This is a genomic window from Dankookia sp. P2 (assembly GCF_050632255.1).
GTDB lineage: Bacteria > Pseudomonadota > Alphaproteobacteria > Acetobacterales > Acetobacteraceae > Paracraurococcus.
This window is the reverse complement of the sequence record NZ_CP192581.1, coordinates 1,247,736-1,302,364: the sequence shown is the minus strand read 5'-3', so window position 1 is coordinate 1,302,364 and position 54,629 is coordinate 1,247,736. Positions and strand designations below refer to the sequence as shown.

The 54,629-nt window shown below is 72.1% G+C and carries 49 protein-coding genes, 2 tRNA genes and 12 pseudogenes (1 of these 63 only partly in view); 29 read left to right on the top strand and 34 right to left on the bottom strand.

The window, feature by feature from the left end; genetic code table 11:
• The 3 genes in view from ACQ86J_RS07810 to bfr are tightly spaced (at most 14 nt apart) and all read left to right on the top strand, a layout consistent with a single transcriptional unit that may run on beyond the window.
• Nucleotides 1–294, top strand: partial view of an extracellular solute-binding protein gene (locus ACQ86J_RS07810; RefSeq protein WP_431270682.1) — the 3' portion only. It extends 747 nt beyond the left edge of the window; the window shows 294 of its 1,041 coding nt (coding positions 748–1,041); its start codon lies off the left edge, out of view; its stop codon occupies nt 292–294.
• A gap of 14 nt (nt 295–308) precedes the next feature.
• Nucleotides 309–626, top strand: a complete 318-nt coding sequence (locus tag ACQ86J_RS07805; RefSeq protein ID WP_431270681.1) for a (2Fe-2S)-binding protein — start codon at nt 309–311, stop codon at nt 624–626.
• On the top strand, nt 574–1,074 hold the full coding sequence (gene bfr, locus ACQ86J_RS07800) for a bacterioferritin (protein ID WP_431270680.1): 501 nt from the start codon (nt 574–576) through the stop codon (nt 1,072–1,074). The genes ACQ86J_RS07805 and bfr overlap by 53 nt, the downstream gene beginning before the upstream one ends.
• Here bfr and ACQ86J_RS07795 read toward each other — a convergent pair.
• The 7 genes and pseudogenes from ACQ86J_RS07795 to ACQ86J_RS07765 all read right to left on the bottom strand — a co-directional run bounded on the left by ACQ86J_RS07795 (nt 1,071) and on the right by ACQ86J_RS07765 (nt 9,550).
• On the bottom strand, nt 1,071–2,564 hold the full coding sequence (locus ACQ86J_RS07795) for a GH3 family domain-containing protein (RefSeq protein ID WP_431270679.1): 1,494 nt from the start codon (nt 2,562–2,564) through the stop codon (nt 1,071–1,073). The genes bfr and ACQ86J_RS07795 overlap by 4 nt on opposite strands.
• Before the next feature lie 83 nt (nt 2,565–2,647).
• A pseudogene (locus ACQ86J_RS07790) lies at nt 2,648–4,836 on the bottom strand (penicillin acylase family protein).
• A gap of 145 nt (nt 4,837–4,981) precedes the next feature.
• The gene (locus ACQ86J_RS07785) at nt 4,982–5,185 is read right to left on the bottom strand and encodes a hypothetical protein (RefSeq protein ID WP_431270678.1); all 204 of its coding nucleotides are present in this window, start codon (nt 5,183–5,185) and stop codon (nt 4,982–4,984) included.
• A 181-nt stretch (nt 5,186–5,366) separates the two neighbouring features.
• Nucleotides 5,367–5,741, bottom strand: coding sequence for an ATP-binding protein (locus tag ACQ86J_RS07780; protein WP_431272327.1), 375 nt, complete (start codon nt 5,739–5,741; stop codon nt 5,367–5,369).
• 238 nt (nt 5,742–5,979) lie between these two features.
• Nucleotides 5,980–6,972 (bottom strand): annotated as a pseudogene (locus ACQ86J_RS07775) (PAS domain-containing protein); the annotation flags it as partial.
• Between the two features lie 273 nt (nt 6,973–7,245).
• Nucleotides 7,246–8,838: an ABC transporter permease gene (locus ACQ86J_RS07770; protein ID WP_431270677.1), complete on the bottom strand. Its 1,593-nt coding sequence runs from the start codon at nt 8,836–8,838 to the stop codon at nt 7,246–7,248.
• A gap of 70 nt (nt 8,839–8,908) precedes the next feature.
• Nucleotides 8,909–9,550, bottom strand: coding sequence for a flavin reductase family protein (locus ACQ86J_RS07765; RefSeq protein ID WP_431270676.1), 642 nt, complete (start codon nt 9,548–9,550; stop codon nt 8,909–8,911).
• 897 nt (nt 9,551–10,447) lie between these two features.
• Between ACQ86J_RS07765 and ACQ86J_RS07760 the strand changes: the two are divergent.
• The 4 genes and pseudogenes from ACQ86J_RS07760 to ACQ86J_RS07745 form a co-directional block, all read left to right on the top strand.
• A pseudogene (locus ACQ86J_RS07760) lies at nt 10,448–10,741 on the top strand (methyl-accepting chemotaxis protein); the annotation flags it as partial.
• Between the two features lie 124 nt (nt 10,742–10,865).
• Nucleotides 10,866–11,987, top strand: a complete 1,122-nt coding sequence (locus ACQ86J_RS07755; RefSeq protein ID WP_431270675.1) for a methyl-accepting chemotaxis protein — start codon at nt 10,866–10,868, stop codon at nt 11,985–11,987.
• Between the two features lie 57 nt (nt 11,988–12,044).
• Nucleotides 12,045–12,920, top strand: coding sequence for an MBL fold metallo-hydrolase (locus tag ACQ86J_RS07750; protein WP_431270674.1), 876 nt, complete (start codon nt 12,045–12,047; stop codon nt 12,918–12,920).
• A 73-nt stretch (nt 12,921–12,993) separates the two neighbouring features.
• Nucleotides 12,994–13,410: a Zn-ribbon domain-containing OB-fold protein gene (locus tag ACQ86J_RS07745; protein WP_431270673.1), complete on the top strand. Its 417-nt coding sequence runs from the start codon at nt 12,994–12,996 to the stop codon at nt 13,408–13,410.
• A 246-nt stretch (nt 13,411–13,656) separates the two neighbouring features.
• Here ACQ86J_RS07745 and ACQ86J_RS07740 read toward each other — a convergent pair whose 3' ends face one another.
• Nucleotides 13,657–14,163 (bottom strand): hypothetical protein, encoded by a 507-nt coding sequence (locus ACQ86J_RS07740; RefSeq protein ID WP_431270672.1) that lies wholly within the window; start codon nt 14,161–14,163, stop codon nt 13,657–13,659.
• Here ACQ86J_RS07740 and ACQ86J_RS07735 point away from each other — a divergent pair.
• Nucleotides 14,138–14,560 (top strand): thiolase C-terminal domain-containing protein, encoded by a 423-nt coding sequence (locus tag ACQ86J_RS07735; RefSeq protein WP_431270671.1) that lies wholly within the window; start codon nt 14,138–14,140, stop codon nt 14,558–14,560. The two genes, ACQ86J_RS07740 and ACQ86J_RS07735, sit on opposite strands and share 26 nt — an antisense overlap.
• A gap of 47 nt (nt 14,561–14,607) precedes the next feature.
• Here ACQ86J_RS07735 and ACQ86J_RS07730 read toward each other — a convergent pair.
• Nucleotides 14,608–14,681: transfer RNA gene (locus ACQ86J_RS07730), tRNA-Gln, on the bottom strand.
• 104 nt (nt 14,682–14,785) lie between these two features.
• A tRNA-Val gene (locus tag ACQ86J_RS07725) sits at nt 14,786–14,860 on the bottom strand.
• A gap of 86 nt (nt 14,861–14,946) precedes the next feature.
• On the opposite strand from ACQ86J_RS07725, the pseudogene ACQ86J_RS07720 reads away from it, so the two are divergent.
• The 4 genes and pseudogenes from ACQ86J_RS07720 to ACQ86J_RS07705 all read left to right on the top strand — a co-directional run.
• A pseudogene (locus ACQ86J_RS07720) lies at nt 14,947–15,438 on the top strand (N-formylglutamate amidohydrolase); the annotation flags it as partial.
• Nucleotides 15,439–15,532: 94 nt separating this feature from the next.
• Complete coding sequence (locus tag ACQ86J_RS07715; RefSeq protein ID WP_431270670.1) at nt 15,533–15,871, top strand: N-formylglutamate amidohydrolase; 339 nt, start codon at nt 15,533–15,535, stop codon at nt 15,869–15,871.
• Nucleotides 15,872–16,382: 511 nt separating this feature from the next.
• Complete coding sequence (locus ACQ86J_RS07710; RefSeq protein WP_431270669.1) at nt 16,383–16,811, top strand: hypothetical protein; 429 nt, start codon at nt 16,383–16,385, stop codon at nt 16,809–16,811.
• Entirely contained in the window at nt 16,751–17,062 is a 312-nt protein-coding gene (locus ACQ86J_RS07705) for a hypothetical protein (RefSeq protein ID WP_431270668.1), read from the top strand. Before ACQ86J_RS07710 ends, ACQ86J_RS07705 begins: the two co-directional genes overlap by 61 nt.
• A gap of 57 nt (nt 17,063–17,119) precedes the next feature.
• Here the strand turns inward: ACQ86J_RS07705 and ACQ86J_RS07700 are convergent, their stop codons facing one another.
• Together ACQ86J_RS07700 and ACQ86J_RS07695 are read right to left on the bottom strand one after the other, a co-directional pair.
• Complete coding sequence (locus tag ACQ86J_RS07700) at nt 17,120–18,247, bottom strand: CaiB/BaiF CoA transferase family protein (RefSeq protein ID WP_431270667.1); 1,128 nt, start codon at nt 18,245–18,247, stop codon at nt 17,120–17,122.
• A complete protein-coding gene (locus ACQ86J_RS07695; protein ID WP_431270666.1) occupies nt 18,229–19,422 on the bottom strand; it encodes an acyl-CoA dehydrogenase family protein in 1,194 nt (397 codons plus the stop codon). Before ACQ86J_RS07695 ends, ACQ86J_RS07700 begins: the two co-directional genes overlap by 19 nt.
• Nucleotides 19,423–19,534: 112 nt before the next feature.
• Here ACQ86J_RS07695 and ACQ86J_RS07690 point away from each other — a divergent pair, with 112 nt between their 5' ends.
• The 3 genes from ACQ86J_RS07690 (at nt 19,535) to ACQ86J_RS07680 (ending at nt 25,460) form a co-directional block, all read left to right on the top strand.
• A complete protein-coding gene (locus ACQ86J_RS07690) occupies nt 19,535–20,386 on the top strand; it encodes a carbonic anhydrase (protein WP_431270665.1) in 852 nt (283 codons plus the stop codon).
• Between the two features lie 106 nt (nt 20,387–20,492).
• Nucleotides 20,493–21,635, top strand: coding sequence for an efflux RND transporter periplasmic adaptor subunit (locus ACQ86J_RS07685; protein WP_431270664.1), 1,143 nt, complete (start codon nt 20,493–20,495; stop codon nt 21,633–21,635).
• 6 nt (nt 21,636–21,641) lie between these two features.
• The gene (locus tag ACQ86J_RS07680; protein ID WP_431270663.1) at nt 21,642–25,460 is read left to right on the top strand and encodes an efflux RND transporter permease subunit; all 3,819 of its coding nucleotides are present in this window, start codon (nt 21,642–21,644) and stop codon (nt 25,458–25,460) included.
• 69 nt (nt 25,461–25,529) lie between these two features.
• Here ACQ86J_RS07680 and ACQ86J_RS07675 read toward each other — a convergent pair.
• The 14 genes and pseudogenes from ACQ86J_RS07675 to ACQ86J_RS07610 all read right to left on the bottom strand — a co-directional run.
• Nucleotides 25,530–25,934: pseudogene (locus tag ACQ86J_RS07675) on the bottom strand (thiamine pyrophosphate-dependent enzyme); the annotation flags it as partial.
• Nucleotides 25,935–26,041: 107 nt separating this feature from the next.
• Entirely contained in the window at nt 26,042–26,704 is a 663-nt protein-coding gene (locus tag ACQ86J_RS07670) for a hypothetical protein (protein ID WP_431272326.1), read from the bottom strand.
• A 145-nt stretch (nt 26,705–26,849) separates the two neighbouring features.
• A pseudogene (locus ACQ86J_RS07665) lies at nt 26,850–27,146 on the bottom strand (thiamine pyrophosphate-binding protein); the annotation flags it as partial.
• Nucleotides 27,147–27,274: 128 nt separating this feature from the next.
• Nucleotides 27,275–27,634, bottom strand: coding sequence for a hypothetical protein (locus ACQ86J_RS07660; protein WP_431270662.1), 360 nt, complete (start codon nt 27,632–27,634; stop codon nt 27,275–27,277).
• A gap of 7 nt (nt 27,635–27,641) precedes the next feature.
• Nucleotides 27,642–29,099 carry an N-acyl-D-amino-acid deacylase family protein gene (locus ACQ86J_RS07655; protein WP_431270661.1) on the bottom strand — a complete coding sequence of 486 codons (1,458 nt, stop codon included), beginning with the start codon at nt 29,097–29,099 and terminating at the stop codon, nt 27,642–27,644.
• 75 nt (nt 29,100–29,174) lie between these two features.
• Nucleotides 29,175–29,393, bottom strand: a complete 219-nt coding sequence (locus tag ACQ86J_RS07650; protein ID WP_431270660.1) for a hypothetical protein — start codon at nt 29,391–29,393, stop codon at nt 29,175–29,177.
• A 52-nt stretch (nt 29,394–29,445) separates the two neighbouring features.
• Nucleotides 29,446–31,029 (bottom strand): annotated as a pseudogene (locus ACQ86J_RS07645) (hydantoinase B/oxoprolinase family protein).
• An 86-nt stretch (nt 31,030–31,115) separates the two neighbouring features.
• Nucleotides 31,116–31,775, bottom strand: coding sequence for a hypothetical protein (locus ACQ86J_RS07640; RefSeq protein ID WP_431270659.1), 660 nt, complete (start codon nt 31,773–31,775; stop codon nt 31,116–31,118).
• A pseudogene (locus ACQ86J_RS07635) lies at nt 31,772–32,477 on the bottom strand (hydantoinase/oxoprolinase family protein). The gene ACQ86J_RS07640 and the pseudogene ACQ86J_RS07635 overlap by 4 nt, the downstream one beginning before the upstream one ends.
• Before the next feature lie 235 nt (nt 32,478–32,712).
• A pseudogene (locus tag ACQ86J_RS07630) lies at nt 32,713–32,943 on the bottom strand (hydantoinase/oxoprolinase N-terminal domain-containing protein); the annotation flags it as partial.
• Nucleotides 32,944–33,028: 85 nt separating this feature from the next.
• Nucleotides 33,029–33,190 (bottom strand): annotated as a pseudogene (locus ACQ86J_RS07625) (hydantoinase/oxoprolinase N-terminal domain-containing protein); the annotation flags it as partial.
• Nucleotides 33,187–34,002 carry a M20/M25/M40 family metallo-hydrolase gene (locus ACQ86J_RS07620; RefSeq protein WP_431270658.1) on the bottom strand — a complete coding sequence of 272 codons (816 nt, stop codon included), beginning with the start codon at nt 34,000–34,002 and terminating at the stop codon, nt 33,187–33,189. The pseudogene ACQ86J_RS07625 and the gene ACQ86J_RS07620, both read right to left, overlap by 4 nt.
• Before the next feature lie 130 nt (nt 34,003–34,132).
• Nucleotides 34,133–34,276, bottom strand: a pseudogene (locus tag ACQ86J_RS07615) (Zn-dependent hydrolase); the annotation flags it as partial.
• A gap of 389 nt (nt 34,277–34,665) precedes the next feature.
• The gene (locus tag ACQ86J_RS07610) at nt 34,666–35,457 is read right to left on the bottom strand and encodes an SDR family oxidoreductase (protein WP_431270657.1); all 792 of its coding nucleotides are present in this window, start codon (nt 35,455–35,457) and stop codon (nt 34,666–34,668) included.
• A 150-nt stretch (nt 35,458–35,607) separates the two neighbouring features.
• On the opposite strand from ACQ86J_RS07610, the gene ACQ86J_RS07605 reads away from it, so the two are divergent.
• Together ACQ86J_RS07605 and ACQ86J_RS07600 are read left to right on the top strand one after the other, a co-directional pair.
• Complete coding sequence (locus ACQ86J_RS07605) at nt 35,608–36,585, top strand: 2-hydroxyacid dehydrogenase (protein ID WP_431270656.1); 978 nt, start codon at nt 35,608–35,610, stop codon at nt 36,583–36,585.
• Nucleotides 36,586–36,733: 148 nt separating this feature from the next.
• Nucleotides 36,734–37,600 (top strand): MBL fold metallo-hydrolase, encoded by an 867-nt coding sequence (locus tag ACQ86J_RS07600; protein ID WP_431270655.1) that lies wholly within the window; start codon nt 36,734–36,736, stop codon nt 37,598–37,600.
• A gap of 1,061 nt (nt 37,601–38,661) precedes the next feature.
• Here the strand turns inward: ACQ86J_RS07600 and ACQ86J_RS07595 are convergent.
• From ACQ86J_RS07595 to ACQ86J_RS07585, 3 genes are all read right to left on the bottom strand, one after another.
• A complete protein-coding gene (locus ACQ86J_RS07595) occupies nt 38,662–39,660 on the bottom strand; it encodes an EAL domain-containing protein (RefSeq protein WP_431270654.1) in 999 nt (332 codons plus the stop codon).
• Between the two features lie 625 nt (nt 39,661–40,285).
• Nucleotides 40,286–40,816: a carboxymuconolactone decarboxylase family protein gene (locus ACQ86J_RS07590; protein ID WP_431270653.1), complete on the bottom strand. Its 531-nt coding sequence runs from the start codon at nt 40,814–40,816 to the stop codon at nt 40,286–40,288.
• A 179-nt stretch (nt 40,817–40,995) separates the two neighbouring features.
• Complete coding sequence (locus ACQ86J_RS07585) at nt 40,996–41,571, bottom strand: peroxiredoxin (RefSeq protein ID WP_431270652.1); 576 nt, start codon at nt 41,569–41,571, stop codon at nt 40,996–40,998.
• Nucleotides 41,572–41,753: 182 nt separating this feature from the next.
• On the opposite strand from ACQ86J_RS07585, the gene ACQ86J_RS07580 reads away from it, so the two are divergent.
• From ACQ86J_RS07580 to ykgO, 3 genes are all read left to right on the top strand, one after another.
• Nucleotides 41,754–42,683, top strand: a complete 930-nt coding sequence (locus tag ACQ86J_RS07580; RefSeq protein WP_431272325.1) for a LysR substrate-binding domain-containing protein — start codon at nt 41,754–41,756, stop codon at nt 42,681–42,683.
• 30 nt (nt 42,684–42,713) lie between these two features.
• Complete coding sequence (gene acdA, locus ACQ86J_RS07575; protein ID WP_431270651.1) at nt 42,714–43,940, top strand: 3-sulfinopropanoyl-CoA desulfinase; 1,227 nt, start codon at nt 42,714–42,716, stop codon at nt 43,938–43,940.
• A gap of 95 nt (nt 43,941–44,035) precedes the next feature.
• Nucleotides 44,036–44,161: a type B 50S ribosomal protein L36 gene (gene ykgO, locus ACQ86J_RS07570; RefSeq protein ID WP_133287551.1), complete on the top strand. Its 126-nt coding sequence runs from the start codon at nt 44,036–44,038 to the stop codon at nt 44,159–44,161.
• A gap of 385 nt (nt 44,162–44,546) precedes the next feature.
• Here ykgO and ACQ86J_RS07565 read toward each other — a convergent pair whose 3' ends face one another.
• Entirely contained in the window at nt 44,547–44,912 is a 366-nt protein-coding gene (locus ACQ86J_RS07565) for a hypothetical protein (protein WP_431270650.1), read from the bottom strand.
• A 128-nt stretch (nt 44,913–45,040) separates the two neighbouring features.
• Here ACQ86J_RS07565 and ACQ86J_RS07560 point away from each other — a divergent pair, with 128 nt between their 5' ends.
• The 4 genes and pseudogenes from ACQ86J_RS07560 (at nt 45,041) to ACQ86J_RS07545 (ending at nt 47,708) form a co-directional block, all read left to right on the top strand.
• On the top strand, nt 45,041–45,178 hold the full coding sequence (locus ACQ86J_RS07560) for a hypothetical protein (protein ID WP_431270649.1): 138 nt from the start codon (nt 45,041–45,043) through the stop codon (nt 45,176–45,178).
• A gap of 43 nt (nt 45,179–45,221) precedes the next feature.
• Nucleotides 45,222–46,514, top strand: a complete 1,293-nt coding sequence (locus ACQ86J_RS07555; RefSeq protein ID WP_431270648.1) for an FAD-linked oxidase C-terminal domain-containing protein — start codon at nt 45,222–45,224, stop codon at nt 46,512–46,514.
• A pseudogene (locus tag ACQ86J_RS07550) lies at nt 46,511–46,840 on the top strand (FAD-binding protein); the annotation flags it as partial. The gene ACQ86J_RS07555 and the pseudogene ACQ86J_RS07550, both read left to right, overlap by 4 nt.
• 40 nt (nt 46,841–46,880) lie before the next feature.
• Nucleotides 46,881–47,708 (top strand): FAD-linked oxidase C-terminal domain-containing protein, encoded by an 828-nt coding sequence (locus ACQ86J_RS07545; protein WP_431272808.1) that lies wholly within the window; start codon nt 46,881–46,883, stop codon nt 47,706–47,708.
• Between the two features lie 23 nt (nt 47,709–47,731).
• Here the strand turns inward: ACQ86J_RS07545 and ACQ86J_RS07540 are convergent, their stop codons facing one another.
• Both ACQ86J_RS07540 and ACQ86J_RS07535 read right to left on the bottom strand, forming a co-directional pair.
• The gene (locus ACQ86J_RS07540) at nt 47,732–48,034 is read right to left on the bottom strand and encodes a hypothetical protein (RefSeq protein ID WP_431270647.1); all 303 of its coding nucleotides are present in this window, start codon (nt 48,032–48,034) and stop codon (nt 47,732–47,734) included.
• A complete protein-coding gene (locus ACQ86J_RS07535) occupies nt 48,010–48,951 on the bottom strand; it encodes a hypothetical protein (RefSeq protein ID WP_431270646.1) in 942 nt (313 codons plus the stop codon). Before ACQ86J_RS07535 ends, ACQ86J_RS07540 begins: the two co-directional genes overlap by 25 nt.
• 382 nt (nt 48,952–49,333) lie before the next feature.
• On the opposite strand from ACQ86J_RS07535, the gene ACQ86J_RS07530 reads away from it, so the two are divergent.
• Nucleotides 49,334–50,149 carry a hypothetical protein gene (locus ACQ86J_RS07530; protein WP_431270645.1) on the top strand — a complete coding sequence of 272 codons (816 nt, stop codon included), beginning with the start codon at nt 49,334–49,336 and terminating at the stop codon, nt 50,147–50,149.
• A gap of 170 nt (nt 50,150–50,319) precedes the next feature.
• On the opposite strand, the gene ACQ86J_RS07525 is transcribed toward ACQ86J_RS07530, so the two are convergent.
• Entirely contained in the window at nt 50,320–50,478 is a 159-nt protein-coding gene (locus ACQ86J_RS07525; RefSeq protein WP_431270644.1) for a hypothetical protein, read from the bottom strand.
• On the bottom strand, nt 50,478–51,050 hold the full coding sequence (locus ACQ86J_RS07520) for an SGNH/GDSL hydrolase family protein (protein ID WP_431270643.1): 573 nt from the start codon (nt 51,048–51,050) through the stop codon (nt 50,478–50,480). Before ACQ86J_RS07520 ends, ACQ86J_RS07525 begins: the two co-directional genes overlap by 1 nt.
• Before the next feature lie 131 nt (nt 51,051–51,181).
• Between ACQ86J_RS07520 and ACQ86J_RS07515 the strand changes: the two genes are divergently transcribed.
• From ACQ86J_RS07515 to ACQ86J_RS07500, 4 genes are all read left to right on the top strand, one after another.
• The gene (locus tag ACQ86J_RS07515) at nt 51,182–52,396 is read left to right on the top strand and encodes an OpgC family protein (RefSeq protein ID WP_431270642.1); all 1,215 of its coding nucleotides are present in this window, start codon (nt 51,182–51,184) and stop codon (nt 52,394–52,396) included.
• Complete coding sequence (locus ACQ86J_RS07510; RefSeq protein ID WP_431270641.1) at nt 52,396–53,151, top strand: SGNH/GDSL hydrolase family protein; 756 nt, start codon at nt 52,396–52,398, stop codon at nt 53,149–53,151. The genes ACQ86J_RS07515 and ACQ86J_RS07510 overlap by 1 nt, the downstream gene beginning before the upstream one ends.
• A 123-nt stretch (nt 53,152–53,274) precedes the next feature.
• On the top strand, nt 53,275–53,616 hold the full coding sequence (locus tag ACQ86J_RS07505; protein WP_431270640.1) for a hypothetical protein: 342 nt from the start codon (nt 53,275–53,277) through the stop codon (nt 53,614–53,616).
• Nucleotides 53,574–54,578, top strand: a complete 1,005-nt coding sequence (locus ACQ86J_RS07500) for a hypothetical protein (protein ID WP_431270639.1) — start codon at nt 53,574–53,576, stop codon at nt 54,576–54,578. The genes ACQ86J_RS07505 and ACQ86J_RS07500 overlap by 43 nt, the downstream gene beginning before the upstream one ends.
• Nucleotides 54,579–54,629: the final 51 nt, after the last annotated feature.

The window sequence follows — 54,629 nt, the reverse complement described above, 5'->3', positions numbered from 1 at the left end:
CCGAACCAGGGGGAGGGCGACCGCGGCACCCATGTGAACATCTCCGGCGCCGGCCTGGTGAAGACCGCGCCGAACAAGGCGCAGGCCGCGCGTTTCCTCGACTTCCTCACCGGCGACCATGCCCAGGCGATGCTGGCGCTGGGCAACATGGAATACCCGGCGGTGCCGGACGCGCCGCTGCACCCGGCGCTGGAGGCGATGGGCCGCTTCCGCGCAGAGCCGGTGGATGCCGACAAGACCAATGCCAATGCCGCCCCGGCGCTGCAGCTGCTGCAACGCGCCGGCTGGCGCTGAAGGGAAGCGGGACCGTGATCGTCTGCCTCTGCAACGCGCTGACCGACACGAAGCTGAACGAGGCGGTGGCGCAAGGCGCCCGCCGCCCGCGCGACGTCTATGCCGCCTGCGACTGCAAGGCGCAGTGCGGCACCTGCACCCGCATGATCCTCAGCATGATCCGGGACGCGCAGGACGCGCCGGCGGCCAATCCGGCCGGCCTCCCTGATCGTGAGGTGCCGGGCAGGCTAAAGCCCGGCAGTGGAGGCGCCGGCTGCCTGCCGCGCCGGGAGACAAGCGATGAAGTCCGACCCCAAGGTCGTCGAGTTCCTGAACACACAGCTCACCAATGAGCTGACCGCCATCAACCAGTATTTCCTGCATGCCCGCATCCTGCGGCACTGGGGCGTCACCAAGCTCGGCAAGCACGAATACGACGAGTCGATCGAGGAGATGCACCACGCCGACTGGCTGATCGAGCGCATCCTCTTCCTCGGCGGGCTGCCCAACCTGCAGCGGCTGGACCAGGTGCTGGTCGGCCAGACGGTGGAGGAGATCCTCCAGTGCGACCTGCGCCTCGAGGAGAAAGCCATGTCGGATTTGCGGGAGGGCATCGCCTACATGGAAGGCGTGCGCGACTACGTCTCGCGTGACCTGTTCCGCCGCATCCTCGACAACGAGGAGGAACACGTCGACTTCCTCGAGCGGCAGTTCGACCTGATCAAGCTGATCGGCATCCAGAACTACATCCAGCTCAACAGCGCCTCGGCGCCGGAGCAGGCCGAGGGCGGCAAGGACTAACCGGCAAGGCCCCTCTCCGCCGCGGCGAAGCGCGCCGGGTCGGCCAGCACCCGCGGCACCTTGTGCTGGCCGCCCAGCTTGCCCTGTGCCCGCATCCATCCCGCGAAGGCGCGGGGCGGCAGCAGCAGCACCTCCGGCGGGTCCAGCTGCCCGCCGCGGCGGTGCACGGCATAGTCGTCGTTGGCCAGGGTCAGCGCCGCGTCCAGCGCGCGCGCCAATCGCGGGCCGAGGTCGGGATCAGCCGCCGCGGCCGGCTCGACCAACCAGCGGTGGTGGCCGCGGATCGCGCCGAAGACCGGCCCGACCGTGTATTCCGCCACTGCCAGCCCGAGCCCCTGCGTCGCCGCCAGCAGCGCCCGCTCGATCTCCTCGCCCGTCAGGTGCTCGCCGAAGGCCGAGAGGCTATAGGAGGTCCGTCCCGTCACCAGCAGCCGCGGCGGCGCACGGTCCACGAAGCGGACGGTGTCGCCCAGGACGTAGCTCCAGAGCCCGGCGCAGCTGGTGACGATCACCGCGTACTCGATCCCGGTCTCGATCGTCGCCGCCCAGTGCCGCACCGAGTTCGCCGATTCCAGCTCACCCACCGGCACGAACTCCCAGAACACGCCGCGATCGAGCAGCAGCCGCAACCCTTCGCCCTCGCCGCGATCGGCGATGGCGCAGAACCCCTCGCTGGCCGGATAGACCTCCCGCGTCGCGCAGCCCGGCGGCAGGAAGGGCGCGAGCCGGTCGCGATAGGGCGCCCAGGTGACGCCGCCATGCACCAGCAGCTCCAGCCCCGGCAGCGGCGGCATCCCGCGCCGCGCCGCCAAGCGTTCCAGCAGCAGCAGCAGCCAGGAGGGCGTGCCCGACAGCATCCGCACAGCCGCCGCCGGCACCCGTTCGGCCAGCACCGCCAGCTTGCGATCCCAGTCGGCGATCAGCGCCAGGTCGCGCGGCGGGAAGCCCCAGGGGCCAAGCAGGCGCGGCACCTCGGCCGCGGCGATGCCGGACAGGTCGCCCTGCCGCACGCCGGGCGCGACCCGCTCCAGCGCGGTCGAGCCGCCGAGCATGAAGGACAGCCCGCCGAAGACCCGGCTGCGCGGATGGTGGCGGAGGTGCCAAGCCAGCACATCGAGCGCCGCGCCGCGATTGGCCCGCACCATCGGCCGGGTGACCGGGATGTATTTCGTGGTGCCGGAGGTCGTGCCGGAGGAGAGCGCGAGATACGGCACCCGCCCCGGCCAGGTCACGTTGTCCAGCCGCGGGAAGCCGGGCTGCCACCAGTCGCGCCAGAAATCCTCATAGCGGCGCAGCGGCACCCGGGCCTGGTAGTCCGCGACGTCGCGGATCGAGCCGAAGCCGTGCGCCACGCCGAAGCGGGTGCCTGAGGCGCGGCGCAGCAGGCGTCGCAGCAGCGCGGCCTGCGTCGCCGCCGGATCCAGGCGATCGACACGCCGGAGCCGAAGGGCTGCCGCGGCCCGGAGCAACGGCGTCGCGTCGAAGGGCACGGCGCCGGCCGGGGCGCTGCCCCGGGCCCCGCGAAGGGGCGAGGCCCCCTTCGAAACTCTCCTTGGTCATGGCTGCAGGACTGTCACTCGGGGAATTCCGCCGCGACGGTCGCCGGGCGAAGGGGCATGCGGATGGCGCGGCGCTCCCGCCAGAGCGGCACCTGGTCGGCGAAGGCGGCGCTGCCGAGCCAGCCATCCTGCCCGCCGAACAGGACGAACCAATTGGCATCCGGGTCAGCCATGTCCGAGACCTGCCGCGCCATCGAGCCGAAGCCGACCTCATGCGGGCCGGTGACCAGCCCATGGCCGGACTTCATCGGCGTCTCGCGCGAGCCGCCGACGGCGAAGCTCTCCAGCACGAAGGCGCGGCCGAGTACCGGCAGGTTCACCAGCCAATGCGCGGCGCGCAGCCGGTGGACCTCGCCCCAGTTGCGGTGGCGGGCAGCACGCGGCGCGGCAGCCGCCACGGCGTCGCGCAGCACCGCCTCGCGCCGCGCCGGCGGCAGGGCGTCGAGGTCGCGGATCAGGAAGGTGGTGAGGAAGTTCCAGCTTGTCTCCGGCCCGCGCCCGCCGCCCTCCGGCTGCAGGGCCGGCACCAGCGGGGCCAGCAGCAGCTCGAATACCAGCGCGGCGCGGCTGTCGGCGGCATAGTCGCCGTCCCAGCCGCGCAGCGGTGCCAGCAGGGCGGGCTCGGGTGCGCCGCCGGGCAACGCGTCCAGCCGCGCCAGCAGCCCCGCCGCCAGCACCGCCGCCTTGGGCGCCACGGTATCCGCCTGCATCGCCGCGAGGTCGCCGGAGGTCAGCTTCGGCTTCGCCAGCGCCATGGCCCGCAGCCGCGCCACCCGGTCACCATCCGAGAAGAAGAAGCCCATCGGCGGCGGGTTCAGGGCCCAAAGCGCCGGGTTCTCATTGGCCGAAGCCAGCACGCCATCCACCGGGTCTTCCAGCCTCGGCAGGTCGCGCGCATCCCACAGCCTCCGCCAGGGCGCCGTTGCCTCGGGGGCGCCGGCATCCAGCACCGGATCCGCGGCGGGAAGTCCGGCCCGCGACGGCAGCACCGCCGCCGTCACCCGCCCGATCGAGCCGTCCCGCCCGGCATAGAGCATGTTCTGCGGCGAGACGGCGAAGCCCGCGAAGCTGTCGCGGAAGGCGGCGCCGCTTCCGGCCCGGGCGGCGCGCAGCAGGGCGGTGATCTCGTCGCTCGCCTCATGCCCTGCCCAGCGCAGCGCGATCGGCTCGCCCGGCTTGCCCGGCACCAGCGCGGCATCCGTCACCACCGGCCCCTGCGGCGTGACCCGGACGCGCCGCTTCGCGCTGAACCACAGCCGCTGCCGGATCGTGACCTCCGACTCCGAAAACGCTTTGGGCGGCAGGCGCGACACGTCGATCAGGTCCGAGGAGGCGGCCCGCAGGTTGGTGCCGCCCCAGGCAACCTCCGGGTTGCGCCCGAGCCCGATGATCGGCAGGCCGGGCACCATCAGCCCGACCAGGTGGAAGGACGGGGACTTCATCCCGACCAGCATCCAGAGATTGGGCAGGGACAGGCCGAGATGCGGGTCGGAGGCCAGCATCGCCGCCCCCGAGGCGCTGCGCGAGGGCGCGACCGCCACCGCGTTGCTGCCGGACCGCGAGAGACCGGCGAGGATCGCGCCGAGCGCCGCCTGCCCGGCATTGGCCGGACCGGCGGTGCCGGCGCCTGCTTCCAGCGTCCGCTGCCAGCGTTGGGCGAAGCCGGGCGTGCCGCGCTCCGCCAGCAGGGAGAAGTAGGAGAGCCAGTTGACGTCGGCCCCGGCCAGCCGGCCGATCGCCAGGATGTCGCCAGCGGTGAAGGGTTGCGGCCGGAGCCCGAGCAGGCCGAATCGCGCGGCTGCGGCCCGGTCATGACGGCATGGTTCAGCCCGGCGACGAAGCGGCCGACGAAGTCCCGCGTCTCCGCCGGCCAGGCCGCCTCGATCGCCGGCGCGACGCGGCCGAAGTCGAGGATGCGCAGCGCATGGTCGATATCGGCCGCCAGCGGCCCGGCGATCTCGGCCAGCCTGCCGCGGCTGACAATCCGCAGCAGCGCGACCTGCGCCCCACGCAGATGGCCGTGCACCAGGCCGAGCGCATAGGCAAGGTCGGCATCGCTGCCGGCCTCGATCCAGGGCACCAGGTGATCGTTCCAGCGGATGGTGACCGGGGCCTGCAGCGCCAGCCCCCGCCGCGGCAGCGCCGCCAGCCGCTGCTCGATGCCGACCGGCCGCGGCAGCAGGGCGGCGCAGCCGGGCAGCATGGCGAGCGCCGCCAGCAGCACCGCTGCCCGCTTTCCCCAGGAAGTCCGTCCGGCCACGCCCGTCCTCGCCTTGCCTGCCGCGCCATAACGGCATGGCGGCGCCGGGCGTTCATGCCCTGCGGCCCAGGCGCGGGGCGTCGCCGCGTCAGTTGAGCCCGGCGACGGCCCGCAACTCGGCGACCAGCCGGGCGATCTCGATCGGCTTGGTCAGCAGCCGCAGCGGCGCCTTGCCGCCATGCAGCGCGCCCGCCCCGTCCGGCGGCGGGAAGCCGGTCATCACCACCACCGGCAGGTCGGGCCGCTCGGCGCGCAGCCGGGCGATCAGCTTCCGCCCATCCATCCGCGGCATCCGCAGGTCGGTCAGCAGCAGGTCGAAGGGGCGCCTCCGGCGGCCATCTCCAGCGCCGCCAGCCCGTCGGGTGCGGTGAGCACGGTGAAGCCTGCCTCCGCCAGCCCCTCGGCCAGCACCTCGGCGGCCAGCCACTCATCCTCGGCCATCAGCACGCAGAGGCCCGGCCCCGTGCCCATGCTCATGCCGGGGCACCCGCCGGTGCCGGATCGGCGTCCGCTGGTGCCGGATCGGTGGCCGCCAGGGGCAGGATAAGCCGGAACACCGCGCCCGCCTCCGGCCGGTCCTCGGCGGCATTGGCCCAGGCCAGCCGGCCGCCCATGCCACGGGCGATGCCCACCGCCAGCGGCAGGCCGAGCCCGGTGCCCTGGCCGGGATCCTTGGAGGTGACGAAGGGCTCCAGGATCCGCCCGGCGATGGTCGCCGGCACGCCGCCACCCGTGTCGCGCACCGCGACGGTCACGCTGCCCGGGGGCGCCGCCGACGATCGACACGGTGATGCGGGCCGGCGCCGCCGCGTCCTGCTGCCGGCGCTGCAGCACCGCGTCGCGGGCATTCTCCAGCAGGTGCAGCACCGCCTGTTCCAGCTGGGCCGGGCGGCCGCGCACCGGGGCCTCGGCATGCGGCTCCAGCACCACCTCGACCCGGTCCAGCGCCCAGGCGCGGCGGGCGACCTCGACCGCGGCCGCGACCGCGACGGCGGCATCGAAGGGCTCGTCGCCCGGAGTTGGGTCGCGCGCCAGGTCGCGCATGCGCTCCAGCAGGGCGCCGAGCCGGCGGGTCTGGTCCAGGACCACCTCCATCGCCCGGCGCGGCCGGACCAGGCTGGCATCCAGCGTGCTGCGGGCGCGCTCGGCCCAGAGGCCGATGATGTTGACCGGCTGGCTCATCTCATGCGCCACGCCGGCACACATGGCGCCAATGGTGGCGCGCCGTGCGGTCTCCACCAGGTCGAGCTGCAGCCGTCGCAGTTCGGTCACGTCGCGCAGGCTGCCGAGCAGCCGCACCACGCCATCCGCATCGGCCGGCAGCGGCACCAGCACGGTGTGCCAGTGGTGCACGCCCTCGGGTCCGGTGGTGGTGCTCTCCCAGCTGCGTGGCTGGCCGGTGCGGAGGCATTCGGCGAATTCGCGGTCGAGCTGGGCGGCGCCTTCCGCGGCCAGCAGCCGGTCCGGCCCGGCGCCCTCGATCCGCTCCCGTTCGACCGCGAACATGCGGCAGAAGGCCGGGTTCACCGTCTCGAAGGCGAAATCGCCTACAGCCGTCTTCAGCCCGGTCCGGACGACGAAGAGCGCATCCGCCTGGTGCTCGAAGAAGCCGGCCAACCGGGCCTCGCTGCCGCGGGCGCGCTGCTCGGCCTCGCGCCGCTCGGCGACCTCGCGGGTCAGCCGGGCATTGGCATCGGCAAGGGTGGCGGCGGAGGGCAGCGCGAGCAGCCGCGGCAGCAAGGGCCAGAGCGCGATCGCGGTGACCAGGGACACGGCGGCGGTGATCGCCTTCACCGCTCCCTGCAGCCCGTAATCCGGGTTCCAGAGCGTCCAGATCGATAGGAAATGGGCGGCGCCGCAGGCCAGGATGAAGACCGCGAAGAGCTCCAGCGCCCAAGGGTAGACCAGGTCCCGCCGGCGGATGGCGATGATGGTCAGCACCGCCGGGATGGACCAGTAGGCCAGCCCGGTCACCGCATCCGAGACGACATGCAGCCAGAGCAGCTTCGGTCGCCAGAGCAGGCAGACGCCATGCGGCGCCAGGGCCTCCGTGTCGAAGAGCGCGGCGAAGCTTGGCATCGGGGACGGCCATTCGAGCAAAGGGGAACGAGAGCGGGCCTGGTCCGCATCGGGCGGCGGCCGCCTGGGGCGAGTCTGGAACATGTCTAATGCCGTATGGGCCTGGGTGTTGCGAGGCGGCACGCCATCGGCCCACAGGAGTGTGATCTGCGTTACATATTCCTCGTGAAGTAAATTAAGGGTGCGATCAGCTTCTCCGCATGGCCCTGGTGAGCGCAAGCACAGGCAGCAGGCCGGTCACGACGATCAGCAGGGCGGCGGTGCTCGCCTCCGCTAGTCTTCATCCGCGGCCAGGCCATGGACCCTGACCGCCAGGGTATCGAAGTCGAAGGGCCGGACGATCAGGGTCGCCGGCAATCCCTTCATCGTGTCGACGAAGACCAGCAGGAAGGCGGTGAAGAGGCTGCCGCGCGCCAGCGGCAACTCCACCCGCCAGACCGAGCCGGTCGGGGAGGCGCCGAGCACCCGCGCCGCATGGCGCAGCGAGGGCTTCACCCGGCCCAGCCCAGCTTCGACCGCCGAGAGCGCCACCGCCAGGAAGCGGACCAGATAGGCGAAGACCAGCGCCGCCACCCCGCCCGACAGCAGCAGCCCGGTCGAGACCCCGAACCGCGCCCGCATCCAGCCATCCAGCGCATTGTCGAAGAGGCCGAGCGGCACCAGCGTACCGACCGCGATGACCGAGCCGGGGATGGCATAGCCCAACCCCGCCACCCGCACCGCCAGCCGCTGGGCGGGGCGCGGATGCAGCCGGGCCGCCCAGGCGAAGAAGCCGGCGAGGATGACCGCGGCGGTCGCGGCGAGGCCGGCCAGCACCATGCTGTTGCGGGCGAAGGGCAGGAAGCGGGCGGGCTCCAGCGGATCGCCGACCTGCAGCATCAGCGCCAGCAGGGTGCCGGCCGGCAGCAGGAAGCCGAGCCCGACCGGCAGGGCACACAGGATGAAGGCCGCCGCGGCCTTCCAGCCGCGCAGCGGCACCGGGCGCAGGACGGGATGCCGGTTGGTGGTCGGGTGGAAGCGCCGCCCCCCGCGGCTGACCTGTTCCAGCGCCAGCAGCACTGCCACCAGCCCCATCAGGCAGGCGGCCAGCTGGCTGGCGGCGCCGCGGTCGCCGAGGCCGAACCAGGCCTCGTAGATGCCGGTGGTGAAGGTGCGGACGGCGAAATGCTGCACCGTGCCGAAATCCGCCAGCGTCTCCATCAGCGCTAGCGCCACCCCGCCAACGATCGCCGGCCGCGCCATCGGCAAGGCGAGGCGGAGGAAGCAGGATCCCAGCGAATGGCCGAGGGTGCGGGAGGCCTCCAGCAGGCAGACGCTCTGCTGCTGGAAGGCGTTGCGGCAGAGCAGGTAGACATAGGGGTAGAGCACCATCGCCAGCATCAGCGCGGCGCCTGGCAGGCTGCGGATCTCGGGGAACCAGTACTGGCCCCAGCGCAGGCCGGTCAGGCTGCGGATCCCGGTTTGCACCGGGCCGGCGACGTCGAGCAGCCAAGTATAGGCATAGCCGCAGACATAGGCCGGCATCGCCATGGGCAGCAGCAGCGCCACTTCCAGCACGCCGCGGCCGGGGAATCTGCAGGCGGTGACCAGCCAGGCCGAGAGCGCGCCGGCGCTGGCGGTCATCAGCCCGACCAGCAGGAACAGCAGCGCCGAATTCGCCAGCATCTCCGGCAGGGTCGTGCTGGCGATATGGTGCCAGACCGCGCCGGCCGGCACCGCGGCCGAGACCAGCACCGCCACCAGCGGCGCCGCGACCAGCCCGGCCAGCGGCAGGGCCAGCCGGCTCCAGCCGGCGCGGGGCGGCCGGGCCCGTGGCGAGGCCGCGGCGGCAGGCAGGGCGGCGGTGGCGGATGGGGCAGGGGTCATTTGCGAGTGGTTCTCAAATGACCCCTAGCATGGAGGCTCCGCGCCCGGAAGCGGCCCGGCGCGCCGGGACCTATTCGGCTGCCTTCTTCCGGGCCTCCCACTCCGCGACCGTCAGCCGCGGCACTTCGATCCGGTCCTCGGTGCGGGTGTACCAGCCGCGGCCGTGCATGCGGCCGACCAGCCCGAGCTTCGGCGTGTCGACATAGACTTTCGCCGCGTCCAGCATGCAATCGTCGGCGATGTGCATGGCGACGACCCGGCCGAGCACGATGGTGTGGTGTCCCGCGGGGATCAGCTGGAAGGTGACGCATTCCAGCGCGACCGGGCTTTCGGCGATGCGCGGTGGCTTGACCTTGCTGGAGGCGAGCTTGCTCAGCCCGGCCTCGGCCAGCTCGTCCACCCCCGGCGGAAAGTCGATGGCGGTGGCATTCATGCCGTGGATGGCGCTCTCGGGCACCAGGTTCACCACGAATTCGCCGGTCTTGCGGATGTTGTCCGCGGTGTCCTTCAGCGAACCGGCGGGCCGCGGGCCTGCGCCGAAGCCGATCACGACCGGGTCGTCGGAGAAGGCGTTGAAGAAGGAATAGGGTGCGGCATTGACCGTCCCGGCCGCGTCCTGCGTCACCACCCAGGCGATCGGCCGCGGCACGACGGAGGACACCACCAGCTTGTAGCGATCCTGCGCGGAGATCGTCTCGAAGTCGAACAGCATCGTCCCGGTTTCCCAACCTGTCTGGGGCCGGACGGTGGCGCGGTGGCCGGGGCCTGTCGAGTGGCGTTTGCACCGGCTTAACTCCGACGCGCGCAGCCTCGGCCGAGGAGGACCTGCCCATGCGCCTGTTCCGCAACCTTTCGGTCGGCCGCAAGCTCGCGGCCAGCGCCATCCTGGCGATCCTGCTGCTGGGCGGGCTGGTCCTGCTGGTGCAGGCGCAGCTGGCCGCCGCCGGGGCGCAGCTGGAGGCCGAGCGCCAGGCGGTGCAGGCCCGCGCCGCGGCACGGCAGGGTGCGCTGCACGTCGCCCGCGCCGCCATGACGCTGCGCGACGTGCAGCTGTCCCAGACCACCGATGCGGTGGACCAGCTGGCCGCCTTGATGCAGCAGGAAGTCGGCCTGGCGGGAGAGCGGCTTCAGCAGGCGGCCGAAGGCGCCGCCGACCCTGGGGTGACCGCGGCGCTGCACCGTGCGCGGGCGGAGCTCGCCGACTACGCGGTCTCGATCGGCGAGCAGGCGCGCTTCCGGCGGGAGCTGGTCGTCCAGCGCGACACCGGCTTCTTTCCCCGCGTCGGCGAATACGACCAGGCCTTCGAAGCGGTCGCCAGCATGGTCGAGATCGACGTGCTCGAGGCGCAGCGGGAGGAAGCGCGCCAGCGGCTGATGACCTTCCACCAGGCGATGGGCGATGTCCGGCTCGGCAGCCAGCGCTACCTGGCGACCGGCGACGAGGCCCAGGCGCGACGGGTCCGCCGGGCCTCGGCGCAGCTGCGCGTGCATGCCCGCGCTCTGGCCGGGGTGGCGGCCAGCGGCCCTGGCGCGGCCGACCTGAAGCGCATCACCGGCATCGCCGAGGCGCGCGGCTGCGGCGCTGGAACTGGTGCGGCTGGCCGAGGCGATGCAGAAGGCGCGGGCCGAGCACAGCACGCCGGCGCGCGAGCGGCTGGAAGCGGCGCTGGGCGAGGCGAACGAGCGGCTTGGCACCCTGGCGGCGGCGCGCGTCGCGGCGAGCGCCGCGGCGGCCGAGCGGGTCGAGGCGGCGGTGCTTTGGATCGGCCTGGCGGTGGCGCTGATCCTGGTCGCTTCCGGTTGGCTCACGGCGCGGGCGGTGGGCACGCCGCTGCGGCGCCTGGCAGGAACGATCCGCACCATCGCCGCCGGCGATGCCGCGACCGCGGTGCCCGACCGCGACCGGCGGGACGAGATCGGCGCCATCGCGGGAGCGCTGGAGGCGCTGCGCGGCACCGTGCAGCAGGCCTTCGCGCAGCAGCAGATGCTGGGGCAGATGTCGAACGGCATCATGACCGCCGACCCGCATGACGAGTTCCGCATCACCTATTGCAACCCCTTCGCGACGGAGCTCGATGCGGCGGGTCGAGCACCTGCTGCCGGTGCAGGCGGAGGCTCTGGTCGGCCAGAGCATGGACGTGCTGCACAGCCGGCCGGAGCACCAGCGCGCCTTGCTGGCCGATCCGTCGCGGCTGCCGTACCGCAGCCGGATCCGGATGGGGGAGGAGGTCTTCGACCTCAATGCCTGCGCCATCCGCGATGCGCAGGGGCGCTATGTCTCGGCCATGCTGACCTGGTCGCTGGCGACCGCCCAGGCGCGGCTGGCCGACAGCTTCGAGGCGGAGATCGGCGGGGTGGTGGAGGCGGTGGCGGCCGCCGCCGCGCAGGTGCATGGCGCGGCCCAGGCGCTGTCCGGCACCGCCGTCAGCAGCGGGCGGGAGGCCGGGGCGGTGGCCGAGGCGAGCGGCCGGGCCGGCGCCGACGTGCAGGCGGTGGCGGCGAGCGCCGAGGAACTGGCCGCCAGCGTCGCCGAGATCACCCGCCAGGTGGCGGACGGCGCCGCGGTGGCGCGCGAGGCGGCCGAGGCGGCGCGGACCACCGACGGCACGGTGCAGGGACTGGCCCAGGCGGCACGGCGGATCGGCGACGTGGTGCGGCTGATCGGCGACATCGCCGGGCAAACCAACCTGCTGGCGCTGAACGCGACGATCGAGGCGGCGCGCGCCGGGGAGGCCGGCAAGGGCTTCGCGGTGGTGGCCTCCGAGGTGAAGACCCTGGCCAGCCAGACGGCGAGGGCGACCGAGGAGATCGGCGCCCAGATCACCGCCATCCAGGCGGCGACCGGGGAGGCGGTGGCGGCGCTTCGTGCCATCGGCGGGACGATTGAGCGGATGAACGAGGTGACCGGCGCGATCGCCGCCGCGGTGGAGCAGCAGGGCAGCGCGACCCGCGAGATCGCCCGCAGCGCCGCCCAGGTGGCCGAGGGCACCGCCGCGGTGAACCACCGGATCGGCGACGTGCAGCGCGCGGCGCAGGAGACCGGGGAGGCCTCGGGCGCCCTGCTGCATGCGGCGAATGACCTCACCGGCCATGCGGCGACGCTGCGCGGCCGGGCCGGGGAGTTCCTGGCGCAGGTCCGGCGGGGGTAGGCGGTACGGGCCGGGCTGGCCCAGGGCTCCTTCGCTCGAGGCAAGGGGGAAACGGCCATGGCGATTCCGGACAGGCAGGTGCCGGCGGTGCACCACCGGCGGATCGGCGACATCACGGTCTGCACGGTCAGCGACGGCTATCTCGACGGCTCCATGGCCGTCATCCAGAACATCCCGGAGGCCGAGGCGGCGCAGCTGCTGCGCGACAACTTCCGCCCGGTGCCGCGGCGGACCGCGGTGAACACCTTCGTCGTCCGCAGCGGCGGCCGCACCGCGCTGATCGACACCGGATGCGGCACCGCGATGGCGGCCACCGGCGGCAAGCTGTTCGAGAACCTGGCGGCGATCGGCGTGGCGCCGGAGGAGGTCGACACGGTGCTGCTGACGCATATGCACCCCGACCATTCGAATGGCCTCGCCGATGCCGCGGGCAAACCACTGTTTCCGAATGCCGAGCTGGTGATGCACGAGGCCGAGCTGGCCTTCTGGCATGACGACGCGGCGATGGCGAAGGCGGACGAGACGAGCCGGGCGCGCAACTTCATGGCCGGGCGGACCCAGGTCGCACCTTACAAGGCGCGCACCCGCACGCATACCGGCGGCGAGGTTTTCCCGGGCGTCACCGCCATGCCCTTCCCGGGCCACACGCCGGGGCACAGCGGCTACATGGTGAACTCGGGCAAGGACAGCCTGCTGATCTGGGGCGACATCATCCACATCCCGGAGATTCAGATCCCCCGCCCGGAGGTCACCATGGCCTTCGACATCGACCCCGTGCAGGCCGCGGCGACGCGCCGCCGGGTCTTCGACATGGTGGCGACGGACGGCCAGGCGGTGGCGGGCATGCACATGCACTTCCCCGGCTTCCTGCACCTGGTCCGCCGCGGCGACGGCTACGCCATGATCAACGACGGCTGGTACCCGGCGATGTAGCGCCCGCCCTCTCGCCCTGCCGGGCAGGGCATGGCAGGCTGCGGGCAAGTCCCAACCAAAGGAGGAGATGGGCATGCTCGCACCCGGCAGGGCGAAGCCGAAGCCGACGCCAGAAACCAAGCATTTCTGGGACGGCACCAAGGACGGGAAGCTGCTGCTGCAGCGCTGCGGCGATACCGGGAAGGCCTATTTCCCGCCGCGCCCCTTCAGCCCCTATACCGGCACGCGCAACGTCACGGTCTTCGAGGCCTCGGGCCGCGCCACGCTGCACAGCTACGTCATCCACCACCGCCCCGTCCCAGGCTTCACGCCGCCCTACGCGATCGCGGTCGTCGAGCTCGAGGAAGGCCCGCGCATGATGACCAACATCGTGGACTGCGAGCAGACGCCGGAAGCCCTCCAGCTCGACATGAAGCTCGAGGTCGCCTTCACCCCGATGGACGAGGAGATCACGCTTCCCCTGTTCCGTCCCGCCCAGGGAGGCAAGTGATGCTCGGACGCGGTGAGATCGCCATCGTCGGTGCGGCGGAAACCACGCAGCTCGGCGCCATCCCGGGCATGTCCCAGATCATGCTGCATGCGGATGCGGCGCTGAACGCCATGGCGGAGACCGGGCTCAAACCCTCCGACATCGACGGCGTCGCCTGCGTCGGCCCGATGATGCCGCAGCAGATCGCCCACTATCTCGGCATCACCCCGAAATGGGTGGACGGCACCGGCGTCGGCGGCTGTTCCTTCATGCTGCATGTCCGCCACGGCGGCGGCAGCCATCCATGCCGGCTATGCCAACACCATCCTCATCACCCATGGCGAGAGCGGCAAGTCGCGCATCAACGCGACGCCCCGCCCGGCCGAGCCCGAGGGGCTGAACGGGCAGTTCGAGATGCCCTACGGCCCCTTCGGCCCGCCGACGCTCTTCCCCATCCCCGTGCTGCGCTACATGAAGAAGTACGGCGTGACGCACGAGGACCTGGCGACGGTCGCGGTGGTGCAGCGCGAATGGGCGGGGAAGAACCCGCGCGCCATGTTCCGCGACCCGATCACGGTCGACGACGTGCTGAACAGCCGGATGATCGCCTATCCCTTCCGCATCCTGCAGTGCTGCCTGGTGACGGATGGCGGCGGCGCGCTGATCCTGACGAAGGCCGACCGCGCCAAGGATTTCCCGATCAAGCCGGTCTACATCCTCGGCACCGGCGAGATCGGTCGAGAGCAACATGGTCTCGCAGATGGAGGACTTCACCTCCTCCCGCGCGTTCCGGGTTGCGGGGCCGACGGCGATCGAGGCGGCGGGAATCGACCGCAAGGACGTGGATCACATGATGATCTACGACGCCTTCGCCCACCTGCCGCTCTACGGGCTGGAAGACCTCGGCTTCTGCAAGCCGGGCGAGGCGGCGGGCTTCATCCGCGAGGGCAACACCCGGCCGGGCGGCAAGCTGCCGCTGAACACCACCGGCGGCGGCCTGTCCTACACCCATACGGGCATGTACGGCATGTTCGCCCTGCAGGAGAGCGTGCGGCAGATGCGCGGCACCGCGCCGGCGCAGGTGCCGGGGGCGAAGGTCTCGGTCTGCCATGGCGTCGGCGGCATGTTCTCCGCCAGCGGGACGATCGTCTTCTCGAACGAGCGGCCCTGATCGCGGCGTGGCGCGGGGGGCAACCTCCGCGCCATGGTTGCGCGTCCTGGTTGCCCCGGCAGGGTTCGAACCTGCATTGACCGCTTCAAAGGCGGTTGTCCTACCATTAGACGACAGGGCAGGGATGACGCATGGCATCCAGGACTCCGCTACGGAGTCGGAACAGGCTGCCGACTTCCAGGCCGGAAATCAACGCGACATCATGAGGTAGGAGCCCGGGAGCGATGGTGGGCGCAACAGGGATTGAACCTGTGACCCCTACCGTGTCAAGGTAGTGCTCTACCGCTGAGCTATGCGCCCATCGCCCGGGGCCGCGTATCTAACCCAGCGGTGCGGGGTCGGCAAGCCTCCAACAACCGCCTAATTGATGTGAATGATGCGGCTTGATGACACGGGCCGCTGCCTGTGGCTTGATCCTGCCTGCCGATGGACCTTCCCCTGGAAATCTCCCCGTCCCGCCGCCTGTCGCGGAGCCGCCGCCTTACTCGCTGACGCGGCCGGCGCGGCGGACCGCGCCGCTGGTCTTCGCCTCGCCCCATTCGGGCCGGGCCTATCCGCCGGACTTCGTCGCCGCGGCACGGCTGGATCCGCTCGCCCTGCGGCGGTCGGAGGACGGCTTCGTCGACGAACTCTTCGCCGCCGCGCCCGAACTCGGCGCGCCGCTGCTGGCGGCGACCTTCCCGCGGGTCTTCTGCGACGTGAACCGCGAGCCCTGGGAACTCGACCCCGGGATGTTCGAGGGGCCGCTGCCGGCCTGGGTGAACACCGCCAGCCCGCGGGTCGGCGCCGGGCTTGGCACCATCGCCAGGGTGGTCGCCACGGGGGAGACGGTCTATCGCCACAAGCTCCGGTTCGAGGAAGCCGAGGACCGGATCCGCCGCTACTGGCAACCTTACCACGCCGCCCTCGCGGCGCTGATTGCCGAGACGCGCGACAGAATTCGGCTATTGCCTGCTGATCGACTGCCATTCCATGCCGACCCATCCGGCGCATTCGGGCAACCCGCCGGATTTCGTCCTGGGCGACGCGCATGGCACCTCATGCGCCCCGCGGGCCACCCGGCTGGCCGAGGAGCTGCTGTCCGGCCTCGGCTACCGGGTGCGGCGCAACGACCCCTATGCCGGCGGCTATGTCACCCGGCATTACGGCCGGCCGCGGGAAGGGGTGCATGCGCTGCAGGTCGAGATCGCCCGGACGCTCTACATGGACGAGGCGCGGATCGAGCGGCTGCCACGGATGCCGGCGTTGCAGGCCGACCTGACGCGGATGATCGCAGGGCTGACCCTGGCGGACTGGTCCGGGCTGGGATAGGGCCGGCCGGAACCGTTAAGGGTACGACGGCGACGTGAACCGCCTCACCGGCCGGTGACCCCACGACACGCCAAAGCGTGCAAGAAGCAAAAAGGCGGTGCCAGAGGCACCGCCGAGTTTAGGAGGAAACGTCCAAGAAAGCAGACAACCCGGCAACGCCGTGTTGCTGCGATGCACAAGATAGGTGTCCGCTCGGCCGCTGACAAGCATTATTTTGCGGTGCACCATGAATCCGTCGCGGCTCCGCCCAGGGTGATGCCCGTCGGCGAAAACCCTTTGATAGATGAAGTGATTAGCTGCCGCGGTTGCCGCCGCGCCTGAGGAGACCACCGCATGCTTCGTGCCGCCGTCCTCGTGCCTGCCCTGGCCTGCCTGGCCCTGGCGACCGCCGCCCCAGCGGCAAGGGCAGAGCGACCGGGCGCGACGCCTGCCCCTGCCGATCCGGGACTGCTCTGCCGGCAGGCGATCCAGGCCGCCGAGCGCGAGCACAAGGTCCCGGCCGGCCTGCTGCATGCCATCGGCAAGGTCGAGATCCGGCCGGCCCGACCCTGCCGGCCGCGGGGTCACCGCCTGGCCATGGACGATCAATGCGGAAGGCCAGGGCCGCTACTTCGACAGCAAGGAGGCGGCGATCGCGGCGGTCGAGGCGCTGCGCGCCCGCGGCGTGACCGTGATCGATGTCGGCTGCCTGCAGGTCAACCTGAAGCACCACCCGGACGCCTTCCCCGACCTGGCGACCGCCTTCGACCCGGTGGCGAATGCCCGGTATGCCGGGCTTTTCCTGAAGCGGCTGCAGGCCCAGACCGGCAGCGGGAACAGGCCGCGGCCAACTACCATTCCTCGACGCCCGAGCGGGGCGAGCCCTATCGCCAGCAGGTCATGGCCGCCTGGCCGGCGATGGCGGTGCGGCTGGCCGAGGAGCAGCGGCGCGAGGCGCTGATCGCCGCCTGGGCCGATGGCAAGGTGGTGTCGAGCCGCCCGATCGGCACGAACGGCTTCCAGATCGTCGCGGTCGCCTCCCAGGCCGCGGGTCGGCGCGGGCCGGGCCAGCCGATGCTGATGATGGGCACCCCGATGCTCCGCCCTGGCCTCGCCACGCCCGGCATCGTCACGGCACGGCCCGGCGCGGTGCGGCAGCGCGGCCTGCTCGAGGTGGCGGAAGCGCCGCTGCCGCTGCCGACGCGGCGCTGACCCCCGCAGCTGGAGCGGATCGCCGGAGAGCGTGAACGCCCGGGCGCGCGATCCGGTCTAGCCGCCGAACTCCGCCCGTATCGCCGCCGAGTGCTGGCCGATCGTCGGCACCGGCCCCAGGACGCGCGGCCCGTCGGACAGCACTGCCGGCGGGGCGCCGATCGCCACCGGCCCGTTCGGCGTCTCCACCATCACCCGACGCAGCGCCGGATGGGTGCGCAACCCTTCGCAGTCGTTGACGAAGCCATAGGCGGTATTCGCCCGGCGCAACTTCGCCGCGCATTCCGCCCGGGTCAGCCCGGCGAAGACCGTGGCGATATGCGCATCCACCATCGGCCGGTTGGCCACCCGCTCGTTGTTGCTGCGGAAGCCGTCGCGCTGCGGCAGGTCGGGCTCCTCCATGAAATGCTCGGAGAAGCTGGCCCATTCGCGCTCGTTCTGGATGGCGATGAGGACGGACTGGCCGTCTCGGGTGTCGAAGGCGCCGTAGGGACAGATGGAGGGATGCGCCAAGCCGATGCGCGGCGGGTTCTTGCCCGTGCCTTCGTATTGCAGCAGCGGCACCGACATCCAGTCCGCCATGCCGTCGAACAGGCTGACCGCGATGCCCTTGCCGCGGCCGGTGATGCCGCGCTCGATCAGTGCCTCCAGCACCGCGGCGTAGCTGTGCATGCCGCAGGCGATGTCGCAGGCCGAGACGCCGACGCGGCCCGGGCCTTCGGCGCGGCCGGTGACGTGCGCGAGGCCGGTCTCCGCCTGCACCAGCAGGTCATAGGCCTTCATCGCGGCGTATTCCCCATCCTCGCCATAGCCCGAGATGTCGACGGTGATCAGGCGCGGATGCTTCTCCCGCAGCTTCGCCGAGCCGAAGCCGGCTCGCGCCATGGCGCCGGGGGCGAGATTCTGGATGAAGACGTCCGCCCTCTCCAGCAGGCGTTCGAGCAGCGCCTTGTCCTCGGGCGCCTTGATGTCGAGGCAGAGGCTTTCCTTGCCCCGGTTCAGCCAGACGAAGTAGCTGGACTGGCCCTTCGCCACCGCGTCATAGGCGCGGGCGAAGTCGCCCTCGGCGCGTTCGATCTTGATCACCCGCGCACCGGCATCGGCAAGGCGCGAGGCGCAATAGGGCGCGGCGACGGCCTGTTCCATGGAAACGACGAGCAGGCCCTTCAGCGGTTGCGACGCCATGCTAGTAGCTCCGCGGCATGCCGAGCACGTGCTCGCCGATATAGGACAGGATCAGGTTGGTGCTGATCGGCGCCACCTGATAAAGCCGCGCCTCGCGGTACTTGCGTTCGATGTCGTATTCCTCGGCGAAGCCGAAACCACCATGGGTCTGGATGCAGGCCTCGCCGGCGGCCCAGGCGGCGTCGGCCGCGAGCATCTTGCCCATGTTGGCTTCCTCGCCGCAGGGCAGCCTCGGCCTCGAACTTCGCCAGCCCCTGCTTCACCACCGCTTCCGCCGCGCGCATCTGGGCATAGGCCTTGGCGATCGGGAACTGGACGCCCTGGTTCTGGCCGATCGGCCGGCCGAACAGCACGCGTTCCTTGCTGTAGTCCACCGCCTTCCGGATGAACCACTTGGCGTCGCCGATGGATTCCGAGGAAATCAGCAGCCGTTCGGCATTCATGCCGTCCAGGATGTAGCGGAAGCCCTTGCCCTCGACGCCGACCAGGTTCTCCGCCGGCACCACCATGTTGTCGAAGAAGACCTCGGTGGTGTTGTGGTTCATCATGGTGCGGATCGGGCGGATGGTCAGGCCGTTGCCGAGCGCCGCCTTCATGTCGACGATGAAGGTCGAGAGGCCGTCGGTCTTCTTGGCGACCTCGCCGCGCGGCGTGGTGCGCGCCAGCAGCAGCATGAGATCCGAATGCTCGGCGCGCGAGGTCCAGATCTTCTGGCCGTTGACGATGTAGCGGTCCCCGTCGCGCTTCGCCACGGTGCGCAGCGCCGTGGTGTCGGTGCCGCTGGTCGGCTCGGTCACGCCGAAGGCCTGCAGCCGCAGCGCGCCGGAGGCGATGCCGGGCAGGTAGCGCTTCTTCTGGTCCGGGCTGCCATGCTTCAGGATGGTGCCCATGATGTACATCTGGGCATGGCAAGCGCCGGCATTGCCGCCGGAGCGATGAATCTCCTCGAGGATCGCCGCCGCGGCGCTCAGCGGCAGCCCGGCCCCGCCGAACTCCTCCGGGATCAGCGCGCCGAGCCAGCCGCCCTCGGTCAGCGCCTGGACGAACTCGGTCGGGTAGGCGCGGTCGCGGTCGACCCGGCGCCAGTATTCGCCGGGAAAGCGCGCGCAGAGCTTGCCCACCTCCTCCCGGATCTCGGCATGCGGATCGGTGACGAGCGGCTGCTGCTGGTCCATGGAAATATCCTCCGTCCTGCCGGATTAGGGCGCGCATGCCGGGGTGGCAAGGCGGGCGCTGGCCCGCGCGGCGCCGCTGCCGCAGGATGTCGCGACAGCCGGGAGCAGGGCCATGGCCAGCGTCGAGATTGCCTATCGCTATTCGGCGGAAGCTGGGGCTGGCCGTCCCCTGCCGGCGGACGGCGCTGCCGCCCAGCGCCGGTTGGAGCGCGGCAACCAGGGCTTCGCCAGCCTGCTCTCCGCGCTGGAGGCGGCGGGCGGCGATCGCCGGCTGGAAATCCCGCTGGATGCCCGTGATGTCGGCCTGCTGGGCGACGGCGCCGCCCCGGCCCAGCGGCCCTATGCCGCGCTGCTCGGCTGCGCCGATGCGAGGGTGCCGGCCGAGCTGATCTTCGGCGAGGGGCCGAACGACCTCTTCGTGGTGCGGGTCGCCGGCAACGTGCTGGGGCAGGAGGTCCTGGGCAGCCTGCGCTATGCCGCCGACCACCTGCCGCTGCGGGCCGCGGTGGTGCTCGGCCATAGCGGCTGCGGCGCGGTCGCTGCGGCGGTGGACCTGTTCCAGCGCCCGGCGGGGCTGCTCGCCCTGGCGACCGACCATGCCCTCCGCGGCCTGCTCGACCGCCTGGCGCTGGTGGTTCAGGCGGCGGCGCGGCTGCTGGTGACCGCGCATGGCGAGGCGGCACCGCAGCATCCCGGCTGGCGCGCCGCGCTGGTCGAGGTGGCGGTCGCGCTCAATGCCGCCTCCGGCGCCTATATGCTGCAGAAGGACCTGGCCCAGGGCGGCGGCCGGGTGATCACCGCGCTGCACGGGGTCTATGTGGTGGGCAGCCGGCTGGTGCAGGCGGCCGACCCGGCCGAGGGCGAGCGGCCCGGCCTGGCCCCGGCCCCAGCGGACGAGGCCGGCTTTGTCGCCGCCTTCGGTGCCTTCGCCCGCAGCCGGCGGATCGGCGCGCTGCTGGCCTGAGCACGCCCGATGGGCGTCGGACCTGTGGCAACCGGGTGGCTCTCGCGCTGGTGTGACGGGATCCCTTCTCACTGTGCCGGCCAGATGGTCCGGGCCGGAGCCGTCCATGTCGATCCCCCGTCCTGTCCTGGCGAGTCTGCTCCTCCTGGGGATCACCGGCTGCGACGAGAAGACGCCCGCGCCTGCCGCCGGCGCCGCCGTCCCGCCGGCCGTGATGGTGGTCACCGCGGCCGAGCAGCCGGTCACCCAAGGGCAGGAATTCGTCGGCCGCGTGGAGGCGCTGGAGCGGGTCGACATCCGTGCCCGGGTCACCGGCTTCCTGCGCGAGCGCACCTTCGTCGAGGGCCAGGCGGTCCAGGCCGACGACATGGTCTTCCAGATCGAGCCCGAGCCCTTCGAGGCCGAGGTCGCGCTGAAGCAGGCGGCGATCGACAAGGCGCGCGCCGAGCTGCACAACGCCGAGCTGCAGGTGGCCCGTGGGCGGGAGCTGATCCGCACCAACGCCATCCCGCAATCGACCCTCGACCAGCGGATCGTCGAGCAGCAGAGCGCCGCCGCGGCGCTGTCCGGTGCCCAGGCGGAGCTGCAGCGGGCGAAGATCCAGCTCGGCTACACCCAGATCGTCTCGCCCATCGCCGGCCGCATCGGCCGCGCCGCGCTGACCCCGGGCAACGTGGTCGGCCCCGATAGTGGCGTGCTGACCTCGGTGGTGCGGCAGGACCAGATGCGGGTGACCTTCCCGGTCACCCAGCGGCAGATCCTGGAATTCCGCCGGAAGGCCGCGGCCAGCGCGGTCGACCAGGTGCAGGTCCGGTTGAAGCTGTCGGACGGCACGGTCTACGACCAGGTCGGGAAGGTGAACTTCCTCGACGTGCAGACCGACAAGGCGACCGACAGCGTGCTGGTCCAGGCGCTGTTCGCCAACCCGCAGGCCCTGCTGTCGGACGGCCAGTTCGTCGGTGTAACGGTGGAGGCCGAGGCGCCGAAGCAGGCGATCCTGGTCCCGCAATCCGCGGTGCAGGTGGACCAGGCCGGCGCCTTCCTGCTGGTGGTCGGCGAGGGCAACAAGGTCGAGCAGAAGCGGGTGAAGCTCGGCCGCGGCCCGGCCGGCCAGCAGGTGGTGGAGGAAGGCCTGGCCGTCGGCGCCCAGGTCATCACCGAGGGCGCGCAGCGCGCCCGGCCCGGTGCGGTGGTGGCGCCAAGGCCGGCGCCGCCGATGCTCGGCCAGCAAGCGGCGAAGGCGGGCTGAGCCGCCATGTCGAAGCTCTTCGTCGACCGGCCGCGGCTGGCGCTGGTCATCGCCATCGTCACCGTCATCGCCGGGCTCGTCTCCCTGCTGCAGATCCCGGTGGCGCAGTTCCCCGACATCGTACCGCCGCAGGTCCAGGTGACCGCGCGCTTTCCCGGCGCCTCGGCCGAGATCGTCGAGGCGACGGTCGCCCAGCCGATCGAGAGCCAGGTCAACGGCGTCGACAAGATGCTCTACATGAAGAGCACCAGCGGCAACGACGGCAGCTACACGCTGCTGGTCTCCTTCGCGGTCGGCACCGACCCGGACCAGAACACCACCAACGTCAACAACCGGGTGCAGCTGGCGCTGGCCCTGCTGCCGGACGAGGTGCAGCGGCAGGGGCTTTCGGTCCGCAAGAAGTCCTCCGCCCTGCTGCAGGTGATCGCGGTGCAGTCGAAGGGCGGCCAGCAGGACCCGCTCTTCATCTCGAACTACGTCACCATCAACATCCTGGACGCGCTGCGCCGGGTGCCCGGCGTCGGCGACGCCACGATGTTCGGCCCGCTCGACTACGCCATGCGGATCTCCTTCCAGACCGACCGCATGACCGGGCTCGGCCTGACGCCCGCCGACGTCATCGCCGCCATCCAGGCGCAGAACAAGGTGGCGCCGATCGGCCGGATCGGCGCCCAGCCGATCAGCGACGACACCTCCTACCAGCTCAACATCCGCACCACCGGAAGGCTGGTCGAAGCCGAGGAGTTCGGCCGCATCCTGATCCGCGCCAACCCCGATGGCAGCGTGCTGCGGGTACGCGACGTCGCCAGGATCGAGCTCGGCGCCTACAACCAGGATGTGCAGACCCGGCAGGACGGCTCGGACGCCGTGCTGGTGCCGGTCTACCTGGCACCCGGGGCCAATGCGGTCGGCGTCGCCGATGCGGTGGACAAGACCATGAAGGGCCTGGCCGCGCGCTTCCCGGCCGGGCTGAGCTACCAAGTGACCTACGATACCACCGAATTCGTCAAGCTGACGATCGAGGAGGTGATCCACACCCTGGTCGAGGCCTTCATCCTGGTGGTGCTGGTCGTGTTCCTCTTCCTCGGCAACCTGCGCGCCACGCTGATCCCGCTGGTCGCGGTGCCGGTCAGCCTGATCGGCACCTTCATCGTGCTGCTGGCCATGGGCTATTCGGCCAATACCATCTCGCTGCTGGCGATGGTCCTGGCGATCGGCATCGTGGTCGACGACGCCATCGTCGTGGTCGAGAATGTCGAGGCGGTGATGGAGGCGCATCCGGAGCTCTCGGTGCCGGACGCCACCAAGAAGGCGATGGAGACGATCACCGCGCCGATCATCGCCATCACCCTGGTGCTGCTCTCGGTCTTCGTGCCGCTCGCCTTCATCCCCGGCATCTCGGGCGAGCTGTTCCGGCAGTTCGCAGTGACCGTCAGCGTCTCGATGCTGTTCTCGGCGATCAACGCGCTGACCCTGTCGCCGGCGCTCTGTGCCATCCTGCTGCAGGGGCACCACGGGCCGAAGCGCGGGATCATGGGCAAGATCTCCGCCGGGATCGATTGGGTGCGGGATGGCTACGGCGCCATCGTCGCCCGGCTGGTCCGGGTCTCGGCGCTCAGCCTGGTGCTGCTCGGCGCCTTCGTCGCCGGCATCGTCTGGACCGGTGGCCGGACGCCGGGCGGCTTCCTGCCGCAGGAGGACCAGGGTGCCTTCTTCGTCGAGGCGAAGCTGCCGGAGGGGGCCTCGCTCAACCGCACGCGGGAGGTGGCGCGGGAGGTCGAGGCGGCGATCGAGGGCCTGCCCGGCGTCGCGCATGTCTCGACCGTGGCCGGCTACTCGATGCTGTCGGGCCTGGCGCAGTCGAACAACGCCTTCTTCATCGTCACGCTGAAGCCGTTCGAGGCGCGGACGGCGCCGGAGGCCAAGGTCGGCGGGCTGCTGGCCGGGGTGATCCGGGCGACCGCCTCCGTCCCGGCCCAGGTCATCCCCTTCGCGCCGCCGCCGATCATGGGCCTCGGCACCGGGGGCGGCTTCGAGTTCCAGCTGCAGAACCTGGAAGGCCGGACTCCGGCCGAGATGGCGGCCGTCATGCGGGCGCTGGTGCTGGCGGCCAACCAGGACCCGGCGCTGGCGCGGGTCTTCTCGACCTTCGCGGCCAACACGCCCTCGGTCTTCCTCGAGGTGGATCGCGACAAGGCGCAGGTGCTGGGCGTCTCGATCGGCGACCTGTTCGGCGCGCTGCAGGCGACGCTCGGCGGCGCCTATGTCAACGACTTCAACCTGTTCGGCCGCAGCTGGAAGGTGAACGTCATGGCCGAGCAGCGGGACCGCGCCGGGATCCCCGACATCTACCGCGTCCACCTGCGGACCAAGGACGGCTCGATGGTGCCGGTGCGGGCGGTGGCGGAGGCGCGGATCGAATACGGGCCGCAGAGCATCGTCCGCTACAACAACGTCCGCAGCCTGACGATCAACGGCGAGCCGGCCGAGGGCCGCTCGAGCGGCGAGGCGCTGGCGGCGATGGAGCGGGTCGCCCGTGACACCCTGCCGCAGGGCTATGGTTTCGAATGGACCGGCACCGCCTTCCAGGAGAAGGCCGCCGCGGGCCAGACCGGCATCATCCTGGCGCTGGCCGTGCTGTTCGCCTTCCTGTTCCTGGTCGGGCTCTATGAAAGCTGGACCATCCCGGTGCCGGTGCTGCTCTCCGTCGCGGTCGGCGTGCTGGGGGCCATGGCCTCGATCGGCGCCTCGGGCCTGGCGCTCGACCTCTATGCCCAGGTCGGCATCGTGGTGCTGATCGCGTTGGCGGCGAAGAACGGCATCCTGATCATCGAGATTCGCCAAGGAGCAGCGGGAGCACGGCAAGTCGGTGCAGGAGGCGGCGATCCTCGGCGCCCGGCTGCGCTTCCGCGCCGTGATGATGACCAGCTTCGCCTTCATCCTCGGTCTTTACCCGCTTGTGGCGGCGCATGGCGCGTCCGAGATCAGCCGGCGCGCGGTTGGCACGCCGGTCTTCTGGGGCATGCTGGCGGCCTCCACCATCGGCATCTTCATGATCCCGATGCTCTATGTCGTGTTCCAGACGGCGCGGGAGAGGGCGAAGGCGGCGCTGGGGATGGGCCGGCCGAAGCTGCACGCCGCCGTCCCTCACTGACCATGCGGCGCCTGCCGCGCGGCGAGCATGCGCTGCACCCGCTGCTGCTCGCGCTGCTGGTGCTGGTGCTGGCGGCGAAGCCGATGGTGGATCTCGGCCTGCTGCCGCGCGGCGCCATGGCGGTGGCTATGCTGCTGACCATCTTGGCCGGGCTGCTGGGCCTGGCGCCGCGGGAACGGCGCTTCCGCGCGCTGCTGGTGGCGACCGGCCTGGCGGCGATGGGCCTGCAGGGCCTGGCGCTGGGCGTGGCGGGGGCGGAGACGGATCTCGGGGCGACCGCGGGGGCGATGCTGAATTTCGCGCTGCTGGCCTTCGCCGTCTTGCGGCAGGCGCTGGCGCCTGGCCGGGTGACCCTGCGGCGGATCGAGGGCGCGATCGCCGCCTACCTGCTGATCGGTCTGATCTTCGCCGGGGCCTATGACCTGGCGGCGGCGCTGGCCCCGGGCGCCTTCCTGCAGCACGGCCAGCCGATGGCGGCGCAGGCGCTGGCCGGCGACTTCACCTTCTTCAGCTTCGTCACGCTGACCAGCACCGGCTATGGCGACCTGGTGCCGGCGCACCCCGTGGCGCGGTCCTTGTCGATCCTGGAAGCCATCACCGGCCAGCTCTATCTGGCGGTCGTCCTCGCGCGCCTGGTGTCCCTGGAGATCGCGGATCGCCGCGCCGGCTGACTCCAGGTCGGTCCAGGCCAGACCCTGGCCTGGCGGATGGGGCTTGGGGAAGGCTGAGCCTTCCCCAGTTTACCGGTTCGGCAACACGGCCTGCAGCGAGGTCCGCACCACGATCGCCGCCGCCCCTGGTGCGCACAGCGCCGCCTCCAGCGCCGGCAAATCATCCTTGCTGTCCACCATCGTCACCGGCACCCGGAAGGCCGCGCACCACTGGGCAAAATCCGGGTTGATCAGCGACGTCCCCGAGACCCGCCCCGGATGCGCCCGCTCCTGGTGGATGCGGATCGAGGCGTAGCTGCCGTTGTCCGACAAGACGAGCTTGAGCGGCACGCCGCGGGCGACGGCCACCGCATATTCGCCCCCGGTCATCAGCGCGCCGCCGTCGCCGACGAGCGCGATCACCCTCCGGTCCGGATGCCGCAGCGCCGCCGCCACGCCGGCCGGCACGCCGAAGCCCATGGCGCCGGAGACCGGGACGAGCAGCCGCTGCGGCGGGGTCCAGGCGGCCTTGCGGTAGAAGGGCGCGCCGAAGGTGCCGGCATCCAGCGTGACGATGGCGTCGGCCGGGGCGATGCGCTCGATCAGCTTGGCGACCTCGGCGAAGGCAACCCCGTCCTCGAAGCGGCGCGGCGTGACCTGGCAGTCTGAGACATGCAGGTCGCGCAGGCGGGCGTTCCAGGCAGCGCGGCCGGCGGGCGGAGCGGGGCTTCGGCCGCGAGCGCGGCGATGGTCGCCTGCGCATCCGCGGCGATGGCGAGCTCGGCCGGGAAGAGCCAGCCGAGGAAGCGCGGGTCGGCGCAGACATGCACCAGCCGCTGCCCGGGCGCCGGCCAGGTCCAGCCCTGGGTGGTGATGTCGGTCAGCCGCGTGCCGAGCGCCAGCACCAGGTCGGCCTCGGCGAAGGCAGCGCGCTGGGCATCGGGGTTCCTCAGGCCGAGATCGCCGGCATAGAGCGGGTGGTGGTTGGGGAAGAGGTCCTGGCGGCGGAAGGAGACGGCGACCGGCAGCGCCCAGGCCTCGGCGAAGCGCAGCAGCGCGGCGCGGCCTTCGGGCGATCTGAAGCCGTGGCCGGCCAGCAGGATCGGCCGCTCGGCGCCCCGCAGCAGGGCGGCGAGGCGGGCGGCCTCGGCCGGCGCCGGCGGGACGGGGGCGGGGAGCGTCGCCGGCATCAGCGGCGCGCGGCACTCCATCGCCAGCACGTCCTCGGGCAGCGAGAGCACCACCGGGCCGGGCACGCCGCCCATGGCGATGGCAAAGGCGCGGGCGATGGAATTCCGGCGCCTGGTCGGGGTCGGTCAGCTCGCCGACCCACTTTGCCACGCCGCGGAACATGTTGGCGTAGTCGATCTCCTGGAAGGCGTTGCGGCGGAGGTCGCGCTTCTCCACCTGGCCCACCAGCAGGATCAGGGGCGTCGCGTCCTGCTCCGCGGTATGCACCGCGATGCTGGCATTGCAGGCGCCGGGGCCGCGGGAGACGAGGACGACGCCGGGCAGGCCGGTCAGCTTGGCGTCCGCCACCGCCATGAAGCCGGCGCCGCCCTCGCTCCGGCAGGTGACGAGGTCGAGCAGATTGTGCGCATGCAATGCGTCGAGCAGTGCGATGTAGCTCTCGCCCGGCACGCAGAAGGCGCGGTCGACGCCCTGGCCTGCGAGGAATTCGACGATGCGTTCGGCGGCGGTCGGCATGCGGTGTCCCGGTCGTTTCCCGCCGACCGGACTACCGCAGCCGCCGCGGCTTGCAAACCCGGCCGCTGGTCAGCGGGTCGCCTCGCGGAAGCGGGCCTCAAGGCCGCCCAGCGCCTGCCCAGCCAGCGTCAGGGTGACCTCCGCCTCCCAGACGGCGCGGCCCTCGGCGCGGGCGGCATGTAGGCAGGTCCAGGCAGCCTCGCCCGGGCGGCAGGTGAAGCCCATGCCTTCCAGCTGCTGCACCAACGGCGCGGGCGAGCCGCCGAGGGGAATTCCGCCAGCAGGTCGCGCCGCAGCGCCGGCGGGCCGGCGGTCAGCCCCATGCGCCGGTAGGCATCGAGCGGCGGCTCAGGCCGGTCATCGGCCCGCAGCCAGGCGATGCCGCCCAGCACCGCCAGGCCGATGACGCCGGCGATGGCGCCGCGCGACAGCGTGCCCCGCTGCAGCAGCGACCCCGGGGCGGGGCCGGTGTCCTCCTCGCGCGGCATGCCGGGCTCAGTCGCGGTTGCGGCGGATCAGCCGGCCGGGCGCCTCGCCGGTGAGGCCGGTGCCGGCGCGGAAGACCGCGCGGCCATTGGTCCAGACCTCCTCGATCCCGTCGCTCTCCTGCTTCGGCTCCTCGAAGGTGGCGCGGTCCATGACCTTGTGCGGGTCGAACAGCACCAGGTCGGCATAGGCGCCGGGCCGCAGCACGCCGCGGTCCACCATGCCGAAGAGCTGCGCGGTGCGGCCGGTCATCTTGTGCACTGCCTCCTCCATGGAGAGCAGGCCGAGCTGGCGGGAATAGAGGCCGAGCACGCGCGGGAAGGTGCCCCAGAGGCGCGGGTGCGGATGGGCATCGTGCGGAATGCCGTCCGAGCCGATGACGCTCATCGGATGCGCCATGATGCGGCGGACGTCTTCCTCGTCCATCTGGAAGGTGATGGCGCCGGCCGGCAGCAGCTTCTCCGCCGCGGCGCGCTGGTCCATGTTCCAGCCGCGCGCCACCTCGGCCAAGTCCTTGCCGGCGAATTCCGGATGCGGGATCGACCAGGTGATGATGACACGGACGTCGTCGCGCAGCCGGTCCGGCATCAGCACGGTGGACCCCGCGGGGTAGGGGTACATGTCGTAGGCGACCTCCTGCAGGGAGGCGCTGGCCTCGAGCAACGCCAGGGTCTGCACGGACCGCCCGTAATTCTCCGGCATCGAGCATTTGTGGTGGCTGATCCAGACCGGCACGCCGACGCTCTTGCCGATCTTCAGCGTCTCCTCGATCGAGGCGCAGACCTTGTCGGCCTCGTCCCGCATATGGGTGAAGTACATGCCGCCCGCAGCGCGCAGCGGCTCTGCCACCGCGATCACCTCCTCGGTCGTCGCATGCATGTTGGGCTTGTAGTAGAGGCCGGTGGAGAAGCCCGAGGCGCCCTCGGCCAGGGCCTCGGCGACGAGCTGGCGCATCCGGGCGATCTCGCCGTCCTTCGCCGGGCGGTAGAGGTCGTCGCCCATGACGCGGTAGCGCAGCGTCTGGTGGCCGATGATGGCATAGGTGTTCACCGCCGTCGGGGTGCGCCGCACCGCATCGGCGTATTCTGCGAAGCTCTCGAAGGAGAAGCCGCTGTCGCCGACCAGGTCGAGCGGCGGCGGCGGCCGCTTGCCCTTCTGCTGGGTCAGCGGCGCGAGGCTGACGCCGCAATTGCCGACCACCACCGTGGTGACGCCCTGCGACGACTTGCAGCGCAGGCATTCGCAGCCCGAGAGCACGGCGCGGTCGTCATGGGTATGCGCGTCGATGAAGCCGGGCGCGAGGGCCTTGCCCGTGCCGATCACCTCGCGGTCGGCGCTGGCGCCGCCGAGGTCGCCGACGCCGACGATCCGGTCGCCGGTGACGCCGACATCGCCCACCCGGCGCGGGCCGCCGGTGCCGTCGAAGAGCGTGGCGTCACGGATGATGAGGTCGCAGCGGAGGGCCATGGCGGCGCGGAGTCCCGTTCGGCTTGAATGAGCGCCGATCATGTCCCCCGCGGCGCCGCAGCGCCAGATGCGGCGTCAGCCGCCGGCCTCGACGGTGACGGCGATCTGCTGCGCCGGCCGCATGGCTTCAGAAGGGCAGGCATCCGCCGCCTGCCGCCGCAGCACCGGAGCGGCATCGGCGGCGATGCGCCAGCGATGGCCGGTGCCGGGACCGGCCGGCAGGACCGACCGGAGGCTGTCCTCCTCGGCAAGGCGGAGGATTCGGCCATCGGCGGCCGCATCGAACGCCACCATGCAGGGGCCGCCGCCGGCGGGCAGCAGCGCCGCGCGGCCCGCCGGCCGGCCGTCAGCACTCGACGCCGTAGAGCTCCCGCGCCGCCTGCTTCGAGATCAGCCCGTCGGCGACGTCGCGCTTCACCTGTTCGGGGTCGCGCTGCTTCGGGTCGCCCATGCCGCCGCCGCCGGGCAGCTTCAGCAGCAGGCGGCGGCCCTTCGGGATGACCTGGAAACCCTTGGTGCGCAGCGGCGTGCCGTTGGCGTCGTTCAGCCCGACCCAGCCGGCCGCGCCCTCGCCGCCGCCCTCGCGGCCCTTGGGCGGGTTGGCGACGCGGTCGAAGATGGCGTTGACGGCAGACTCGGCCTCGCCCTTGGCGCCGATCTCCATCACCTGGCCGAAGCCGCCGCGGGTGCGGCCGGCACCGGCGGAATCGGGCCGGAGCTGCTTCTGCCAGAAGATGACGGGGGCGACGTTCTCGGTCGCCTCCACCGGCATGGTGCGGACGCCCGACGGGAAGGCGATGCCATCCAGCCCGTCCTTGGTCGGCCGCGCGCCGGTGCCGCCCGAGTTGAAGGTGATGATCTCGAAATCCTCAGTCTCCGCCGCCTGGCCGGAGACCTGGGAGCCACCGCGCAGCGGCGGGTTCCACAGCGCCGAGGAGCCCTCGGCATTGACCCGCCCCGGCACCGCCTGGTGCAGGCAGCCCATCATCAGGTCGGGCAGCAATTGCCCGACCACGTGGCGCACGCTGACGGGGTAGGGCCGCGGCGCGTTCCAGGATGCAGCCTTCCGGGATCACCATGTGGAAGGGGCTGAGGCTGGCCCAGTGTTCCGGGATCTCGGGCGCGACGACGCACTTGATCCCGAAGCAGGCATAGGCGCGGCAATAGGCGGGGGGACGTTGATGCCGCGGGTCGAGAGGCCGGAGGTGCCGGCATAGTCGACCGTGATGCGGTCCTCGGCGATGGTCATCGCGGCCCGCAGCGTCACCTCGAACTCGTAGCCGTCCGACTTGATGGCGCCGCCATAGGTGCCCTGCGGCAGCTTGCGGATCTCCTCGAGCGTCGCGGCCAGCGAGCTGTCGAAGATGAAGCTCGCCAGCGGGTCGAGGCTGTCCATGTCGAACTCGTCGAGCATCTCGACCAGCCGCTTGGCGCCGGCGTCGTTGCAGGCGCAGAGGCTGTAGACGTCGCCCTCAAGCTCGACCGGGGTGCGGCTGCCGGCGCGGAGGAAGTCGAAGAAGGTCTCGTTCGGCGCGCCGCGGTCGAAGCACTTGACGATGGGGATGTAGAGGCCTTCCTCGAAGACGCTGCGGCCTTCGGGCCCCATGCCGAGGCCGCCGATGTCGATGATATGGGCGGTATTGGCGAAGAGGCCGACGATCCTGCCCTTGCGGAAGGCGGGCGTGACGACGGTGAGGTCGTGCAGGTGCCCGGTGCCGAGCCAGGGGTCGTTGGTGATGTAGTGGTCGCCGGGCTGCATCGTCTCGGCGGGGAATTTCGCCAGGAAGTGGCCGACCGATTCCATCATCGAGTTGACGTGGCCCGGCGTGCCGGTGACGGCCTGGGCCAGCATGCGGCCCTGCAGGTCGAAGATACCGGCCGAGAGGTCGCCCGCTTCGCGCACCGTGGTGCTGAAGGCGGTGCGGATCATGGTCTGCGCCTGTTCCTCGACCACCGCGATCAGGCGGTTCCACTGGATCTGGCGCTGGATCCTGGCGAGGGCTCCGGTGTCCTTCATCACGCGCTCTCCTGCGTCAGGTCGAGATAGCCGAGGCTGTCCATCGCGCAGGTCCAGCCCGGGCCGACCAGCGTGCTCGTCTCCGCCTCCGCCACGATGCAGGGGCCGGGCACCGCGGCGCCCGGCGCCATGGCGGCGCGGTCGTAGACCGGCCAGTCCGCCACCTCGCCAGTGACGGTGTCGCGCACCGCCTGGCGGCGGATCGGCGCCGGGGCCGGGGCGGGGTGCGCCGTGGCGGCCGGCTCCACCGGCTCCACCAGCGTCGCCACCGTCACCGCGAAGCTCAGGATCTCCACGTCGCTGCCCGGCACCGGGCGGTCGTAGAAGCGGGTGTACTCCGCATCATAGAGCGCGCAGACGGTCCTGACGTCCTCCTCCGTCATGTCGCGCGGCGGCAGCGGCACGCTGATCTCGTGCCCCTGGCCGACATAGCGCATGTAGGCGATGCGGCTTTCCTTGGTCTCCGCCCCGAAGGCGCCCTTGGCGACCACCGCTGAGGCCTCCGCCGCCATCCCCGCCAGCAGCGCGTTCACCGCCGCCGCGTCGAAGGAGGCGAAGCGCTGGTAGAGGCTGCGGACAACCTCGTACGCCACCGGCGCGCGGAGGAAGCCGATGGCGCTGCCGACGCCAGCGCCGGAGGGCACCAGCAGCCGCTTCACGCCGATCTTCTCCGCGACGCGGTAGCCATGGACGGGGCCCCGCCGCCGAAGGCGATGATGCTGCGGCCGGCGAAGCCCTTGCCGCTTTCGATGGCATGGACGCGGGCGGCGTTGGACATGTTCTCGTCCACCATCTCGACGACGCCGAGCGCCGCCATCTCGGCGGAAAGGCCGAGCTTGCCGCCGACCTCGGCCGCCAGCGCATCGCGCGAGGCCTCGGGGTAGAGCCGCAGGCTGCCGCCGGCGAAGGCCACCGGGTCGTAGCGGCCGAGCGCCAGGTTGGCGTCGGTCACCGCCGGCTTCACCCCGCCGCGGCCATAGCAGGCCGGGCCCGGATCGGCGCCGGCGCTTTCCGGCCCGACGGTGATGCGGCCGAGGGCTGTCGACCGCGGCGATCGAGCCGCCGCCGGCGCCGATCTCCACCATCTCGATCACCGGGATGCGCAGCGGCAGGCCGGACCCTTTCTTGAAGCGGCCGACGCGGGCGACCTCGAAAGTGCGGGAGGCCTGCGGCTGGAAGTCGTCGATCAGGCAGACCTTGGCCGTGGTGCCGCCCATGTCGAAGGACAGCACGCGGTCGAGGCCGCGTTCGCGCGCCACATGCGCCGAGAAGATCGCGCCGCCCGCCGGGCCGCTCTCGACCAGCCGGATCGGGAAGCGCGCCGCGGTCTCGAGCGTCGTCAGCCCGCCGCCCGACAGCATCATCGAAGAGCGGGCAGGCGAGGCCGGCCGCGCGCAGCCCGACCTCGAGCCGGCCGAGATAGCTGGCCATCTTCGGCTGCACATAGGCATTGGCGACGGTGGTGCTGAAGCGCTCCCATTCCCGCATCTCGGGCGAGACCTCGGAGGAGAGCGAGATCGGCACCTCCGGCCAGAGGCGCCGGACGATGGCGGCGGCCTGGCGCTCGTGCTCGGGGTTCACGAAGGCATGCAGGAAGCCGATGGCGACCGCCTCGATCCCCTCCGCCCGCATGAAGGCGACATGCGCCTCGACCGCCGCCTCATCCAGCGGCAGGAGCACCTTGCCCGTGTTGTCCAGCCGTTCGGTGACCGGCAGGCGCCAGCGGCGCGGGACCAGCGGCTGCGGCAGCTCGATGTTCAGGTCGTACTGGTCGTATCGGCTCTCGTTGCCGAGGGCGAGGACGTCGCGGAAGCCTTCGGTCGTCAGCAGCGCGGTCCTGGCGCCCCTTCCGCTCGATCACCGCATTGGTCGCCAGCGTGGTGCCGTGGATGACCAGGATGATGTCGGCCGGCGCCATGCCCGCCTTGGCCAGCACCTGCGCGACGCCCTCCAGCACGCCCTGCTCGGGCGCCGCCGGCGTGGTCAGGACCTTGGCGGTCCAGCGCTCGGCGCCGCGTTCGATGGCGAGGTCGGTGAAGGTGCCGCCGATATCGACGGCCAGCTTCGCACTCATGCAGCGTCCCCTTGGCCATACTCCGCCGCAAATCGCTGCGCGACTGCACAGGCCACCGCAAAATCCTCCATCCGCATCGCCTCGTGTGGGTTGTGGCTGCCGTTCTGGTTCCGCACGAACAGCATCCCGGCCGGCACGCCCGCCTGGGCGAAGGCCGCCGCGTCATGGCCGCCGCCGGAGGCCATGCTGAGGTATTTCACCCCGAGCGCCTCGGCCGCGTGCCTGAGGCCGGCCTGCACGCCGGCATCCATCGGGCTGGCGCGGCTGCCCGCCTCCAGGCCGAGCTCGAACTTCACCCCGCGTCGCGCCTCGATCTCGGCGACCTTGTCATACAGAACCTCGAACAGTGCGTCGCAGGAATGCAGGTTGACGCTGCGGACATCGAGCTGGAAATGCGCCTCGCCGGGGATCTTGGTGAAGCCGGCCTCGGGCGCGGTCGCCAGCACGCAGAAGGTGCAGACCATGCGGTGGCCGCGGGCTTCCAGCCGGCACCAGGCCTCGTCCATTGCCACCGCCAGGTCGGCCAGCGCGATCGCCGCATCCCTGCGGTATTTCCGCGGCGTGGCGCCGGAGTGGTTCCACTCGCCGATCACCCGCCCGGCGCGCAGCCGGCGGCTGCCGGGGATGCCGGTGATGATGCCGATCGGGATCTGCTCGGCGTCCAGCACCGGCCCCTGCTCGATATGGACCTCGAGGAAGGCGGCGACGCCGTCCGGGCCGATCGCCCGCTTGCCCGCGGCGATGAAGCCGGGATCGAAGCCTTCGTCCTGCATGTGGTCCGCCAGGCTGCGCCCGCTGTCGAGCCGCTTCACCTGCAAGCTCCTCCGGCCGCATCGTCCCCAGCGCGCCGCGGCTGCCGGGGTAGCTGGTCGGGAACCAGGCGCCGGCTTCCTCGGCGCGGATCGCCATGACGGTGATGTCGCGGCCCGGGGTGAAGCCCGCCCGCTTCATGCCGGCGACGGCGGCGAGGCCGGCCAGCACGCCGGCGGCGCCGTCGTAATTGCCGCCCTGCTGCACGCTGTCGAGATGGCTGCCGAGGATGACGCGCTTCGCCGCGCGGTCGGCGCCAGGCAGGGTCAGGTACATGTTGCCGACCGGGTCGACGCTCCGCTCCAGCCCCAGCGCGTCGCCGGCCTCGGCCAGCAGCGCATGCGCCATGCGCTCGCCCGGGCCATAGGCCTCGCGGGTGATGCCGGTGCCGTCGAAGCTGCGCGCGCGGAGTTCGGCGAAGAGCTTCTCCGCCAGGGCGACATCGGGGGTGAGGTTGGGGAGCATCGCGGGGTCCTTCATCGCTCTTGTCCTAGCGAATGCCGTGCCGAAGGCTGGGGAGGGAAACGTATTTCCCTCCCCAAGCCCCACCCTTCCTTTTTGTGGGTCTGGCACTCGCCGCGCGACGGGAATCGACCCACAGAAATAGATGAGGGGGTTGGACGCATGCGTCCAACGGGGAGAGTACCTTCTCCCCCGACCTGCCTTCAGACCATCCCGCGCACGCGCCCGCCATCGACGCGGATCATGCTGCCGGTGACGTAGCCGCCCTTGTCGCTCGCCAGGAAGGCACCCATCGGCCCGTAATCGGCCGGCGTGCCCAGGCGGCCGGCAGGGATCTCGGCGGCGGCCTCGGCCAGCGCCTCGTCGAAGGAGACGCCCTTCGACTTCGCCCGCGCCGTGGTGGTGGAGGTCACGCGGTCGGTCAGGATGGTGCCGGGGGCGAGGACGTTCATCGTCACCCCGTCCTTCGCCACCTCGCCGCTCAGGGTCTTCAGCCAGCCCCAGATCGAGGCGCGCAGCGTGTTGGACAGCGCCAGCGTCGGGATCGGGTGCTGCATGCCGGTGCTGCCGACCACGATCACCCGGCCCCATTTCCGCTCCCGCATCGCCGGCAGCAGCGCGTTGGTGATGCGGATCGGGGAGACGACGATGTGCTGGAACCATTCCAGCAGCGCCGGCTCGGTGATCTGGCTGGCGGTGCAGGGCGGCGGGCCGCCATGGTTCAGCACCAGGATGTCGACCCCGCCCATCGCCTTCACCGCGGCTTCGGCCAGCCGGTCCATGTCGGCGCTGCTGGCGACGTCGGCGACAATGCCGGAGGCCGCGGCGGCGCCGGCCGCCTTCAGCTCGGCCGCGGCCTGGTCCAGCCGGCCCTGGTCGCGGCCGCTGATGACGATGCTGGCGCCCTCGGCCGCCAGCGCATCGGCGATCGACCGGCCGAGGCCCTTGGTTCCACCCATCACCAGGGCGCGGCGGCCCTTCAACCCGAGATCCATAGGGGACGCTCCTTCCCGATTCAGGGGCGGGACGGTGCCCCGGGGGCGGGCGCAAGGCAAGGGAAGGGCAGGGGGCGAGGCCCCCTGCGACCCCCTCTATTTCTCTGGCTCGAAGGCGCTGGTACACCCGGCCCCCGAAGGAGACCGTCCATGGCCAAGCCGATCCTGCTCGTCACCCGCAAGCTGCCCGATGCGATCGAGGCGCGCGCCAGCCGCGACTACGATGCCCGCCTGAACCCCAGCGACGATCCCTGGTCGACGGACGGCGCCGAGATCGCCCGCCGCGCGAAGGAGATCGGCGCGGACGGCATCCTCGGCGCCGCCGGCGACAAGTTCGACGCCGCCTGCATCCAGGCCCTGCCGGACAGCGTGAAGGTCATCGCCACCTTCTCGGTCGGCTTCGACCATATCGACATCGCCGCCGCCAAGGCGCGCAACATCGTCGTGGTGAACACGCCGGAGGTGCTGAGCTTCGCCACCGCCGAATGCGCCTTCACCCTGATGCTGATGGCCGCCCGCCGCGCCGGCGAGGGCGAGCGCATGGTCCGCGCGGGCCAGTGGAAGGGCTGGGCCCCGACCCAGCTCATGGGCGTGACGCTCGAGGGCAAGAAGCTCGGCATCCTCGGCTTCGGCCGGATCGGCCGGGAGCTGGCGGCCATGGCGCGCGGCTTCAGGATGGAGATCCACTACCGCGACATCCAGAAGCTGCCGCCCGAGGTCGAGCAGGGCGCCATCTACCACGACAACGAGGACAGCTTCCTCGGCGCGATCGACATCATCTCGATGCACGTGCCGGGCGGCGACGCCAACAAGCACTGGCTGAACGCCGCGCGGCTCAACAAGATGAAGCCGGGCAGCATCGTGGTGAACAGCGGCCGCGGCGTCTCGGTGCACGACGAGAGCCTGATCGCGGCGCTGAAGTCCGGCCATATCCGCGCCGCCGGGCTCGATGTGTACGACGGCGAGCCGAAGGTGAACCCGGGCTACCTGACGCTCGAGAACGTCGCCCTGCTGCCGCATCTCGGCAGCGCGACGATCGAGGTGCGCGACGCCATGGGCAACCGGGCGCTGGAGAACCTCGACGCCGTGCTGATCAAGCACACCGCCCCGCCGCACCGGGTGGCGTAGCGCTCCGCCCTGGCGCATCCTCCCCGGAATGTCCGGCCCGCGATCGCCCTGGGCCGTCAGGTCCGGGGCGTGAATCGCCGGCCCAACACATCCGGACCGGCGGCGGCCCGACGACGTCGGGGCGCCGACGGGCCAGGGAGGATGCCCAATGGAGACCACCCGCCGCGCTGCGCTGATCGCCACGCTCGCTGCCCCCGCGCTGGTCGGCCGGGCCATGGCCCAGGCGCCGGCGCCAGCCGCCCTGCCGCAGGCGCCGGGCTGGTACCGCTTTCAGGTGGGCGGCTTCACCGTGACGACCGTCTTCGACGGCTTCTCCCGCCGCAATACCGAAGGCCTGGTGCGCAACACCCCGCTGCCGGAGGTGCAGGCGACCCTGGCCGAGAGCTTCCTGCCGACCGCGACCTATGACGGCCCCTATACCGTCACCTTCGTCGATACCGGCAAGCTGCTGGTGGCCTTCGATGCCGGCACTGGCGGCCAGATGGCGCCGACCGCCGGGCTGCTCGGCGCCAACATGGCGGCCGCCGGCCTCGATCCCGCCAAGGTCGGGCTGGTGGTGATCACCCATTGTCACCAGGACCACATCCACGGCCTGACCACGCGGGACGGCACCGCGGTCTTCCCCAATGCCGAGGTGGCCGTCGCCGAGCCGGAATGGGCTTGGTGGAGCGACGCCGGCAACGAGAGCCGCAGCCCGGAGGGCCAGCGGGTGAACTTCGCCAATGTCGCCCGCCGCTTCGCCCCCTACCGCGACCGCACCCGGCGCTTCGCCCCGGGCGCCGAGGTCTCCCCGGCATCCATGCCATGGCCGCCTTCGGCCATACGCCCGGCCATTGCATCTTCCGCGTCGCCGATGCCGGGCAGCAGATGCTGGTCCTGGCTGATACCACCCACCGGCCGGAGCTCTTCGCCCGCCGCCCGGGGATGCAGTCGCTGTTCGAGTTCGACGCGCCGGCGGCCGAGGCGACCCGACGCCGGGTGCTCGACGAGGTGGCGACCAACCGCATCCAGGTGATCGGCTACCACTTCCCCTTCCCGGCGGCGGGGCACATCGCCCGGGACGGGCAGGGCTACCGCTACGTCCGGGCGGATTGGGGCCGACCCGGCGGTCGCCGGTCCGACGAAAGGCCGCGCCGGCCCAGCCTCCCGGCCTCGGCCGACTCCTTCCGCCCGCAGCCCGGACCGGCGTCACCGGCCTGCCGGCGGGCCGTGCAACGCCGCGGCGCGCGCGACGTTCGGCGCGGCGGCACCGCAGCGCAGGGGAGCATGAATCAGGCGGTCATCGCGGCGTTCCTCGCGGCCGTCCTGCTGGCGGCCGTTCACGTCGCCACGCCCTCCCTGCGCTTTCTCGCCGGGACACCCCGCAGCGCCTGGCTCTCCATCGCCGGCGGCGTCTCGGTCGCCTATGTCTTCGTCCACCTCCTGCCCGAGCTGGCGGCGGGAGAGGCGGCCATCAAGCGCGCCACGGATCTCGGCGACGTCGCCTTCGCCGAGCGCCATGTCTACCTGATCGCCCTCCTGGGGCTGGCCGTGTTCTACGGCCTCGACCGCCTGGCCAAGGGGGCGCGGTCCAGGCGGGAAGGGGCACCGGTCGAGGCCGGACGCGATGCGGAGGAAGCCGCAGAGGCCGGCACCGGCCCTTGGGTGTTCTGGATCCATATCGGCTCCTTCGCCACCTACAACGCGCTCGTCGGCTATCTCCTGCTGCACCGGGAGGTGATGACGCTCGCCTCGCTGGCCTTCTTCGCCGTCGCCATGGCGCTGCATTTCGTCGTCACGGATTACGGCCTGAACGAGGACCACAAGGCGGCCTACCGCCGCACCGGCCGCTGGATCCTGGTCGGCGCGGCGTTGCTCGGCTTCGCCGCCGGCCGGGTGACCGAGATCTCGGAGGCGGCAATCGCCGCGCTGACCGCCTTCCTTGCCGGTGGGGTGATCCTCAACGTCCTCAAGGAGGAGTTGCCGAGCGAGCGGCGCAGCCGCTTCGGGCCTTCGCCCTCGGCACGGCGGGCTATGCCGGCCTGCTGCTGGCGTTCTGAGCCCGGCGCACCAGCGGCCAGCGCCGCCCGCCCGGCGTCACTCCGCCCCGGGCAGCGGGCCCGGCCGGCCATAAAGCCAGCCCTGGCCGTAATCCACGCCGAGCTCGCGCATCAAGGCGGCCTCCTCCTCCGTCTCGATCCGCTCGGCCACCACCCGGGCGCCGACGGTGCGGGCCAGGTCCACCATGCCGGCGACGATGCCGCGGTCCTGGTCGCTGCGGAGCGCGGCGGCGACATAGAGCCCGTCGATCTTGACGTAGTCGACGCGGAAAGCGCGCAGGTAGCGGAAAGCGGCGGCGCCGGCGCCGAAATCGTCGATGCAGAGCGGCAGGCCGCGCGCCCGTAAGGCCTCCACCGTGCGGACCGCCTCGGCCTCGTCCTCGATCTCGGCGGTCTCGGTGATCTCAATCAGCAGGCGGTGGGTCAGCAGCGGCTCGGCATCCAGCAGCGTCAGCAGGCGCTCCCGGAAGGCCGGGCTCTGCAAGGTGAGGCCCGAGAGATTGGCGGCGATGCGGGTCTGCCGGGCCCGGCGTGCGGCGGCGCAGACGGTCGCCAGCACCGCCCAGTCCAGTTCCTCGGACAGGCCGGCGGTCTCGGCGAAGGCGACGAATTCCTGCACGCCGCGCACCGGCGAATCGGCATCGGGCTCGGGCCGCAGCAGCGCCTCGTAGTGGTGGGGGCGGCGATCGCCCAGCGAGACGATCGGCTGGAAGGCGAGACGGAAGCGGCGCTCGGCGATGGCGCGGCGCAGCCAGACCGCACGGGCATAGGCTTCCGTCACGAAGCCGGAGAGGCCATCGGCGAAGCCGGCCTGGTCCAGCGCCTCGGGCCCGTCGCGGGTGAAGCAGGCGAGGGCATGGCGGAGCGCGCGGGAGGCCTGCATCGGCGTCAGCCCCTCGGCCGCCAGCGGCAGGCTGCGGGTCTCGACCGAGGCACCGTCGCCCGCCGCCGCGGCGATGCGGGCGCCGAGGTCGTCGAGGTCGTCTAGGGTCCCGGAGATCAGCCCGTAGCGCCCGGCGGCGAGCTCGCCCGCCACCGCATCCGCCGCCAGGCCGCCGGCGAGGGTCTCGCGGATACGCTCGGCGATCTCGGCCGAGGGGTGAGGGGCCGGCCTCGTCGCGCAGTTCGATCAGGCCGAGCTGGCCGGGGCTGTCGCCGTCCCGCGCCGCAAGCTCGGCGGCATCACGCAGCGCGGCAGAGCCGGAGGCGGGCTGCGCCACCCCGGCGCGGCCGGGCATGGCGGCCAGGGTCAGGCAGATGCGATCCTGATCCTGGCCGAGCAGACGGAGCCCGGCGCAGGACATCGGCGTCCGGCGGGCATCGGCCAGGTGGAAGCAGATGGGGGGCAGGCGGTCACGGGCCTGCAGCCCGGCAAAGGCGAGGTCGAAGCCCGGTCGGTCACCGCGGGCGAGCAGGTCCCGCACCGGGCGGCCGACCCAGCTCTCGGCCGGGGCGCCGAGCCGGCTCTGCAGCGCGCCGGCGGCGAACAGGATGCGGCCGTCGGCGGTCACTTCCAGCAGGATCTCGGCCGCGGCGAGGGCGAAGGTGAGGAATCTCTCCCGGTCCGTCACCCGCCGCGGCTGCGCCTTCCCGTCCATTCACCCGGCTGTCCCATGTGTCCGGCGGGACCATGGCGCGCCTGGGTGAAGGCCGGGTGAATGTCAGGCCGCCAGGGCGGCCTCGCCGTCCAGCGTCGCGGCGGTGGCATGCACCACGGCGGCGATGCGGACCGCGGCCTGCACGGCGTCCTTGCTGATGCCGTGCTGCAGGATGACCTTCTCGTGGCTCTCCATGCACATGCCGCAGCCGTTGATGGCGGAGACGGCGAGCGACCAGAGCTCGAAATCCACCTTCTCGACGCCTGGCTTGGCCATGGCGTTCATCCGCAGCTTGGCCGGCATGTTGGCGTAGTCGCCATGCACCAGGTGGGTGAAGCGGTAGTAGATGTTGTTCATGCCCATGATGCTGGCCGCGGTCTTGGCGGCGTTCAGCGCCTCCGGGCTCAGCTGCGGGCCGAACTCGCCGACGATCTCCTTGATCACCAGCGGGTTGCGGCTGGCGAGCGCCGAGGCGACGAAGGTGCCGGCGCGCTGCTGCGGGGTCAGCGCCGGCTCGGCGGCGAGGCTGCCGAGGTTCAGCCTCTGGTCCTTGGCGTAGTCGGGGAGGGCATTGCGCAGGGCTTCCAGCGACATGGCGGGCTCCTTCAGGCTTCTGGTTGTCGGGGTGGGCGGAGCGGACCCGGGCGGATCCGTTCGACCTACCCTCTCCCGTGCCGCCGGCACGGGAGAGCGGGGGCCTACGGGGGGCTGACTGCCCCCGTTCCGCGCTGCAGGAAGGGTTGGTGTGGCGGCTTCCTGTAGCGCGGACCAAATTACGCCGCCTTTTCGAACAGCTTCTGCGCGTCCAGGGCTTCCTCGCCCTTGGTCCAGTTGCAGGGGCAGAGCTCGTCGGTCTGCAGCGCGTCGAGCACGCGCAGCACTTCCTGCGGGTTGCGGCCGACATTCAGGCCGTTGACCGAGGCCCACTGGATGGTGCCGTCCGGGTCGACGATGAAGGTGGCGCGCAGCGGCACGCCGGCCTCCTTGTCGAGGATGCCCAGCGCCGAGGACAGCTCGCGCTTGATGTCGGCCAGCATCGGGATCGACAGGTCGCGGATGTCGTCGTTGTAGACGCGCCAGTTCAGGTGGACGAACTCGCTGTCGGTGGAGACGCCGTAGACCACCGCGTCACGATCGGCGAACTCGCCGGACAGCTTGGCGAAGGCGGCGATCTCGGTCGGGCAGACGAAGGTGAAGTCCTTCGGCCAGAAGAAGACGATCTTCCACTTGCCGGCGTCGGTCGTGTCGGAGATCTCGGTGAAGGACTTGCCGGGGCCGCCGAGGCCCTCGGGGCCAGCCTTGACGGCGGCCAGCGTGAAGGACGGGAACTTGTCGCCAACGGTCAGCATGCGGACATCCTTTCGGTGATTCGTGGCACGGCAGGATCCCGAAGCGGGAGCACTGCTGCGCTGCACCATGGTATGGCCCCCATCGTCGCTCCTGGCCAATGAATAGTTTTGGGTATAATCATCGATAAATCCGATGACGCGCCCGGAGTGACCGGGCAGTGCGGCCGCAACCCGAACGGCAAATGATCACCCTCCCTTCGCCTCAGCAGCTCCGCTACCTCCTCGCACTGGCCGATCACGGCCATTTCGGCCGCGCCGCCACCGCCTGCGCGGTCACCCAGTCCACCCTCTCGGCCGGCATCATCGCGCTCGAGCGCCAGCTGGATGCCGGGCTGCTGGAACGCGGCGCCGCCAAGCGCCCGGTCTTCACCCCGCTTGGCCTCGAGGTGGTGGAGCGCGCCCGCCAGGCGCTGGCCGCGCTGGAGGCGGTGGCCGAGACCGCCGCCGGTTCGCGCGACCCGCTCTCCGGCCCGCTCCGGCTCGGCGTCATCCCGACCATCGGCCCCTTCCTGCTGCCCCGCCTCATGCCCGCCCTGCGCGCCGCCTTCCCGCGGCTGCGGCTCTGGCTGCGGGAGGACCAGACGGAGCGGCTGGTGGCGCATCTGGATGCCGGGCGGCTCGACCTGCTGCTGCTGGCGCTGCCCTGCACCTGCGGCGATGCCGAGACGCTGCCCATCGCCGCCGACCCCTTCCTCGCCGCCCTGCCGGCCGGCCACCGGCTGACGGCGCGCGAGAGGGTGCCGGTCGGCGCCCTGGCGGCCGAGCGCCTGCTGCTGCTGGAGGACGGGCATTGCCTGCGGGAGCACGCCCTCGATGCCTGCGGCCTGCCGCGCGGGACCCTGCCGGCCGAGGAGGGCTTCGCCGCCACCTCGCTCCATACCCTGGTGCAGATGGTCGCCAGCGGCCTCGGCGTGACCCTGGTGCCGCGCCTCGCGGTGGCCGGCGGCGTGCTGGCCGGCACGCCGGTCGAGGTGCGGCCGCTGGAGGGAGAGGATGGCGGCGAGGCGGCGCCCGGCCGCAGCCTGGCGCTCGCCTGGCGGTCCCGCAGCCCGCGCGCCGCGGAATTCCGTGACCTCGCCCCGGCCATTGCGGCGGCGATGAACGCCGGGTAACGGGGATGGAACCGGGGAAGGGAAGCGGGCATGGACGGGTTGACGCCGGACCAGGCGAGGTTGCGCGACCGCGCGCGCGAGCTGGCGCGGGAGGCCGCCGCCCAGGCGGCCGGGACCGACCGCAGCGAGCAATACCCCTGGCCCATGGTCCGCCGCATGACCGAGGCCGGCTTCATGGGGATGACCGTGCCGCGCGCCTTCGGCGGCCCGGGGCGCTCCTACCTCGACGCCGTCCTGGTGATCGAGGAGATGGCCAAGGCCTGCGCGGTCTGCGGCCGCATCGCGGTCGAGGCCAATATGGGCGCGATCGGCGCGGTCATGGCCTATGGCAGCCCGGCGCAGCAGCGCCTCGCGGCCGGGCTGGTGCTGGCTGGCGACAAGCCGGCGATCTGCATCACCGAGCCGGAGGCGGGGTCCGCCGCGACCGAGATGACCACCCGCGCGGTGCGCCATGGCGACACCTGGGTGATCGACGGGGTGAAGCACTGGATCACCGGCGGCGGCGTCTCCCGCCTCCACCTCATCTTCGCCCGGGCCATCGAGGACGGGGTCGATCTCGGCATCGGCGGCTTCCTGGTGGTGCGGGGCGGGGAGGGCGACCCGGCTGGCCTCGTCATCCAGCGCCGCATCCCGTCGATGGGGCTGAGGGGGATGCCGGAGGCGGAGATCCACTTCCGCGGCCTCAAGGTGCCCGATTCGATGGTGCTGCGCCCGCCGGGAGGCTTCGCGCGGGGGTTCGGCCGGCTGATGGAGGCCTATAACGGCCAGCGGGTCGGCGCCGCGACGGCGGCGCTCGGCATCGCCGCCGGGGCCTTCGACCAGGCGATGGACTATGCCCAGGCGCGCCGGCAGTTCGGCCGGCCGATCGCCGGATCCCAGGGCCTCGCCTGGATGCTGGCCGACATGTCGATCAGGCTCGAGGCCTCCCGCGCCCTCATTTGGCGCGCCGCCCGCAGCGCCGGGCCCGGGGATGGGGCGGTCGGCTTCCCCGACCGGCTTGCCGCCGCCCAGGCCAAGGTGCTGGCCGCCGACACGGCGATCGAGGTGACGAACCAGGCGCTGCAGGTCTGGGGCGCGGCCGGCTACGGCCGGGACAACCCGATGGAGCGATTCGTCCGCGACGCGCGGATGTTCGCCATCGCCGGCGGCACCGCGCAGGTGCTGCGGACCCAGGTGGCGGAGCGGATCCTGGGCCGCAAGCTGCCGCAGACCCGGGACGGCTTCCTCCGCCAGGGCGCCGCCGCGGCCGCCGAGTAGGCGGCGAAGGCGGCCGGTTTGGTTGACATGCCGCCGCCGTTTCCCTAGACGCACCGCCTCTCTTTCAGCCGCACGGCGTTCCAAGGTCCAGTCAGATGAAGATCCGCAACAGCCTGAAGTCCGCCAAGACGCGGGACAAGAACTGCGTCGTCGTGCGCCGCCGCGGCCGCATCTACGTGCTGAACAAGAAGAACCCCCGGCTGAAGGCCCGCCAGGGCTGAGAGTGCCGCCCGGCCCCTTGGGCCGGGATGTCCGGGGTTTCGCAACCCGCCGCCGGCCCTGCCGCGGCGGGGTTTTGCGTCCTGGGCGCGGCCGACACCTGGCGCTTGCCCAGAGGACTATTTTCCTGATACCCTGCGCCCCCGGTTCGGAGGCAGGGTCATGCGGCAGCGTCCTTCCCCAGTATTCGCTCCCGTCTCCGCCGCCCTCGCGGCCGGAGGAGCCGCCCCTGGCCTTTGTCCGAAAACGCCGCCGCGCCCGCAGGGCCGGGGGGCTTGCCGGCCCTTGCCGGCCCGGGCCGGCGGGGCAGGGGCCCCTTGGCCTGCCAAGCCTCCCGCCGGCTTTGTCCGAAACCGCGATTCCGTCGCGCCTGCGGCCCGGCCGCGGCTATTTCGGCGTCAGCATCTCCGTCCCCATGCCGCCGCCGGTGGTCCAGGTGCCGCGCAGCCTGCCATCCGCCTCGACCTCGAAGACCGCGACGCCGGGCCGGCCGTTGACCACGAAGGACACCGCCAGCACCCCGCCCTGGATCAGGCCGAGCCCCATGATGTTCTCGTTCGCCACCCGCCAGTTGCCCACCCATGCGCCGCCCGGCCCGGTCCGCAGCAGGAACTCGCCGTCATAGTTGGTGCCGTCCGGGTTGGTGCCCTCGACGCCGTAGGCGCCCTCGCGGATCTGCGCCGAGGCCGCGCCGGAAATGGCAAGGCTGAAGGCGAGGCAGGCGGCGAACAGCAGGGGGCGGAACCGGGGCACGCGCATCTCCAATCGGATTTCGCGGGAAACTGCCCGTGCCGCCGGCCAGGGGCAAGCGGGGCGCTTGCCGGACGGCTTCGGGCAGCCCATTTTCCGCGCCTTGCCGCATACTTGCAGGAGTGACGGACGTGATCAGGCTGCCTGACCCGAAGCCGGACGTGCTGGCCCGGCGTGCCGAGATCGTCGCCGCCCTGCAGCGGATCCTGCCGCCCGGCCCGATGGGCGACGGCGTGATCAGCGAGGAGCTTCCGCCTCAAGCCCTATGAGACCGACGGGCTCTCGGCCTATCGCCAGCCGCCGCTGGCCGTGGTGCTGCCGGAGACGACCGAGCAGGTCGCCGCGGTGCTGCGCTACTGCCACCAGAACGGCATCAGGGTGATCCCGCGCGGCGCCGGGACCAGCCTCTCGGGCGGCGCGCTGCCGCTGGCCGATGCGGTGGTGATCGGGCTGATGCGGATGAACCGCATCCTGGAGGTGGACTACGACAACCGCCTGGCGGTGGTCGAGGCCGGGGTGACCAATCTCGGCATCACCAACCATGTCGCGGCCGACGGCTTCTTCTATGCGCCCGACCCCTCCAGCCAGCTCGCCTGCATGATCGGCGGCAACGTCAACATGAACTCCGGCGGGGCGCATTGCCTGAAATACGGCGTCACCGCCAACAACCTGCTCGGCCTCAAGCTGGTGACGATCGAGGGCGAGATCCTCGAGGTCGGCGGCAAGCACCTGGACGCCGCCGGCTATGACTGGCTCGGCCTGCTGACCGGCTCGGAAGGCATGCTGGCGGTGATCACCGAGGTGACGGTCCGCATCCTGCACAGCCCGGAAGGCCAGCGCGCCATGCTGGCCGCCTTCAAGTCGAACGAGATCGCCGGCGAGGCGGTGGATGCCATCATCGCCTCCGGCATCATCCCCGTCGCGCTCGAATTCATGGACCGCCCGGCGATCCATGCCTGCGAGGCCTTCGCCCATGCCGGCTACCCGCTGGATGCCGAATCCCTGCTGATCATCGAGGTCGAGGGCAGCGTCGCCGAGCAGGACAGCCTGCTGGCGAAGCTCAAGGACATCTGCGAGCGCTTCGACCCGATCAGCGTGAAGGTCGCCGAATCGGCCGAGCAGTCGCTGGCGATCTGGAAGGGCCGCAAGGGCGCCTTCGGCGCGGTCGGCCGCATCTCGCCCGACTATCTCTGCATGGACGGCACCATCCCTACGGGACAGCTGCCCTTCGTGCTGCGGCGGATCGGCGAGATGTCCGAAAGCTATGGGCTGCAGGTCGCCAACATCTTCCATGCCGGCGACGGCAACCTGCATCCGCTGATCATGTTCGACGCCAACGACCCCGCCAGCCTCCACGCGGCGGAGGCATTCGGCGCCGACATCCTCAAGCTCTGCGTCGAGGTCGGCGGCTGCCTCACCGGCGAGCACGGCGTGGGCGTTGAGAAGCGCGACCTGATGGGCGTGCAGTTCACCGCGCCGAAGCTCACCCTGCAGCGCGCCATCAAGGGCGCCTTCGACCCGGACTGGCTGCTGAACCCGGCCAAGGTCTTCCCGCTGGAGGACAACCCCGCCTTGGCTACCCGCGCCCTGCCGCAGGCCGCATGAGCGCCGAAATCCTGATCCCCGCCACCGAGGCCGCGCTTTCCGCCGCCATCGCCGCGGCGGCCGCGGCCGAGGAGCCGTTGGCGGGTCGAGGGGAACGGCACCAGCGCGCCTTCCTGCGTCCGGTGCAGGCCGCCCGCACGCTCTCGACCCGCGGGCTGTCGGGCATCACGCTCTACAGCCCGTCCGAGATGATCGTCTCGGCGCTCGCCGGCACGCCGCTGCCGGAGATCGAGGCGGCGCTGGCCGAGAAGGGCCAGCACCTGATCGCCGAGCCGCCCTCGCTCGGCGCCCTGTTCGGCGCGGACCGGCCGCCGACCATCGGCGGGCTGGTCTCGACCAACCTCTCCGGCCCGCGCCGCATCGCCGGTGGGGCGATGCGCGACCATCGTCATGGGCATCCGCGCCGCCGGCAGGACGGGGGAGGTCTTCCGCAGCGGCGGGCGGGTGCTGAAGAACGTCACCGGGCTCGACCTCTGCAAGCTGCTGGCCGGCGCGCATGGCACGCTCGGCGTGATCACCGAGGTGACGCTGAAGGTGCTGCCGGCCCCGGCCTCCTCCGGCACCGTGGCGGTGCGGGTCGCGGATCTCGCTGCGGGGGTCAGGGTACTGTCGGCCGGGCTCGGCAGCCCCTTCGGCGTCTCCGGCGCGGCGCTGCTGCCCCAGGGGACGCAATCTGGCGCGGCAGGCCGGCCCGGCCCGCTGGCGCTGCTGCGGATCGAGGAATTCGCCGATTCCGTCGCCTACCGGACAGCCCGGCTGCGCGCCGACCTGGCGCCGCTCGGCGAGGTGGCCATCCTCGACCTCGAGGAAAGCCGCGCCCTCTGGGCCGCGGTGCGGGAGGCCGAGCCGCTCGGCGCGGCGCCGGAGGAGGCGATCTGGCGGGTCTCCGTCCGGCCGACCGCAGGGCCCGAGGTCGTTTCCGGCGCGGGGATGGCCAAGGCGCTGCTGGATTGGGGCGGCGGGCTGGTCTGGCTGGCCGGGCCGGCGACGCCTGAAGCCCATGCCAGGGTGGTCGCGGCGGCCGAGGCGGCGGGCGGCAGCTTCACCCTGTTCCGCGCGCCGGAGCCGCTGCGCGCCGCGGTGGCGGTGCTGCCGGAGGAGCCGGCCGCGCTGGCGGCGATCGGCCGGCGGGTGAAGGCGGTGCTGGACCCGAAGGGGATCCTGAACCCCGGGCGGATGCGGGCCGGGCTTTGAACGGGCCGCCGGGCGCGGGCGCGTCAGGCCGCTTCCAGCGCCCGCGCCGTGGCCTCCTGCGTCGCCCGCAGCGCGGCGAGGGTCGCGGCCGCCTGCTTCACCGCCGCCGGCTCGCTGGTATCGACATCCGAGGCCTGTTCCTCGGCATCGGCCACGCCGGCGGCGATCAGCTCCTGCAGCTGGTCCAGCCGGTCGCGGATCTCGGCCGGGTCGGCCTCGGGCGCCGCGGCCCAGTCGGCGGCGATGAGCTCGACCTCCCGCGCCATGCGGTGCGGCGCGACGCCCTTGGCGACCAGGGCCATCAGCCGGAGGATTGCGGCGTCCACCGGGCGGGGGCGGGCCGGCTTGCGTGCCATGGGTCTGGAATCCTTGCCCGGCGCCGAATCGCGCCGTGCCCCGGTATACCAGACCGGCCGGATCCCCGCCCTATGGCTTCGGCGGCGCCGCGGGCGTGGCGCTGCCGAAGCCCTGCAGGGTCCAGACCAGCGGCGCCGGATCGACCAGGATGTTGCCGTGGCGCGGCCGGTTCAAGTCGACGATCAGCAGCATGCCGCCGGTCCACATCGTCATCAGCAGCACGCTCAGCACCAGGTGCCGCTGCGGGCCGAGGCCGAGCTGCACGCCTATGGCGCCGACCGAGAGCACCGCGCCGGCCAGCAGCAGCCACAGGATATGCGCCGGCGCCCGGCTCTCGATAGGCGAAGCGCTGCGACAGGGCGGAATCGAAGGTCTCGTTCAGCGCGGTGACGAGGCTCGTCATCACCGGCGTCGGGTCGCGCAGCGTGGCGGTCTGAGCCAGCGCCCAGATGCGGGTCTGGATAGCATTGGTCGCGGCGTTCAGCGCCGCCTCGGCCTCGAGGTCCGGCCCGGCGCGGGTATAGTCGAGCCGGATCCGGGTATACTCCTCGAGCCCTTGGCGAAGCTCGGCGCCCTCCGGCCCGCGCACCAGCCCGGCGCGCAGCCAGGCGGTGCCGATCGCATTCGCCTCCGTCACCACCAGGTCGCGGCGCGCCTCGTAGCGCGATTCGGCGATGGAGATGGTCAGGCCGAGGGTGAAGGCGAGCAGGCCGAGCATGCCCGTGGTCAGCATGCCGATGTTGGATTCCATCGCTTCCAGCCGGTTGGCGGCGCGCCAGCGGCCAATGCGGTAGCCCAGCTCGTTCGCCAGCAGCAGCAGCGCCAGCAGGAAGGCGCCCAGCGGCAGCATCCCCCGCTCCGCCAGCGCGTTCATCAGCTCGGCCATGTGCCGCCATCCCCCCGCGGCGGCCCGATCGCCGCCGGCGGCAGCCTAGGACAGGGTCGCCCGAGCGGGAACGGTGGTCGTTCGCCCTGCAGAGTCCGCAGCGGCTGCCGGGCGATGGTCCAGCGGCGCGGGCAGCAGGGTCTCGGCGGCGGACCAGCGATGCGATCGTCGGGCAAGCCAGGCGGATTGGCGCCGCCGTGCCGCGGAACGCAGGGCATGGTGCGGGTCTGGCCTGCGACCCGGCAGCGACCGCGGCATCCCGGCCACAGGCGGGGGATTCCCACCGGCGATCGCCTGCGACACTGGAAATCGGCGCTCCACAATGTAAATTGAAGGTGATCTACAATCACGTTCAAGATACATGACGGAGGGGCTGCCCGCCTTGCGCCTGCTCGCACGCGCTATCGGCTTCGGCCTGCTGCTGCTCGCTGCCCTGCTGCCGGTGGGCGCCGCCCTGCTGATGCTGGCCCTTGAGGGGCCGGCAGCGCTGCTGGCGCTCGGTCCTGCCGGCTGGGCCAGCCTCGCCGCCGGCCTGCTCCTGCCGGGCTGCGCCGCGCTGCTGGCCCAGGCCTGGCAGACCCAGCGGGAGGAACTGGCGACGCTGCGCCAGGCGCTGCTGCGGCAGGGTGCGGCCGGCGACAGCCGCCACCTGGCCCTGCAGGCGCTGCTGGCTGAGAACCGCGAGCAGACCAGCCTGCTGCAGGAACAGGTCCGGCTGCAGCTTGGCCAAGTCAATGCCGGGCGGCGCCAGGCCGAGACGCTGCAAGCCCTGGCGACCGAGACCCGCCTCGCCCGGGTGGTGGGCGAATGGGACATCACCGGCCGGGAGCTGGCCGCGGTGATGGCGGCCATGTGGCGGCTGGTCTTCGGCTGGCGCACGCCCGAGGGACCGGAGGGCCAGCCCGCGGTCGAGCTGCCGCTGCCGGCCGGCGCCGAGCTCGGCCTGGCGATCCTGCGGCTGCTCCCGGCGACGCCCGAGGAGATGGCGCGGTTCCAGGTGGATGAGCGCTTCGTCCGCCAGGCGGCGCGCTACCGCGCGTTGTTCCGCGATTTCCTTGAGCGGGTGCCGGAGACCGGGCCGCTGAACCGGGCGCTGTTCCGCGACATGGTGCAGGGCCGGCTCGATGCCCGGCTGGCGCTGCTGCCGCGGCCGAACCATGCGGTGCTGGTGCCGCCGGAGACCCTGGCGGCGGAATAGGGCGGCCCAAGGCCGCAGGCGGATCGCCGCGGCTCGGGCCGCGGCCCGGACGGCCATCCGGCCCGCGACCTCAGGACCGATCGCCTTTGAGGGTCAACCGGGTCATGCAGCCGCATGTTGCCGCAGGGCCGGGGTCAGCCGCCCCGGCCTGAAGCAGCCCCGCGATCCGCCTAGCGCTTCGCCACCTGGGCCGGCGCCGGGCCGGCCGCGGCGACGATCGTCCGCGCCAGCGCCGCGGCCACGCAGGCATAGCCGCGGTCGTTGTGGTGCAGCGCGTCCGGCGAGATCATCTCGGCCGAGGACGTTCCGGCCGCCTCCCAGGCCCGCATCAGCGCGGCGCGGGAGAACAGCTCGGCCGAGGTCGCCTCGGCCAGCCCGTCGATCGCCGCGTCCAGCCGCTCGAAGCCCGGGGATTGCAGGATGCGGGGGCGCGCTGGCTGTCCATCAGCAGGACGTCGGCCCCGGTGGCCTGGATCCGGGCGACGCCGCCGGCAAGTGCTGCGCGGGATTCCTCGGCCGGCATGCCCTGCAGCACGGCATTGGCGCCGGCCTGCCAGATCACCAGCACGGGGTGTTCGGCCAGCACATCGGCCTCGAGCCGGGCCAGCATCTCGGGCACTTCCTGGCCGCTTTTGCCGCGGTTCAGTACCACCACGGGCAGGCCGGGCAGCGCGGCGCGCAGCCGCGCCTGCAGCTGGGCCGGGTAGGTGGCCTCGGGGCCGGAGGAGGCGGCCCCCTCGGTCGAGGAGGAGCCGAAGGCGACGATCGTCAGCGGCGCGCCATGCGCCACGGCCGCATGGGTCGCCGGCAGGCTGACCGCCTGGAGCGGCGCCGGCGGGCAGGTTTCGGCGGCGGCGAGGCCGGGCAGCAGCAGGGCGAGGAGGGTGGCGAGGCGGCGCATCCGGCGACCCTGCCAAAGGATTGCGGGCGGCGCCAGCGGCCGGCCGCGCGTGCGGCGCACAAAGTGACTTGCAAAGCACGCCCCGGACCGCAACTTGCGCGGCGCCCATCCATCTCGGGCGGAGGTCGTGCATGCGGGGGCTGATCCGGGGCGGCGGGGCGACCGGCATGGGCCGCGACCTGCGTGTCGACATGTTCCGCGGCCTGGCGCTGTTCTCGATCTTCGTCGACCATATCCCGGGCAACCGCCTCGGCGAGCTGACGCTCCGCAACATCGCCTTCTGCGATGCGACCGAGGCCTTCGTGCTGCTGGCGGGCTATGCGGCCGGGCTCGCCTATGGCGCCGCGCTCGACCGCCGCGGCTGGCTCTTCGCCGCGGCCTCGCTGCTGCGCCGGGCCGGGGCGCTGTATGTCGCGCACATCTTCCTGTTCGTGGTCTTCGCCGCGCAGGTCGGCTATTCCGCTGGCCTGCTCGACAACCCGGCCTATCTGGACGAGCTCCACCTAGACCCCTTCCGCGAGCAGCCCTACTACGCGCTGCTGCAGGCCCTGCTGCTGCGCTACCAGCCCGCCTTCCTCGACATCCTGCCGCTGTATATCGCGCTGCTGGTGCTGCTGGTCCCGGCGCTGCCGCTGCTACGGCGGCCGGTGCTGCTGCTGGGGCTCTCGGCGGTGCTCTACGCCGCGGCGCGGCTGCTGGACCTGAACCTGCCGAACTGGATCGACGGGGGCTGGTTCTTCAACCCCTTCGCCTGGCAGGCGCTGTTCCTGGCCGGCACCGCGCTGGGCTATGCGCCGCCCGGCCCGGACGGCCGGCGCGGCACCCCGCCGGCGGTGCCCTATCGCGGCTGGCTTGTCGGCCTTTGCGTCGCGCTGCTGGCCTGCGGCGCCGTGGCGATGCTGGTGGCCTTCGAAGCGCCGGAATGGCTCGCCCTGGTGCCGGAGCAGGTCGGCGTGCTGCTGACGACCATCGACAAGAGCGCACTGCACCCGCTGCGGCTGGTCTCGATCCTGGCGCTGGCCTACCTGCTGGGCCATGCGGTGCCGCGCGACGCCGCCTGGCTGCGCGGCCGGCTGGCGGCGCCCTTCCTGCTGATGGGCCAGCACGGGCTGCCGGTCTTCTGCACCGGCATCTTCCTGTCCTTCCTCGGCCGGCTGGCGCTGGAGCAGTCGGATCGCGGGGCGATGCAACTGGCGGTCAACCTGGCCGGGCTGGCTGCGCTGGTCACGGTGGGGGCGATCGCCGCCTGGTACCGCCAGCGCGGCGAGCCGGCGGCGGGCGACAAGGCCGCCGCCCGCGCTGCCCGCTTGCCGGTGCCGGCGCCGCCTTCTACGACTGCAGCGTAATGGTCAAGGCACGGCTCTCCGGGTTGTTGCTGCTCGCCGCGTTGGCCGCCCCGGCGGCGCGGGCGGAGTCGCGCGCCTGCATCGCCCCGCCCGAGCTGCTGGAGGCCGGGGCGCCACTGCCCGCCACGGTCCGCGCGGTCGGCGCCGGGTCGCTGCGCATCTTGGTGGTCGGTGGCGTCTCGGTGTTCGGCCCCGGCACCAGCGGGCCGGAGGCGGCCTGGCCGGCCCGGCTGCAGGCCCTGCTGGCGGCCCGCCGCCCCGGCATCGCCATCGAGGTCGTGGTGCGCGGCCGGCGCGGCATCAACACCGCCGAGGCCGGGGTGCTGCTGGCCGAGGAGATGGCGAAGGCGCCGGCGCAGCTCGTGCTCTGGGCCACCGGCACGGTCAGCGCGGTGCGCGGGCTCGAGGTCGACGAGATGGTCGAGGCGCTCAATGCCGGGCTCGATTCGCTGAAGGCGGCCGGTGCCGACGCGGTGCTGATCGACCCGCAATTCTCCCGCTTCCTGCGGGCCAATGCCAATGTCGATCCCTACCTGGACGCGCTGCGGCTGGTGGCGGCGGCGCATCAGGTGCCGCTGCTGCGGCGCTGGGACCTGATGCGCTACTGGGCGGAGACCGAGCAGGTGGATGTCGAGCGCGCGCCGAAGCCCGAGCGGGTGGCGGCGACCGACCGGCTGAACGACTGCCTCGCCCAGGCGCTGGCGGCGCTGCTGCGCGACGGCGTGGCCGAGGCCCGGGGCAAGCCGCGGCACTGAGCCGCTGCAATCCCGGGTAACGCGAGATCACCTCCGCGCGCATCACGCGTCGATGCGTATACATTCCGCCTTCGTATGTCTGTGATTCCGCCGCCGGCACCCGGCCGGCTTGGGATGGACAGAATGCCAGACGAACCCGGTGCTCCCGCGCCCTTCGGCCCGCCGCCGCTGCTTGCCCTGCTTCAGATGGGTGGCCCGGCAGGCCTCAGCGCCGAGGGCGAGAATTGGCTGCTCGACCTCGGCCAGGTCGAGGCCGGCAGCCTGCTGCGGACCTTCGGCTTCGCCGTGCTGAACAACGCCGCGCCGCCCGCCGATGCGCTGAACGTGCGGTTCGAGCTGCAGGGCGACCCGGAGATGCGGTTCTTCCTGCCCGAGGCCTTTACCGATATCGGCCCGCGCAGCCGCGGGGCGAGGTCGATGCGGTGCTCTCCGCGACGACGCCCGGCCTGCACGAGGCGCGGCTGATCCTGCACCCCGAGCAGGTGGCGGCGGATGGCAGCGTGACGCCGCTGCCCGACCGGGTGGTGCTGATCCGCGAGGAGGTGGTCGGCAGCCTCGCCGCCGGGACGATCGCGTCGGGTGCCTTCACCACCGGGGAGCCGGAGCAGTACGTGCTGACCGCGCCGGTGCGGCTGGACGGGGTGGATTTCGCCCGCATCCAGAATCTCGGCAGCTGGACCGGCTCCGGCCGGCTCGACTTCACCCCGCACCGGGCCGATGGCGATGCCTGGCTGCTGGCGACCTTTCAGGAGGTGCATGCCGACTTCACCGGCACCGGGCAGGACAAGCGGGTGGACGTCATCGGCGCCGGGGCGGGCAGCCTGGTGCTGGCGCGCGGCGACACCGCGCTGTGGTCCTTTGCCAGCGATGCTGCCGGCGGGGTGGCCGCGATCACCACCCATGGCCACGCCACCCTGCGGCTGACGGCGATCGGCGCCGATACGCTCGATGACCGGATCGCCGCCAACGGCCTGCTGCCCTATGCGATCTATCCCTTCTCGATCCCGCGCGGGAACTCGATCTATGACGGTCATCTCTCGACCGCGGCGGTCGAGCTCGGCGGTCGCGGCAATACCGTGACGGCCGAGGCGATGGTCAACCTGACCGTCACCGGCGGGGCGGGGCACAACCATGTGGTCGGCGGTGGCGGGATGAACCTCTTCGCCCTGACCGGCACGCATGACTGGCTGGAGAGCGGCAGCGGCCAGACCACCTTCGTCGAGCAGGCGGGCAGCCTCCGCGGCGACCGCATCACCGGCTTCCATGCCGGCGACCTGATCCGGTTCGAGGGCTTCGGGCCGGATGCGCGGCTGCGCGACCTGGGCGAGGGGCACTACCGGGTGGTGGACGGCGCCGGCCACCGGGAGGCCTTCACGGTCGAGGGCGTCGGTCACCTGGTGGCCGGAGTCGACTACCTGTTCGCCTGACCGCGGCGGGGGCGGGGAGGGAATAGTTGTCCCTCCCCGGGCTTTGCCCGG

Excerpts from the sequence above, each read along its gene's own strand:
- bfr (WP_431270680.1), top strand. The coding sequence starts at position 574 with ATGAAGTCCGACCCCAAGGTCGTCGAGTTCCTGAACACACAGCTCACC.
- ACQ86J_RS07785 (WP_431270678.1), bottom strand. The coding sequence starts at position 5,185 with ATGCCGCGGATGGATGGGCGGAAGCTGATCGCCCGGCTGCGCGCCGAG.
- ACQ86J_RS07780 (WP_431272327.1), bottom strand. The coding sequence starts at position 5,741 with ATGCCCGCGACGCGGTGCTGCAGCGCCGGCAGCAGGACGCGGCGGCGC.
- ACQ86J_RS07770 (WP_431270677.1), bottom strand. The coding sequence starts at position 8,838 with ATGACCCCTGCCCCATCCGCCACCGCCGCCCTGCCTGCCGCCGCGGCC.
- ACQ86J_RS07765 (WP_431270676.1), bottom strand. The coding sequence starts at position 9,550 with ATGCTGTTCGACTTCGAGACGATCTCCGCGCAGGATCGCTACAAGCTG.
- ACQ86J_RS07755 (WP_431270675.1), top strand. The coding sequence starts at position 10,866 with ATGACGAGTTCCGCATCACCTATTGCAACCCCTTCGCGACGGAGCTCG.
- ACQ86J_RS07750 (WP_431270674.1), top strand. The coding sequence starts at position 12,045 with ATGGCGATTCCGGACAGGCAGGTGCCGGCGGTGCACCACCGGCGGATC.
- ACQ86J_RS07745 (WP_431270673.1), top strand. The coding sequence starts at position 12,994 with ATGCTCGCACCCGGCAGGGCGAAGCCGAAGCCGACGCCAGAAACCAAG.
- ACQ86J_RS07735 (WP_431270671.1), top strand. The coding sequence starts at position 14,138 with ATGGTCTCGCAGATGGAGGACTTCACCTCCTCCCGCGCGTTCCGGGTT.
- ACQ86J_RS07715 (WP_431270670.1), top strand. The coding sequence starts at position 15,533 with ATGCCGACCCATCCGGCGCATTCGGGCAACCCGCCGGATTTCGTCCTG.
- ACQ86J_RS07710 (WP_431270669.1), top strand. The coding sequence starts at position 16,383 with ATGCCATCGGCAAGGTCGAGATCCGGCCGGCCCGACCCTGCCGGCCGC.
- ACQ86J_RS07705 (WP_431270668.1), top strand. The coding sequence starts at position 16,751 with ATGGCCGCCTGGCCGGCGATGGCGGTGCGGCTGGCCGAGGAGCAGCGG.
- ACQ86J_RS07700 (WP_431270667.1), bottom strand. The coding sequence starts at position 18,247 with ATGGCGTCGCAACCGCTGAAGGGCCTGCTCGTCGTTTCCATGGAACAG.
- ACQ86J_RS07695 (WP_431270666.1), bottom strand. The coding sequence starts at position 19,422 with ATGGACCAGCAGCAGCCGCTCGTCACCGATCCGCATGCCGAGATCCGG.
- ACQ86J_RS07690 (WP_431270665.1), top strand. The coding sequence starts at position 19,535 with ATGGCCAGCGTCGAGATTGCCTATCGCTATTCGGCGGAAGCTGGGGCT.
- ACQ86J_RS07685 (WP_431270664.1), top strand. The coding sequence starts at position 20,493 with ATGTCGATCCCCCGTCCTGTCCTGGCGAGTCTGCTCCTCCTGGGGATC.
- ACQ86J_RS07680 (WP_431270663.1), top strand. The coding sequence starts at position 21,642 with ATGTCGAAGCTCTTCGTCGACCGGCCGCGGCTGGCGCTGGTCATCGCC.
- ACQ86J_RS07670 (WP_431272326.1), bottom strand. The coding sequence starts at position 26,704 with ATGGGCGGCGTGCCCGGCCCGGTGGTGCTCTCGCTGCCCGAGGACGTG.
- ACQ86J_RS07660 (WP_431270662.1), bottom strand. The coding sequence starts at position 27,634 with ATGCCGCGCGAGGAGGACACCGGCCCCGCCCCGGGGTCGCTGCTGCAG.
- ACQ86J_RS07655 (WP_431270661.1), bottom strand. The coding sequence starts at position 29,099 with ATGGCCCTCCGCTGCGACCTCATCATCCGTGACGCCACGCTCTTCGAC.
- ACQ86J_RS07650 (WP_431270660.1), bottom strand. The coding sequence starts at position 29,393 with ATGGTGGCGTTCGATGCGGCCGCCGATGGCCGAATCCTCCGCCTTGCC.
- ACQ86J_RS07610 (WP_431270657.1), bottom strand. The coding sequence starts at position 35,457 with ATGGATCTCGGGTTGAAGGGCCGCCGCGCCCTGGTGATGGGTGGAACC.
- ACQ86J_RS07605 (WP_431270656.1), top strand. The coding sequence starts at position 35,608 with ATGGCCAAGCCGATCCTGCTCGTCACCCGCAAGCTGCCCGATGCGATC.
- ACQ86J_RS07600 (WP_431270655.1), top strand. The coding sequence starts at position 36,734 with ATGGAGACCACCCGCCGCGCTGCGCTGATCGCCACGCTCGCTGCCCCC.
- ACQ86J_RS07590 (WP_431270653.1), bottom strand. The coding sequence starts at position 40,816 with ATGTCGCTGGAAGCCCTGCGCAATGCCCTCCCCGACTACGCCAAGGAC.
- ACQ86J_RS07585 (WP_431270652.1), bottom strand. The coding sequence starts at position 41,571 with ATGCTGACCGTTGGCGACAAGTTCCCGTCCTTCACGCTGGCCGCCGTC.
- ACQ86J_RS07580 (WP_431272325.1), top strand. The coding sequence starts at position 41,754 with ATGATCACCCTCCCTTCGCCTCAGCAGCTCCGCTACCTCCTCGCACTG.
- acdA (WP_431270651.1), top strand. The coding sequence starts at position 42,714 with ATGGACGGGTTGACGCCGGACCAGGCGAGGTTGCGCGACCGCGCGCGC.
- ykgO (WP_133287551.1), top strand. The coding sequence starts at position 44,036 with ATGAAGATCCGCAACAGCCTGAAGTCCGCCAAGACGCGGGACAAGAAC.
- ACQ86J_RS07535 (WP_431270646.1), bottom strand. The coding sequence starts at position 48,951 with ATGGCCGAGCTGATGAACGCGCTGGCGGAGCGGGGGATGCTGCCGCTG.
- ACQ86J_RS07525 (WP_431270644.1), bottom strand. The coding sequence starts at position 50,478 with ATGCGGGCCTGGGAGGCGGCCGGAACGTCCTCGGCCGAGATGATCTCG.
- ACQ86J_RS07520 (WP_431270643.1), bottom strand. The coding sequence starts at position 51,050 with ATGCGCCGCCTCGCCACCCTCCTCGCCCTGCTGCTGCCCGGCCTCGCC.
- ACQ86J_RS07515 (WP_431270642.1), top strand. The coding sequence starts at position 51,182 with ATGCGGGGGCTGATCCGGGGCGGCGGGGCGACCGGCATGGGCCGCGAC.
- ACQ86J_RS07510 (WP_431270641.1), top strand. The coding sequence starts at position 52,396 with ATGGTCAAGGCACGGCTCTCCGGGTTGTTGCTGCTCGCCGCGTTGGCC.
- ACQ86J_RS07505 (WP_431270640.1), top strand. The coding sequence starts at position 53,275 with ATGCCAGACGAACCCGGTGCTCCCGCGCCCTTCGGCCCGCCGCCGCTG.